This window comes from Microbacterium murale (assembly GCF_014635185.1).
In the GTDB taxonomy this organism is placed as follows: Bacteria; Actinomycetota; Actinomycetes; order Actinomycetales; family Microbacteriaceae; genus Microbacterium; species Microbacterium murale.
On the sequence record NZ_BMCM01000002.1, the window covers coordinates 1 to 54,689 of the forward strand.

Sequence of the window (54,689 nt, forward strand, 5' to 3'; positions counted from 1 at the left end):
CGGCGTGGCCGGGGCAGCCGGCGGAGGCGTCACGGGCGACGCGGGCGCTGCGGGAGGCGTGGCGGGGCCAGCCGGCGGCTGGTACCCGGGGGAAGCCGGCGGCTGGTATCCGGGCGCAGCGGGCTGCTGGTAACCCGGAGCAGGCTGCTGATAGCCCTGCGGCGGAGCGTATCCCTGCGGGGCGGCGCCGTAGCCGGGGGCCGCACCGGGTGCGACCTGCGCAGACGGCTGCACCGGGATGCCGTCCCATGCGGTGCGGTCGGCGAAGAACGCGTTGCCTCCCCACGGAGACGGCGCGATCTGCGGGTTCCAGCGCGACTTGTCGAACGCGTTGATGCCGAGCCAGATGAGAGACGTGATGCCGGCGGTGATGATACCCAGGGCATACAGCACCACCCAGGCCGGAGTCTTGCCGAGCTTGAGACCGATGCGGTAAGCGGCGAGGGTCATCAGGGCGAAGGATGCCAGGCCGAGAACCTGGCCGATCACCGGGATCCAACCGAGCACGATCGTGGCACCGATCGCGTACAGGAACAACCACGGACTGAGGTCACCCAGCTTGAGGAACACCATGCTGTTGTAGACCGGGATCCACGCGCGCCATTTGCCCTGGACGCCGGCCTTTTCGAAGACCTTCATCATGAAGATCGAACCGATGACGTAGATGGCGACGGCGATGAGGAACCCCACGAGGTACACCACCCCGAGTATCGCGAGGCCTTGGGAATCGTAGGAGGACATGAGACTCTCAATCCTTGAAGACAGGGAGCGAACCTCGCCCCCCGGTTACGAAGCCTGAGCTTCGCGCATTGGCCATGGTAGCGGGGTCATCCGCTCACTGGCAATGACACGCTCACCCGCGCCGTCATGTGTCGGCATGACGCTCAGGACTCGGTCACGAGTTCGATCACACCGGCCTGCTCTGCCAGCCGGAGAGTGATCGACCGCGCATGCGCCCATCCCCGCAGGGATGCGAGGGAACGCACTCGGGGTCGATCCTCGGCCAGCGCTCGCACGAACTCGCCCTTGGCCTTCTTGTTGAAGTGGTTGAGCGCACGCCCTTCAGCTGTCACGACGCGCACGTATGCATACGAGAAGGATGCCGGTACCGGCCCGAGCGCGACATAGGCCTCGCTGCGCAGGTCGAGGACGAACCCTGGCGCGTCTTGAGCCATGGCCTCTGACGTCGCGCGTGACCAGTGTCGACGCAACGGCGCTATCCCGGGAAGCGATGTGCCTGCGGCGAGCCGATACATCGGAATCGCATCGAGCGCGGCGATCGGGCCGAACGGCGCCGAATGGATCCACACGTGCCTGTCCAGCCACCGCCTCGCCGCGGCATCCAACGACGTCGCATCCAGGGCATCGTAGAGAACGCCGGTGTAGCGGTCGACCGCAGCCATGGTCGGCGCGGAACCCAGAGCGGCATTGTGATCGATGTCTCCGAGTTGACCGTCGCTGAGTTTGTGCACGCGTCTCGCGGAAGTCGGATCCGCCGCGAGTTCCACGAGCGCCGCCACGACGGCGGCACGTTCGGGGGCCAGAGCAGGCAGCGCGAGGGATTCGATCGCCAGCGGCGCACCTGAGCCGCCGGGGCGCTTGGTCTCGGAGGGAGGGAGAAGTATCTTCATGGGCTCAAAGTGGCGAATCCGGTGGGTGACGACAGACGAGAACGCGCCCGCCTGTCAACTCGAGGCTGACAGGCGGACGCGTCCGCGATGAAATGGTTCAGGCGATGAGAGCCGCGTTGCCGGCGACGATCGTCAGCTGGCTGCCTTCCATGGAGAGGAAGCCGTCCTGCGCGTTCGCAAGGACCTTGCTGCCATCGGCGCGCGTGATGCGCACCTGACCCTCGGCGAGGATCGCAAGGATCGGCTCGTGACCGCTCATGATGCCGATCTCGCCCTCGACGGTCTTGGCGACGACGAGAGTCGCTTCTCCCGTCCAGACCTCCGCGTCCGCGGAGACGAGGCTGACGTTCAGCGCCATGATCAGCCGTTCTCCTTCTGGAGCTGCGCCCAGCGCTCTTCGACGTCGGAGATGCCACCGACGTTGAAGAAGGCCTGCTCAGCGACGTGATCGAAGTCACCCTTGGCGATCGCATCGAACGACTCGATGGTCTCCTTGAGCGGGACCGTCGAGCCCTCGACACCGGTGAACTTCTTCGCCATGTAGGTGTTCTGCGAGAGGAACTGCTGGATGCGACGTGCACGCGACACGACGATCTTGTCCTCTTCGGAGAGCTCGTCGACACCGAGGATCGCGATGATCTCCTGCAGCTCCTTGTTCTTCTGGAGGATCTGCTTGACCGTCGTCGCGACGCGGTAGTGGTCCTCGCCCAGGTAGCGGGGGTCCATGATGCGCGACGTCGAGGTCAGCGGGTCGATGGCCGGGTAGAGGCCCTTCGATGCGATCTCGCGGCTGAGCTCGGTCGTCGCGTCGAGGTGCGCGAAGGTCGTCGCCGGAGCCGGGTCGGTGTAGTCATCGGCGGGGACGTAGATCGCCTGCAGAGAGGTGATCGAGTGACCGCGCGTCGAGGTGATGCGCTCCTGGAGGAGGCCCATCTCGTCGGCGAGGTTCGGCTGGTAGCCCACGGCGGAGGGCATACGGCCCAGCAGCGTGGAGACCTCGGAACCCGCCTGCGTGAAGCGGAAGATGTTGTCGATGAACAGCAGCACGTCCTGCTTCTGCACGTCACGGAAGTACTCCGCCATCGTCAGAGCCGACAGTGCGACGCGCAGACGCGTTCCCGGCGGCTCGTCCATCTGGCCGAAGACGAGCGCAGTCTTGTCGAAGACGCCCGCCTCTTCCATCTCGGCGATGAGGTCGTTGCCCTCACGGGTGCGCTCACCGACTCCGGCGAACACCGAGACACCACCGTGGTTCTGTGCGACGCGCTGGATCATCTCCTGGATGAGGACGGTCTTGCCGACACCTGCACCACCGAAGAGGCCGATCTTTCCACCGAGCACGTACGGGGTGAGGAGGTCGATCGACTTGATGCCGGTCTCGAACATCTGGGTCTTCGACTCGAGCTGGTCGAAGGGCGGAGCCGAACGGTGGATCGGCCAGCGCTCCGTGATCTCGATCTGCTCGCCAGGCTCGGCGTTGAGCACCTCGCCGATGACGTTGAAGACGCGGCCCTTGGTGACGTCGCCGACGGGAACCGAGATCGGCTCGCCGGTGTCGCGTACTTCCTGGCCGCGGACGATGCCGTCGGTGGGCTTGAGCGCGATCGCGCGGACCAGGTCGTCGCCGAGGTGCTGTGCGACCTCGAGCGTGATCTCAGTCGACTCCTCACCGATGACGATGGTGGTCTTCAGCGCGTTGTAGATGTCAGGAATCGAGTCGTGCGGGAACTCGATATCGACGACCGGGCCCGTGACGCGTGCGACGCGCCCGACGACCGCGGTCCCAGCCTCAGCTGTGGCGGTGGGGGTCATATCTTCGTCTCTTTCTTGATGGTCTATTTGCTCGAGAGGGCGTCGGCGCCGCCGACGATCTCAGCGATCTGCTGCGTGATCTCCGCCTGACGCGCGTTGTTGCGCAGGCGGGTGTAGTCGGTGATGAGCTTGTCGGCATTGTCGCTGGCGGACTTCATCGCCTTCTGCGTCGCGGCCTGCTTGGCGGCCGACGACTGCAGCAGAGCGTTGAAGATGCGGCTCTGCAGATACACCGGCAGGATCGCATCGAGAACGGTCTCGGCATCCGGCTCGAACTCGTAGAGCGGATACACCGCTCCGCTCGGCTCGGCGGCTTCGGTGTTCTCGACGATCTCCAGCGGAAGCAGGCGCACCGTCTCAGGCGACTGCGTCATCATGCTGACGAAGCGGTTGTAGACGAGGTGGAGCTCGTCCACGCCGCCGTCTTCACCGCCGCGGTTGAACGCCTCAAGCAGTGTGGCCGAGATCTCCTCAGCCGTCTTGAACTGCGGAGTGTCCGTGTCGCCTGTCCACTCTGCAGCGGCCTTGATGCCACGGAACTGGAAGTATCCGACGGCCTTGCGACCGACGAGGTAGTACACCGGCTCGCTGCCCTGAGAACGGATCAGCTCGCCCACTTCCATCGCCTCGCGGAGGATCTGCGAGTTGAAGGCACCCGCGAGGCCGCGGTCGGAGGAGAAGACCACGACGGCGGACCGGCGGATCGTCTCCGGCTCACGCGTGAGCGGGTGGTCGACATTGGAGTACGTCGCGACGGCGGAGACAGCCTGCGTGACGGCCCGAGCGAAGGGCGACGACGCGCGCACGCGCGCCATCGCCTTCTGAATGCGCGAAGCCGCGATGAGTTCCATCGCCTTCGTGATCTTCTTGGTCGTCTGAGCAGAAGAGATCTTCTGCTTGTAGACCCTGAGTTGAGCGCCCATGTTTCAGTACCTCACGCGATTAAGCGCGACGACCCTTGACGATCTTCTCCTGGTTGACGTCATCCACATCCTGGGCCGCGTGCTCCTCATGGCCCACGGCGCCGATGGACTGGCCCTTGCCGCCCTGGAACTCGAGCAGGAACGCATCGACCTGCTTCTCCAGTTCGGCCGCGGTGTCGTCATCGAGGACGTTCGTCTCTCGCAGGGTGTCGAGCACCTTGGTGTTGCGTCGCAGGTGGTCGAGAAGCTCGCGCTCGAAGCGCAGCACGTCGGAGACCTCGAGCTTGTCGAGCTTGCCCTTGGTGCCGGCCCAGATCGACACGACCTGGTCTTCGACGGGGTACGGCGAGTACTGCGGCTGCTTGAGCAGCTCGGTCAGACGCGCACCTCGATCGAGCTGACGACGTGAAGTCGCGTCGAGGTCGCTCGCGAACATCGCGAAGGCCTCGAGCGAGCGGTACTGCGCAAGCTCCAGCTTCAGCGTTCCGGACACCTTCTTGATCGACTTGACCTGAGCGTCACCACCCACGCGGGAGACCGAGATACCCACGTCGACCGCCGGACGCTGGTTGGCGTTGAAGAGGTCGGACTGCAGGAAGATCTGGCCGTCGGTGATCGAGATCACGTTGGTCGGGATGTACGCCGAGACATCGTTCGCCTTGGTCTCGATGATCGGGAGGCCCGTCATGGAACCGGCACCGAGCTCGTCGGACAGCTTCGCGCAACGCTCCAGCAGACGGGAGTGCAGGTAGAAGACGTCACCCGGGTATGCCTCGCGGCCCGGCGGACGGCGCAGGAGGAGGGAGACTGCACGGTAGGCCTCTGCCTGCTTCGACAGGTCATCGAAGATGATGAGGACGTGCTTGCCGCTGTACATCCAGTGCTGGCCGATCGCGGAACCCGTGTAGGGCGCGATGTACTTGAAGCCGGCGGGATCGGATGCCGGAGCGGCGACGATCGTGGTGTACTCCATCGCGCCGGCGTCCTCGAGCGCGCCCCTGACGGAGGCGATCGTAGAACCCTTCTGACCGATGGCGACGTAGATGCAGCGAACCTGCTTGTTCACGTCACCGGATGCCCAGTTGTCCTTCTGGTTGATGATCGTGTCGATCGCGATGGCCGTCTTGCCGGTCTGGCGGTCACCGATGATGAGCTGACGCTGGCCGCGACCGACGGGGATCATGGCGTCGATGGCCTTGATACCGGTCTGCATCGGCTCGTGCACGCTCTTGCGCTGCATGACACCCGGTGCCTGCAGCTCGAGCTCGCGACGTCCCTCCGAGGCGATCTCGCCGAGACCGTCGATCGGGTTGCCGAGCGGGTCGACCACGCGTCCGAGATAGCCGTCGCCGACAGCGACCGAGAGGACCTCACCGGTGCGGCGGACTTCCTGACCGGCCTGGATCCCGGCGAAGTCGCCGAGCACCACAGTGCCGATCTCGCTCTCGTCGAGGTTCAACGCGAGGCCCTGCGTGCCGTTGTCGAACGTCAGGAGCTCGTTCGCCATGACGCCCGGCAGCCCCTCGATGTGGGCGATGCCGTCTGCCGCGTCGATGACGGTGCCGACTTCGGTCGCTGCCGCGCCTGTGGGCTCGTACGCAGCGGCGAAGTCCTTCAGCGCGTCACGGATGACGTCGGGGCTGATCGATAGTTCTGCCATTGTCTTCCCTTTGTATTGAGAGAGTCTGCGCGGTTCCCCGCGCGAAGTCGTATTAGCCCGCGAGCTTCTGTCGAAGATCGGCGAGCCGCGCGGAGATGCTGCCGTCGATGATGTCATCGGCGATCTGCACACGCAGTCCGCCCACGACGGTGGGGTCGATCACTTCGTTGATCGAGACCTGGCCGTCATAGCGCGCTGCCAGCGCGTCGCCGAGGCGGGTGCGCTGAGCGGCGGACAGTGGCGTCGCGGTCTGCACCGTGGCCACGATGCGGTCGCCCTGCGCCGAGACGATCTTCATCGCACGGCTCAGCAGCTGACGAACGCGACGTCCGCGTGGCTGCCGGACGAGCGAGGACACGATCAGCGTCGTCGGTGTGCTCGCCGCGCCGCCGATCAGCTTCTCGACGAGCGCGCCCTTCGCATCGTCGTCGCCCAACCGGGTTCCGAGCGCGAGCTCGAGCTCCGGGTTCGCGGCGATGACGCGGAGGAACGAGAACAGCTCGCCTTCGATGTCGACGGTTGGCTCGGCGATGGCTGCGGCGCGGATCGCGAGTTCCTCGATCCCGGAGACGAGGCCGTCCACGTTGGACCACCTCTCCCCGACAGCAGCAGCGAGCACGCGGCGCGTGGTGTCCGACAGCGTGCCGAAGACCGTCGCGACGACCTGCTCACGCAGGCCCGCAGGAGCAGCCGGGTCAGCCAGCGCGCCGCTCAGCTGACCGGATTCGCCCACCAGACGCGCCACGGTGAAGAGCTCACCGGCCGTGTCGAGGGTGACGTCCTTCGCCTGAGCGAGGGCCGCCGTCGAAGCCGCGAGTGCCTGAGTGGTCGCGCTGCCCATTACTTGGCCGCCTTTTCTGACGCCTCGAGGTCTGCGAGGAAGCGATCCACGACAGCGGTCGCACGAGCATCATCCGAGAGAGTCTCGCCGACCACCCCGCCGGCGAGGTCGATCGCGAGCGTGCCGACCTCGGAGCGCAGCGCGACGAGCGTCGTCTGACGCTCCGCCTCGATCTGCGCGTGAGCGGCGGCGGTGACGCGTGCGGCCTCTGCGGTCGCGGCATCCTTCGCCTCGGCGACGATCTTCTTGCCGTCCTCACGGGCAGCCTCACGGATCTCACCGGCCTCGGTACGAGCCTCGGCGAGCTGACGCGTGTACTCCTCGAGAGCCGCCTCCGCCTGCTTCTGCGCTTCGTCGGCCTTGGCGATGTTGCCCTCGATGGCGGCGGAGCGCTCGTCGAGCATCCTCGCCACATTCGGGAGAGCGACCTTCCAGGCCACGATCAGGATGATGACGAAGCAGACCGCTGACCAGACGATGTCGTACATCGCCGGCAGAAGCGGGTTGTGCTCCGCCTCCTCGGCTGCGAGCGTGACAAGAGCGTTCAGCATCCTGTCTCCTTACGTGTGGGTGAGAGGATCAGTAGCCGAAGAGGAACGCGACGCCGATGCCGACGAACGCGAGCGCCTCGGTGAAGGCGATACCGATCCACATGGTGCCCTGAAGCTTGCCGGACAGCTCAGGCTGGCGAGCGATGCCCTCGATCGTCTTGCCGACGACGATGCCCACACCGATGGCCGGGCCGATTGCTGCCAGGCCGTAGCCGACGTTGGCGATCGAGCCGGTGATGTCGATGTTGATGGCTGCAAGAACCGAGTTGGGATCCACAGGTGTTTCCTTTCATTGAGGGGAGCTGGCGCGCCCCGATTAGTGTTCGTCCGCGACTGCGAGCTGGATGTAGACCGCGGTGAGGATGGTGAAGACGTAGGCCTGGAGGAATGCCACCAGGATCTCGAAGGCTGTGAAGGCGAAGCCGAAGGCGAGCGTTCCCGCTCCCAGCACCGACCAGAAGCCGCCCATCGAGAAGATGAAGAACTGGGTCGCTGCGAAGAACAGCACCAGCATGAGGTGGCCGACCATCATGTTCATCAGCAGTCGCAGCGTGAGCGTGACCGGCCGGACGATGAAGGTCGAGATGAACTCCAGCGGCGCGACGATGATGTACAGGAACGGCGGCACTCCGGGCGGGAAGAGCGAGTTGCGGATGAAGTGCCAGACGCCCTTGCGCACGCCGGCGTAGATGAACGCGACATACGAGATCACCGCGAGCATCAGCGGCACGGCGATGATGCTCGTTCCTGCGATGTTCAGGAACGGGATGACACCCGTGATGTTCATGAACAGCACCATGAAGAAGATCGTGGTGAGCAGCGGGAGGAAGCGGTCGCCGTCCTTCTTGCCGATCATGTCGTGCGCGATGTTGACGCGGACGAGGTCGAAGAGCATCTCGATGACGCCCTGGCCGCGGCCGGGGACCAGCTTGAGCTTGCGCGTGCCGAGCCAGAGGATGAGCACCACGACGATTGTCGCCAGGAACTGCACCAGGTGGATGCGGTGCACCGAGAGCGGGCCGATCGAGAAGAGGATCTCCGGGAAGAACTCTGCGATCGACGGTGGGTGGAATTCATCCGTTGCGAGACGGACGAGGAGGCTCGCGGCGTGAGTCAACGTTGCTCCAGCTTCGGGGCATCGACCTGGATCGACGCGACGATTTGGGTGGGGAGTTCTAGCTGAGTCGGAGCATCTCGCACGACGCGAAAGCTCGCCCAGCGAACCCGGAATCAGACTATCAAGATTTTCCCAGCGTCACGAATCCTCGCGATCCTCCGGATTGGTTTCCGGCAGCGAGACCTCCGAGGCATACGGCATGCGCATCCTCGTGAACACGACGGCGTCGATCACCAGGCTCACCACGATTCCCGCCACAAGGGCGAGGAAGATGATCAGCGGGACGACCCAGTCCTGTCCGCGCAGGATCACGATCGCGACGACGAAGACGACCAGCTTGAGCAGCCAGCTGCCCATCACGATTGCGAAGAAGACCGTCGCGAACATCTCCCGGCCGTACCAGCGGTTCGCGATCAGCACGCTCAGCGGAGTCAGCGCCAGGAAGACGATCGCGAGAGCGACGCCGGCCAACCCGCTCCACAGCCCGTCGGTGCCGGCGACGAGGAAGCCGATGCCCCCGCCGAGGATGACGAGCACGATGGCGGCGATGCCCGTCCAGATCAGCACCTGCCGCAGCATCGAGGTGATCGCGGGCGTCGGACGTTTCGGTGTGTCGCTCATCGGTTCTCCGGAGAAGGTGTCGGCACGGTGGCTGAAGGATCAGTGGCTGAAGGATCGGTGGGTGGCAGATCGGTCGGCACGCTCGGAGCGCGACGCGTGGGAAGCAGGGTGACGAGGAGGCAGGCTGCGACCCCCACCACGCCGAAGGCGACACCGGGAAGGTACTGACCGGGCCAGTCCTCACGCGATCCGATGTACATCAGCAGCACGGCGAGAGAGATCACGGCCGTCCATGCGTAGAAGATCAGCACGGCGTCGCGGTCGCGATGACCCAGATCGAGCATCCGATGGTGCAGGTGCTTGCGATCCGGCGAGAAGGGCGACCTGCCTGCCCTCATCCGCCGGAACACGGCGAGACCGAAATCGAGCAGCGGCAGCATGACGACCACGAGCGGCAGCAGGATCGGGATGAAGGCTCCGAGCAGCTGCGAGCGGCCGAACTCCTCCGGATCCATCGCACTCGAGGACATCTGGCCGGTGAGCGCGATCGCGGATGTCGCCATCAGCAGGCCGATCACCAGGGCTCCCGAGTCGCCCATGAACAGCTTCGCCGGGCTCCAGTTCAACGGCAGGAATCCGATGCAGGCGCCGATCACGACGGCGGCGAGGAACGATGCCAGGTTGAAGTAGCTGCTGGTGCCCGTGTCACGCGTCAGGATGTACGAATAGGCGAAGAACACGCCGTTGGCGATCAGGCAGACGCCCGCGACGAGTCCGTCGAGTCCGTCGATGAAGTTGACCGCGTTCATCACGACGACGATCGCGAACATCGTCACGGCGATGCTCAGCCAGCTCGAGACGATGACCATCTCCCCGAGTGGCAGCGAGAGGATCTGCAGACCTCCGAACACCGTGATGATCCCGGCGGCGAGGAACTGCACGCCGAGTTTGATGAACCAGTCGAGATCCCACAGGTCATCGATCACGCCGATGACGGCGATGAGCAGTGCGGCGCCGAGCACGGCCCACATCGTCTGCGGCGGCACCCACATGATGCTGAAGAACGGATTCGCCGCGGATACGCCGATGGCCGCGGCGATGCCGAGGAACATCGCCACTCCCCCGAGCCGCGGCGTCGGCGTCGTGTGCACGTCGCGTTCTCGGATGCCGGGATACAGCTTGAAGCGCAAGCTGAGCTGCCAGACCACCCATGACATCACGAGCGTGACGGTCGCTGTGAGGATGATCGTGAAGAGGTATTGCTTCACGCCGCGCCGTCCGGCGCATCGAGCAGCTCGCCGATGACGCCGCGAAGCTGCTTCATCGTCACGGCGCCCTCACGAAGGAGCCGGATTCTCGGGTCCCCCGCGTCGTCGCCACGACGAACGAGCGAAGTGGCGTCGATGATCGTTGAGGCCACGCCCGTCGCGCTCATGCCGCCGTCGAGATACACGGCGACGCTGTCGCCCAGCATCCGCTCCGCGTCTTCGGCGGAGATGGCAGCGGCCTCGCCGGTGAGGTTCGCGCTCGACACCGCGAGAGGACCGGTCTCCTCGAGCAGCTCGAGCGCCACTCGCTGGTCGGGCATGCGCACCGCGACGGTTCCCAGCGTGTCGCCGAGATCCCACGCGAGCGAAGGCTGCGCGGGCAGGACAATGGTCAGCCCGCCGGGCCAGAACTCGTCGACGAGGTTCTGCACCGGCTCCGGGATCTCCTCCACGAGGGCTGCAAGCGCTGCCTGACCCGCCACGAGCACGGGCGGCGGCTGATTGCGGCCACGACCCTTCGCAGCCAGCAGCCGCTGAACGGCAGAGGGCGTGAACGCGTCGGCGGCGACGCCGTAGACCGTGTCTGTGGGCATGACGATGAGCTCGCCACGGGCGATCGCCTGACGAGCGTGGCGCATTCCGGCGAGCAGCTGTGCCTCATCGCGGCAATCGAAGACAGAGGACATGACCCCACCATTCTAGGTGCACGAGCACGGCCGAGCCTGCGGAGTGCTCAAGGGCGCAGAGCCGTCGTCGCCCTGTCGCGGTGCGTCAGATCGGGATGGGTCCTCGACGCCCGCCACCCGTCGGCGGAGAGAATACTGCGGATGGCATGGCCTTGAAGCTCGCCATGCTCGATGACCAGCAGACCGCCCGGCCGGAGAAGCGCCAGCGCCCTCCGGCTCAGCACCCGCACGATGTCGAGGCCGTCCGGCCCGCCGTACAGGGCCATCGCGGGGTCGAACATCCGCACTTCCGGGTCCCGAGGGATCGCATCATCCGGCACGTACGGCGGATTCGAGATCACGACGGATGCCGTGCCGTCGAGCTCTTCGAGCGAGTCGGCCAGGTCTCCCTGCACGAGAGTGAGGTTCTCGGCGTCCGCGGTGTTGCGGGCGGCCCACGCATGCGCGTCGGGCGAGAGCTCGACGGCGAAGACACGGGAGTGCGGCACTTCGGTCGCCATGGCCATGGCGATCGCGCCGCTCCCCGTGCACAGATCCACACCGATCGGCGCCGGGTCCGCGGCGTTGGACAGCGCGTCGATCGCGAACTGGGCGACGATCTCCGTCTCGGGCCGCGGCACGAATACACCGGGACCGACCGCGAGCTCGAGGTGGCGGAACGGCGCAACGCCGGTCAGGTGCTGCAGGGGCTCGCGCGCCGCACGGCGCGTGACCAGGGCCTCGAAGGCGGCGACCTCCTGCTCGCCGACGGTGTCACCGCGAACGATCGCAGCCTGCACCGCGCCCCGGCGCAGCCCCCGGATGTGACCGGCCAGCAGCTCGGCATCGACGAGCGGGTCTGGCACGCCGGCCATGGCAAGACGCTCGGCGGCGGAGCGGACGACAGCTGCGAGGGTCATTTCGGCCATCCTCTCAGCGTACGGTGCGGTCTGTGCCGTCACCTGACACAAATGCGCCCGGGATGCACCTCCTCGAATAGGCTTGCGATGCACCGTTCCACGAACGAAAGGCCCGCACATGTCCGGCATCCATTCCGACATCACGACCGCTTTCGGCAACACGCCGCTGGTTCGGCTGAACCGCGTCACCGAGGGCGTCGGGGCCACTGTTCTGGCGAAGCTCGAGTACTACAACCCGGCGTCCAGCGTGAAGGACCGCATCGGCATCGCGATGATCAACGCCGCGGAGGCGTCGGGTGAGCTGAAGCCCGGCGGGACGATCGTCGAGTCGACCAGCGGCAACACCGGCATCGCCCTCGCGATGGTCGGCGCAGCACGCGGTTACAAGGTCATCCTGACGATGCCGGCGTCGATGTCGAAGGAGCGCCGAGTGCTGCTCAAGGCGTTCGGCGCCGAGATCGTGCTCTCCGACCCGACCAAGGGCATGAGCGGCGCGATCGAGGAGACGAAGAAGATCGTCGCCGACACACCCGGAGCCGTCTGGATCAAGCAGTTCGAGAACGCGGCGAACCCGCAGATCCACCGCGAGACCACAGCGCAGGAGATCCTCCGCGACACCGACGGCGACATCGACATCTTCATCGCCGGCGTCGGCACCGGCGGCACCGTCACCGGCACCGGTCAGGCGCTCAAGGCGGCCAAGCCCGATGTGAAGGTGATCGCCGTGGAGCCCAAGGACTCCCCCGTGCTCACCGAGGGCCACCCCGGGCCGCACAAGATCCAGGGCATCGGCCCGAACTTCGTTCCAGATGTGCTCGACCGCGATGTGCTCGACGAGGTCATCGCCGTGGACTTCGACGAGTCGCTGCGCCTCGCTCGCGATCTCGCCGCCAAGGAGGGCCTTCTCGTCGGGATGTCCTCAGGCGCCGCGCTCTCCGCCGCGTTGCAGGTCGCCGCACGGCCGGAGAACGCCGGCAAGACCATCGTCGTCGTCATGCCGGACACCGGGGAGCGCTACATCTCGACCGCGCTGTTCGAGGATCTGCGCGAGAGCTGACGCATACATGGGCATGATCGGGCGAATGCGCGAGGACGTCTCGGCCGCGCGCCTTCGCGACCCTGCCGCACGCAGCGGCCTTGAACTGGTACTGCTCTACCCGGGGCTGCATGCGATCTGGTGGCATCGGGTCTGGCATGGACTCTGGCGCCGAGACGCTCGTCTGCTCGCCCGTGCGGGTTCGCAGATCTCACGCTGGCTCACCGGGATCGAGATCCACCCCGGCGCGAAGATCGGTCGACGCTTCTTCATCGATCACGGCATGGGCGTCGTGATCGGCGAGACGGCCGAACTCGGAGACGACGTCATGCTCTACCACGGCGTCACGCTCGGCGGCCGCACGCGAGACGCGACGGGCAAGCGTCATCCGACGCTCGCGAACGGCGTCGTCGTCGGTGCAGGGGCGAAGATCCTGGGGCCCATCACGGTCGGAACCAACACCGTCGTCGGAGCCAACGCCGTCGTCACGAAGGATGCCCCGAGCGACAGCATCCTCGTCGGCGTCCCCGCCAAGGCCCGCCGTCGCAGCGATCACGACGACTTCTCAGACCTGCGCGTCGTATCCGACTACTCGATCTGAGAGTCCCCCCGCCCCGTCAGCGCTTGCGACGCTCCTTCACCTCGCGCTTGAGGAAGATCAGCGGCAGCAGCACGGTGCCGATCGCCGAGATCAGCCAGACGATCACCGCGCCGAGCAGCCAGCCTGTGACATCGACGATGCGCAGACCGCCGATCGGCAGCAGCACGACGACGATCAGCGCGACGAGGGTCGAGAAGATGCCGATACCGCCCATCAGCACGGGTGCATAGCGATCGGCGAGCTTGGCGATCCATGGGCTCAGGATGCTCTGCAGGATCGCGAAGATGACGATGCAGATGACGAAGCCCCACCACTTGTCCCATTGGATCTGGAACCCGGGCAGGACGAGGTCGGCGACGATGAGCCCGATTCCCGCCGAGACGAGATAGATGAGCGTGCGGAACAGGAGCGTGATCACGCCCCGATCCTAGCGCTCGGGTCCCGCGGTCAGGAGTCCTGGCCCACCGCGGCGAGGCGCGCCTCTTCGTCTGCGGTGATCGCGCTCTCGATGATCGGATCGAGCGCGCCGTCCATCACCTGATCGAGGTTGTACGCCTTGAATCCTGTGCGGTGGTCTGCGATCCGGTTCTCGGGGAAGTTGTAGGTGCGGATGCGCTCTGAGCGGTCCATGCCGCGGATCTGCGACTTTCGGGCGTCGGATGCCGCGGCATCCAGCTCTTCCTGTCGCCGTGCGAGGATGCGCGCACGCAGCACGCGCATGCCTGCCTCGCGGTTCTGCAGCTGCGACTTCTCGTTCTGCATGGCGACCACGATGCCGGTGGGAAGGTGCGTGATGCGCACGGCCGAGTCGGTGGTGTTGACCGACTGCCCGCCGGGACCGGACGAGCGATACACGTCGATCTTGAGATCATTCTGACTGATCTCGACCTCGTCCGGCTCGTCGACCTCGGGGAAGACCAGCACGCCAGTGGTGGAGGTGTGGATGCGGCCCTGCGACTCGGTCGCCGGCACCCGCTGCACGCGGTGCACGCCGCCCTCGTACTTCAGGTGCGCCCAGACGCCCTGTGCGGGGTCCGCCGAGGAGCCCTTGATCGCGATCTGGACGTCCTTGTAGCCGCCGAGGTCGGACTCGTTGCGCTCGAGCAGCTCGGTCTTCCACCCCTTGTGCGCGGCGTACTGGATGTACATCCGCAGAAGGTCGGCGGCGAACAGCGCCGATTCGGCGCCGCCCTCCCCCGCCTTGATCTCCATGATCACGTCACGGGCGTCGTCAGGGTCACGCGGGATGAGCAGTCGTCGCAGCTTCTCCTGAGCCAGTGCCAGCCCCTCTTCCAGACCCGGCACCTCCTCGGCGAACGCGTCGTCCTCCTTGGCCAGCTCGCGCGCCGCGTCAAGGTCTTCGGATGCCTCGACCCAGAGATCGTAGGCTGCGACGATACGGCTGAGTTCGGCGTAGCGACGGTTGACGCGTTTCGCCCGTCCGGCGTCGGCGTGCACCGCCGGGTCGGAGAGCTCCTCCTGCACCCGGCGGTGTTCGTCGATGAGGCTCTGGACGGATTCGAACACGCCTATGCTCCGATCAGCGTCGGATCAGCGGATGTTGTTCTCGTGGCTGTGGCTGGAGCCGCCGGCTGCGGGTGCAGGCATCGACTTCTGCATCTGCACGAGGAACTCCACGTTCGAGTTCGTCTCCTTCAGCTTGCCGAGGACGACCTCGAGGGCCTGCTGCTGATCGAGACCGGCGAGTGCGCGGCGCAGCTTCCACGTGATCTTGACCTCGTCGGCGGACAGGAGCATCTCCTCGCGACGGGTGCTCGACGCATTGATGTCGACGGCCGGGAAGATGCGCTTGTCGGCGAGCTGACGCGACAGGCGCAGCTCGCTGTTGCCGGTGCCCTTGAACTCCTCGAAGATGACCTCGTCCATCTTGGACCCGGTCTCGACGAGCGCGGTGGCGAGGATCGTGAGCGATCCGCCGTTCTCGATGTTGCGCGCAGCACCGAAGAAGCGCTTGGGCGGGTACAGCGCTGCGGCATCCACACCACCGGTGAGCACGCGACCCGAGGTGGGGGTGGCGATGTTGTAGGCACGGCCGAGGCGCGTGATCGAGTCGAGCAGCACGACGACGTCGCGCCCCAGCTCGACCAGGCGCTTGGCACGCTCGATGGCGAGCTCGGCGACCGTGGTGTGGTCTTCGGCCGGACGGTCGAAGGTCGAGGCGATGACCTCGCCCTTCACCGTGCGCTCCATGTCGGTGACCTCTTCGGGGCGCTCGTCGACCAGGACGACCATGAGGTGGACCTCGGGGTTGTTCTGGGCGATGGCGTTGGCGATCTGCTGAAGCACGATCGTCTTGCCGGCCTTGGGCGGCGCGACGATCAGGCCGCGCTGACCCTTGCCGATCGGGGCGACCAGATCGATGATGCGCTGCGTCAGCTTCTCAGGAGCCGTCTCCAGGCGCAGGCGCTCCTGCGGGTACAGAGGCGTGAGCTTGCCGAACTCGACGCGCGTGGCTGCGTCTTCGACGGACAGGCCGTTCACCGAGTCGACCTTCACCAGGGCGTTGTACTTCTGGCGTCCCTGCTGCTCGTTCTCGCGCGGCTGCTTGATCGCGCCGACGATCGCGTCGCCCTTGCGCAGGTTGTACTTCTTGACCTGGCCGAGCGAGACGTAGACGTCGCTGGCGCCGGCGAGGTAGCCGGTGGTGCGCACGAACGCGTAGTTGTCGAGCACGTCGAGGATGCCGGCGATCGGGATGAGCACGTCGTCCTCGCCGATCTCGGTCTCGAACTCGTCCGACGTCGTGCCGCTGCGGCGCTTGTTGCGCTGGCGGCCACGGCCGTTGCCGTTCTCATCGTCGGAGGAGGGGCCGTTCTGCTGCTGCTGCTGCGGGGCGTCCTGACCACCGTTGCGGCCACGGTTGCGGCTGCGGTTGCGGCTGCGACCACGGCCGGATCCCTCTTCACCGTCGCTGGAATCGGCGCCGTTGCTGTCGCCGGCGTCGGTCTTCGCTGCGGACTGGCGGTTCTGCGACTGGTTGCCCTCGGACTGCTTGTTGTCGGCCTGGGCGCCGCCGGCGCTGCGGCCTGTGGACTTCTCGTCCTGCGCGGCGTCGGCCGACTTGTCCTTCGAGGATTCGTCGGTGGATGGCTCGGCGGCGGTCGTCGCCTCGGCGGACGGCTCTGCCTTCTTGGTGCGACGGCCTCGACCGGTCGTCTTCGGTGCAGCCTCTGCAGGTGTGTCGCCGGATGCTGAGCCGTCAGCGGCGGAATCGGCCTGCGGTGCAGTCGAGGGTGCTGCGTCCGGTGCGTCCGACGTCGGAGCGTCGGCAACCGGTGCGTCGGTCGGCGCCTCGGCGGCATCCGCCTTCTTGGCGCGGCTGCGTCGCGGGGCCTTCGCCTTGGGTGCGGCAGCGTCTGCGGCCGGCGCAGCGTCAGCGGCCGGTGCGGCGTCAGCGGCCGGTGCGACATTGGCGGCTTCGGCCTGCTCGGCCTGCTCGGCCTTCGCTGCGGCCGTCGCGGTGTTCGCCCGGCGCGGCGCGCGCTTGCGTGCCGGCGCCTTCTCGGGTGCAGCGACCTCGGTCACTGCGGATGCGGCATCTGCACTTGCAGCGGCGGGCGCCTCAACAGCGGTCGATGCCTGGTCGTTCTGGGTCTCGGAGAAATTCTCCACGAGTACTCCCTCATATGTAGTGGGAAATGAGCATGTCTCGCGCACAACGGGTGCTGCGCGCGATCGCACGGGCAGATGCTCGGCACCTGCCGGCCAGGACCAGGAAAGAGGTTCTGGCGGTTGCGTGCGGATCTCGCAGAATTGCGATGGGGGCCAGATTCACGAAATTACGTGGAGCCCTCCGCTCGATCCCTTACTGTACCACCACGCACGTCGACGGCCAGCATGAGGGCCTCCCACGGGGTGTCGGTGACAGAGGTCGCGAGCTGGACGGCTTCGAGTCGGCTGCCCGGCCCATCGGCGAGAACGAGAACGCTCGGGCCTGCACCGGAGACGACGGCGGCGAAGCCGGCTCTGCGCAGTGCCTGGACCAGCGTGTGCGTCTCGGGCATGGCTTCGGCGCGGTAGTCCTGGTGCAGGCGATCCGCCGTGGCGTCCAGGAGCAGCTCCGGACTCTGCGTGAGTGCGGCGATCAGAAGCGCGGAGCGCGAGACGTTGAACACGGCATCCTCACGAGACACCTGCGGCGGCTGCAGTGAACGGGCGAGCACGGTCGACATGGTGTGCTCCGGCACGAGAACGAGAGGCGCGACACCGCGATGCACGAGCAGCTTCTTGTGCTGCGGACCGCGCTCCCCCGTCCAGGCGATCGTGAGCCCACCGAAGAGCGCAGGGGCGACGTTGTCCGGGTGGCCTTCGAGCTCGGTGGCGAGGCGGAGCAGGTCGATGTCGGTGAAGTCGGCCTCGCCCTCCAGCAGCCCCTTGGCTGCGAGCACGCCCGCGGTGACCGCGGCACCGGACGAGCCGAGGCCGCGGCCGTGCGGCACGCCGTTATGGGCGGTGATCCGGAGTCCTGGCATCGTGCGACCAGCGTCTTTGTAGACGTGTTCGATGGAGCGGACGACGAGGTTCGACTCATCGCGGGATATCTCCGAGGCTCCGGACCCCGTCACTTCGATCTCGAGACGGTCGTCAGTCAGCGCCGAGATGGTCAACTCGTCGTAGACGCTGAGGGCCAGGCCGAGGGTGTCGAAGCCAGGGCCGAGGTTTGCGCTGGTCGCCGGAACCCGGACCATGACGGTGCGCTCTTCAGCGACCATCACTCGCCTTCCACGCGCAGCACAGACACGACGCGCTCGACCACGGCACTTGCCGCGAGCTGTTCGACGGTGTCGCTGAGCGCCTTTTCGATGGCCCTGTGCGTGCCGATGATGAGACGGGCCGTTGCATCGTCGTCGCCTTCGCCCTCGACGGTCTGCACGACGGTCGCGACCGACACGCCGCCGTCGCTCAGAATGCCGGCCACCGCGGCGAGCACGCCGGGCTGATCGTCGACCTCGAGCGTGATCTGGTAGCGCGTGATGACGCTCCCGATCGGGACAGTCGGCAGGTTCGCACGTGTCGACTCCCCGACCCCGACGCCTCCCGCGATGTGCCGACGCGCGGCCGAGACGACGTCGCCGAGCACAGCAGACGCGGTCTGCACGCCGCCGGCGCCAGCACCGTAGAACATGAGCGAGCCCGCAGCCTCGGCCTCGACGAACACGGCGTTGTTCGCGCCATGCACGGAGGCGAGTGGGTGCGAGCGCGGCACGAGTGCCGGGTACACCCGCACCGAGATGGATTCGGCGCCATCGACGATGAGCCGCTCGCACACGGCGAGCAGTTTGATGACGAATCCGGCGGCACGGGCCTCCTTGATCATCGACGGCGTGATCCGAGTGATGCCCTCGCGGTGCACAGCCTCCAGCGGCACCGCCGTGTGGAAGGCGAGGGATGCCAGAATCGCCGCCTTCTGCGCGGCGTCGAAGCCCTCGACATCGGCGGTCGGGTCGGACTCGGCATATCCCAGACGCTGGGCATCGGCGAGCACCTCGCCGAAGTCGGCGCCCTCGCCGTCCATGCGGTCGAGGATGTAGTTCGTCGTGCCGTTGACGATGCCCATCAGCCGTACGACGCGGTCGCCCGCCAGGGAGTCGCGCAGCGGGCGGATGATCGGAATGGCTCCGGCTGCCGCGGCCTCGTAGTAGACCGATGCCCCGACCTGGTCAGCGGCTTCGAACAGCTCAGGGCCGTGGGTCGCGAGCAGCGCCTTGTTGGCGGTGACGACGTCGGCGCCCGAGTTCAGCGCGAGCAGCAGGTTTCCTCGTGCCGGCTCGATGCCGCCCATCAGCTCGATCACGATGTCACTGCCGACGATCAGGCTCTCGGCGTCGGTCGTGAACAGCTCCTTCGGCAGATCGACGTCGCGCTTCGCATCGACGTCGCGCACCGCGATGCCGGCGAGTTCGAGCGAGGCCCCCGCCCTGTCCGCCAGCTCTTCGCCGTGCTGCAGCAGAATGCGCGCCACCTGCGATCCGACGGCGCCGGCGCCGAGCAGCGCCACCCTCAGTCGTCGATACTGCGCTGGACTGCTCACCTGGGGGTGGGTCATCGTGCTCCTTCATTCGCGCTGATCCCGGCATCCCGGGCCAGCAGGTCGTCGATGCTCTCTCCGCGCACGATCACGCGGGAGCTGCCGCCCGAGATCGCGACGACCGGAGGGCGGGGTACGTGGTTGTAGTTGCTCGACAGCGAGGCGCAGTACGCCCCGGTTGCCGGAACGGCGAGGATGTCGCCGGGCGCGACGTCGGCCGGGAGGTATTCGTGGTCGACGACGATGTCCCCGGATTCGCAGTGCTTGCCGACCACGCGTGCAAGGACGGGGCGACCCGTTCCCGCACGTGATGCGATCCGCGCCGAGAACTGCGCACCGTACAGCGCCGTGCGCGCGTTGTCGCTCATCCCGCCGTCGACACTCACGTAGAGACGGCTCGCGCCGGAGTCCAGACGGACGTCCTTGGTCGTGCCGACCTCGTAGAGGGTGACTCCCGCCGTGCCGACGATCGCACGACCCGGCTCGAATGCGAGGTCCGGCAGAGCGATGCCGCGCGCCGCGCAGCCCTCGGCGACCGCAGCGACGATCTCCTCGGCGAGCTGTTCGATCGGTGTCGGGTCATCGACGCTCGTGTAGGCGATCCCGAACCCTCCACCCAGGTTGAGCAGCGGGACGTCGCCACCCGCCAGCAGCTTCTGGTGCAGGTCGAGCACACGTGATGCGGACTCGCGGAATCCGGCGACGCCGAAGATCTGCGATCCGATGTGGCAGTGCAGACCGATGAACTGCAGTGCCGGCGACTCGCGGATGCGGGCGACAGCGGTCTCGGCATCCGAGAATGTCATGCCGAACTTCTGGTCCTCATGCGCCGTCGCGAGGAAGTCGTGGGTCTCGGCGTGCACGCCGCTGTTGACGCGCACCAGCACACGCTGGACGGTGCCGGCGCGCGCCGCCGCCTCCGCGATGCGCTCGATCTCGATCGCGCTGTCGACGATGATCGTGCCGATGCCGACCTGCACCGCCCGTTCGATCTCGCTGGCGGACTTGTTGTTGCCATGGAACCCGATCCTCGAGGGGTCCACGTCCGCCGCCAGAGCGACCTCGAGTTCACCGCGGGTGCATACGTCGACGTTGAGGCCCTCTTCGGTGACCCAGCGCGCGATCGCCGTGGAGAGGAAGGCTTTGCCCGCGTAGTAGACCTTGGCCATGGTTCCATGCGCCTCTGCAGCGGTGCTGAAAGAGGTCCGGAACGCGCGGGCGCGGGCGCGCACTTCGGCCTCGTCGAGCACGAGCAGCGGAGTTCCGTGGGCGCGGACGAGTTCGGTCGCCGACACGCCGCCGATCGAGAGGACGTCGTCGCTGTCGCGATGCGCGGATGCCGGCCAGACAGCCGGGGCCAGCGCGTTCGGGTCTTCCGGGACGACGAGCCACTCAGGGGCGAGCGAGACAGCAGAGGAATGCATCACACACCAATCGTCGGGAGGGATCCTCGGGCAGGATCACGCCATACGAGGTTGCCCCGATTCTAAGGCACCTAGAAGGCGCGGCCCGCATACGCAAGCCCCTCCCTGGCGCAGATCACGATTCATTACGGTGGAGTCATGGAGAGCACACGCCGGACCGTTTCGGCCGACAAGAAGAATCCGGGCGGGTTCGCCGGACTGATCGGGACCGTGACCGCCTGGGCGCTGGAGCGGAAAGTCGTGCGTGCTGCGCTTCTCTACTCCGAACGGCGAGGTCCCATGCTCGCCGACAGCGTCACCTACCGTGCACTGTTCAGCGTCTTCGCCGGACTGCTGCTCGGATTCTCGATCGCTGCGATATGGCTGGCAGGCAACGACGAGGCGTGGGCTGCCATCATCGCGGCGATCGACTCCGCAGTCCCGGGTCTCGTCGGCGAAGGCGGCGTCGTCGAGGACCCGTCGTCGATCGAGGCCGTTGGCGGGCTCTCGATCGCGGGGATCATCTCGCTGGTCGCGCTGGTCGGTGCCGCCCTCGGTGCGATCGGATCGCTGCGCACCGCGGTGCGCACGATTGCAGGGACGGTTCTGGATGACGTGTTCTGGCTCTGGGTGATCTTGCGCAACCTCGCCCTCGCGATCGGGATCGGGGCGTCCTTCCTCGCCGCCGCGGCGGTCACCTTCGTCGCGCGCATCGGTATCGGTTTCGTGACCGATCTGCTCGGGCTGCCTTCGGATGCCGTCGCCGCGGTCTGGGGCATCAGGATCGTGTCGCTCCTCGTCGTGTTCGCGCTGGACGCGCTGCTGATCTTCGGCGTGTTCCGACTGCTGTCCGGGCAACGGGTCTCGGCGCGAGTGCTCTGGCCGGGTGCGCTCCTGGGCGGATTCGGACTGCTCGTGCTGCAGGAGCTGTCGAGTCTGTTCGTGGGAGGCGCCACCTCCAACCCGCTGCTCGCGTCGTTCGCTTCGCTGCTCGCGCTGCTGATCTGGCTGAACCTCAGCGCGCAGGTCATGCTCATCGCCTGCGCGTACATCGTCACAGGAGCCGAGGAGGAGCACGACCGCGTGTCGGCCAGGGAGGGCGCGCGCACGTTCGCACAGCGACGAGTGCAGCGCACCCAGCAGGATGTGCGGATCGCGACGAGTGCGCTGCGCGCCGCGGAGAAGGCCGCGTCCGCTGAGCGTGAGGCTTAGGGGCAGACGCCGTTCTCCTGCAGCGTCTCGTCGGTGACGATCGCCCCGTTGACCTGAACGTCGACGACGACCTCGTCGCCGTCGACCGCGAGATCGGTCATGGTGAGCCCTGCCGGAAGCTGGTCCGCGATGCAGATGCGCTGCGTCTCGGTCAGCTGCTCGGCGATCGAGCCGAAGCGGTCGGCGATCTGCTGGGCGTCGAGGGTGGCGCCCGCGACCTGCAAGGACACCGGTGTGAGCAGCAGCTCCCCGGCATCCGCTCCCGGCGTCACCGTCAACGCGACCGGCAGGGAGAAGCCGAGCACGGGAACGCTGCCCGAGACAGTGACGTCGGGTTCCGCGAAAGCCACCGAGTCGATCGGCAGGTCGGATGCCGCGACGAGCGCGGTGAACTGGTCGGCGTCGATCCGCACCGTGCCACGCGCATCGGTGAGGTCTCCCCCGCGCAGCGGGATTCCGGTCGCCGTGACATCGGCTGCACCCGTGACGCCACCGATCGTCACGGATTCAGTCGACAGGTGCAGCTCCTCAAGTCGGCCGCCGATCAACTGCGGCAGCAGGATGCCGGTTGCATCGACGTCGAGCTTCTGGTCGGCGGGGAGCTCGAGTTGCTCGATGACGATGCCGCGCACGATGCCGGGCAGCACGGCCCTCGCGATGAATTCAGCCGCGACGACAAGCGCCGCAAGGATGAGCACCACGGTGAGCAGCACCCACGGCCAGCGAGCGCGTCGGCGTTTCGGCGGCTCTACACCTGCATCTCTCGGGATCACGAGCGTCGGATGCTCCGTCGAGTGATCCGGATAGGGCAGCGTGGGATTCTCATCGCTCATGGCACCATCCTGCCCGCTTTGGCGATATGCATCACATGCGCTCTGGGGCGGACACGCCGAGCAGTCCGAGACCGTTGCGCAGGACCTGGCCCGTGGCGTCGTTGAGCCACAGGCGCGTGCGGTGCACGCTCTCGATCGGGTCGTCGCTCAGCGGAGTGACGCGGCAGTTGTCGTACCAGCGGTGGTAGAGCCCCGCGAGTTCTTCGAGGTAGCGGGCGACACGGTGCGGCTCGCGCACCTGCGCGGCGAAGGCGACGATGCGCGGGAACTCCTGCAGCGCGCCGAGGAGCGCGGATTCGGTCTCGTGCGTCAGCGTCTCCGGGGCGAACTCGGAGCGATCGACACCGGAGTCGGCTGCGTTGCGGCCGACGTTGTGCGTGCGGGCGTGCGCGTACTGCACATAGAAGACCGGGTTGTCGTTCGTCCGCTTCTGCAGTAACTCCGGATCGAGGTCGAGCGGCGAATCCGCCGGCGAACGCTCCAACGAGTACCGCAGCGCATCGGTGCCGAGCCAGTCGAGCAGATCGTCCATCTCGATGATGTTGCCGGCACGCTTGGAGAGCCGGGCGCCGTTGATGGAAACCATCTGTCCGATCAGCACCTCGACGTTCTTCTCCGGGTCCTGGCCTGCCGCGCCGGCGATCGCCTTGAGGCGGTGCACATAGCCGTGGTGGTCGGCGCCCAGCAGGTAGATCTTGTTCTCGAACCCGCGGTCGCCCTTGTTCAGGTAGTACGCGGCGTCGGCGGCGAAATAGGTGTACTCACCGTTGGAGCGGCGGATGACGCGGTCCTTGTCGTCGCCGAAGTCGGTGGTGCGCACCCAGACGGCGCCGTCCTCGTCGAACACATGGCCCTGCTCGCGCAGGCGATCCACCGCCTGGTCGATGAGGCTGATGCCCGCGGCATCCTTGGCATGCAGCGTGCGCTCGGAGAACCAGACGTCGAAGGGCACGTTGAAGCGATCGAGAGAGCTCTTGATCTCGGCCAACTGGAACTCGTATGCAAGGTCTTCGGCGACCGTGAGCTGCTCGGCGTCCGGTAGATCGAGCAGATCGGGGCGCGACTCGACGACGCGGTCGGCGAGCGCCTGGATGTACTGGCCCGGGTAACCGCCTTCGGGGGTCGGCTCGCCCTTGGCCGCCGCGATGATCGAGCTGGCGAAGCGCTGCATCTGCGCACCGGCGTCGTTGATGTAGTACTCGCGGATCGCGTTGGCGCCGCTGGCGAGCAGCAGGCGCACGATCGAGTCGCCGAGTGCGGCCCAGCGGGTGTGGGCGATGTGCAGCGGCCCAGTCGGGTTCGCGGACACGAATTCGACGTTGACGCTGACACCGGCCTGCGAGTCGTTGGTGCCGTATGCGTTGCCGGCATCGACGATCGTCTTGGCGAGCACCCCCGCGGCGGCGGCATCGAGGCGGAAATTGATGAACCCGGGGCCGGCGACCTCCGCGCTCTTCACGCCATCGACGGCGACGATCTCGTCGGCGATGCGCTGAGCGAGCTCGCGCGGGTTCGTGCCGAGCTTTTTCGCCAGTCGCATCGCGATGTTGGAGGCCCAATCCCCGTGGTCGCGGTTGCGTGGACGCTCCAGTGCGATGTCGGATGCATCGATGCCGAGCGCCTCGTCGGGTCGTAGGGACGCGGCGATCGGCGTGACGACGGCGAGGAGGGCTTCGGCAAGAGTGTCGGGGTTCATAGCCTGTCAAGTCTACGGCGCGTCGCACGCCGGAATTTTCGGTTCGGGCGGTCGTCGCTTACCCTCTTGCCATGGCTTCGGGGAGGATGGCGCGCAGCGCCCGCGCAACCGCGCTGTTCGTCGCGCTCGCGGCCGCCGTCACGGCCGTCGTCCTCGGCGTCTGGAGGCCGTGGGTTCCGGCACCGATCGAGTCGCCGATCCTCGCGTCGGAAGAGGTCGTCACCGTGGCCCCCGCACCGCTCGTGCTGCCAGAGCATCCGCGTGTCCTGGTCTTCGGAGACTCGTGGACGTACGGCTCCGCGGCGAGCGATCCGACACTCGGCTACGCCTATCTGCTGGCGGATCTGCTGGGGGGTGAGACGACCGTGGACGGCGTGCGCGGCAGCGGCTATCTGAAGCCGGGGATCGACGGACCGACGTTCGGTGAGCGGATCGCGGCGCTGGATCCGACGCTCGATCCCGACCTCGTGATCATCCAGGGGTCCATCAATGACCGCGCCGCGGGCGCCGTCGGGTATCGAGAAGCCGTCACGGCCGCATGGGATGCGCTGGCCGCGACATACCCGGATGCCACGATCGTGGTGCTGGGTCCGGCCCCGCACGAGCTCCCCGTCGGAGACGAGACGGCACGCATCGATCGGGATCTCGCGGCTGTCGCGGGCGGCAGAGGCTGGTGGTACGTCTCCCCCGTGCAGGAGGAATGGATCACTGATCAGAACTACCTCGCCGTGATCGATGTCGACCTCGGCAACAAGCATCCGTCCACCGACGGTCACCGATATCTCGCCGAGAAGATCGCCGCGGCGCTGACCGAACTCATGGCCGCGCCGGTGACCGAGGCCGGCGGTGCCGAGACCACGCCCGAGCAGTGAACGAAGTCGCGCCCAGGGTCAGTCGTCTTGGATACGTGCGTGCCAGCGCAGTGCCGCCGAAGAAGAGCAGACGGTCGCTTTCGATTCGCGAGAGAGCCGCGAGGGCGTGAGAGATCACGTGATCCCGTCGCACCTGGTGCGCGGACACGCCGCGCAGATGTCGAACAACGCGAGAAGGGCCGCCCTGATGGACGGCCCTTCTCGCTGTTCTGTGCCCCCGACAGGAGTCGAACCTGCGACCTACGGTACCGGAAACCGGCGCTCTATCCACTGAGCTACGGAGGCGTACCGAACGACGATATCACTGGTCGGGAGTCATCAATTCACTCGTCCGCGTCATCGGGTCATCATCAAGCTCTGCCCGCCGGCCGCGACCCGTTGTCCATGTGGTCACAGTGCGGCCAATGTCCGTTGACGAGGGACTCGCTTGACCTTCAGCCGGGGTGAGAGTCGATCATGGGACCATGAGGCAGTCGCACGAGTCCGACCCCGACGAGGTCGAGCAGCCGCCGTTGCAGACGATCAGTGCGTTCGCTCGCTCAGTCGGCCTGAGTGCGAGTGCGCTGCGTCAGTACGGGGAGACCGGTCTGCTCGCACCCGCCGATGTCGAGGAGCGAACCGGATACCGGTATTACTCGCTCGATCAACAGCAGCGGGCGATCTGGATCCGGCGACTGAGGGATGCCGGGCTTCGTCTGGAGCGGATCAGAGCGGTGTTCGACGATGACGCCGCTCACGCGGAGACGGTTCTGAACGAGTGGCGTGACGACGCGCGCGAGCATTCCGACGTGATCACCGCACTGGTGGATGATCTGATTCTCGTCCTGCGTGCGCGGGAGGTCTCGAATCCGGTGAGACGCACCTCGGCGCGGTTCGATGCGGCGATCCTGGCATCCGCCATCCGGCAGGTGGCCGCTGCCAGCGCGGATGCCGCCGGCAGCGACGAGCATGACGGGGTGCTGATCGAGGTGGGGCCTTCATCGTCGGCGATCGTCGCGACGGACCTTTTCGTGCTGCTGGCACGAACAGACCTGCCGTCGACCGTCGATGGTCCGCCCACGAGAGTGCGAATCGCGTCGGCCCCGGTGCTCGAGTGGCTTCGACTCCGTCGGTCGGTGGATCTCGTCGTCCACGCACCCGTCGGACGCGACCGCGATGCGGCGAGCGCCACCAGCCGATTCCGCGACGAGCACGGCGTTGACCTGACGCTGCCGAATCGTCCGGATCACTTCCCGAGTGTGCATCGGATGCTCGAGACGACTGCTACTGCGCCCACCGAGGCGCGCTTCCCCCTGGAGGCGGTGCGGCGCATCGCCTCGGACCAGAGGGACGGCGCTGTGAGCCTCTCCGTCCATGATGCCGTCGCGCAATTGGGCTCTGGCGGACAGATCGTCTCCGGGGCAGGGTTCGGAGCATCTGTGACCCTCATGCTCTCGCGACCCGCTCTGCGCCGTATCGCTGACGCCGCAGTGGGTCATGAACTCGTGTGCGACATACGCGGCTCGGACGAGGCGCTGGTGTGGCGCGCTCCCGACCAGCCCGACTTCGTCGCGATGGTGATGCCCTCGTCATGACCGCGCTGAGAACGTCGCGAGGATTCAACGCCTGGGTCGCCGCGACGGTCGGTTCAGAACTCGGCTCAGGGATCCTCGCCTTCGCGCTGACGTGGACCGCGTCCGGTATCGGCCCGCAGGTCGCGTCGGCGGTGCTCACCCTCACTGTCGCTCCGTCGGTGGCCCTGGGCCTTCTCGGCGGTGCTGTCGCCGACCGTTTCGGACCGCGTCAGGTCATGATCGCCGGCACGCTCGGGATGATCCTCATCAGCGCGGGTATCGGCGTCTCGGTCGTCCTCTGGACGCCGTCCGCGATTCTCCTGCTGGTCGCTGCCGCGCTCATCGGCACGGTCGCAGCCTTCCAACGGCCGGCAGTGGGCGTCTTCCCTCGTCTGTTCGTCTCGGACGCCGACCTCGGAACCGCGATGGCGCGTGTCGGGATGGCGAGTCAGTTCGCACGCACGATCGCCCCACCGGCAGGCGGGCTGCTGGTCGGGATGATCGCCCTGAGCGGCGTGGCGTTCGTGGACGTCGTCGGAGGTGTCGTGATGCTCGTCACGCTGCTGCTGATCCGGCCTCCGCGAGCGCACGCTCCAGCCCGCGAGGCGATGACTCTGCGTGGGATCGTCACCGGCGTCATGGCCGCACGCCATACGAGCGGCGTGCCTGGACTCCTGGCATGTGTGGCGATCGTCGCTGGAGCCGTCATCCCCGCCGTTCTACTGGGTATTCCCCTCGCCGCACGAGAGCGCGGGTGGTCAGCATCCGATGCCGGCCTCATCGAGGCCGGTTGGATCGCGGGCGGCCTGGCGTGCGGCGCGTGGTTCGCGTGGCGGGGGACGGCGGTAAGGGCGTGGCGTCCCATGGCGCTCGGTCCGCTGATCGTCGCCGTCGGTCTAGGCATGCTCGCCATCGCCACCGATTGGGTCGTCGCGCTGATCGGCACGACCCTCATCGGTGTCGGCGTGGTCGTGTTCACCGCCCACGTCTTCCCGACCTACCTTTTGCTCGCACCGTCGGCGATGGTCTCGAGATTTCAGGCTCTCCTGATCCTCGTGCAGCAGGCGCCGCAGCTCATCGTGAGCCCGCTGATCGGTCTCTTCGTCGCCATGATCGGGGCAGGGCCAGTGCTCGCCGTGTCAGGATTGGTGGCGACGCTCGCGACGCTCATCGTCGTCACCGACAGGACGTTGCGAACCTTCACGACGAACCGATGACGCGGGGACCATGACGATCACGACAGTGCTGTTCGACCTGGATGGGGTCATCCGACAGTTCGATCCGGATGCCGTGGCCGACATCGAACGCCGCCACGGGATCGAACCCGGAACCATCGAGGGATTCGCCTTCTCCGCTCCCCTGCTGCACGAGGTCACCACAGGAAGGCTTCGCCGGGCCGAGTGGGTCGATCGGATCGCCGAGCATCTCGGCAGCGCCGCACCTGCCGAGGAGTGGTCACGGCAGCCGTACCGGGTGGATGCCGAAGTGATCGAGCTCGCAGATCGACTGCGCGCCGCCGGCATGATCACCGCGGTCCTCACCAACGGCACCGACACGATCCCCGCCGAGGCCGAGCAGATGGGGCTCCGCGATCACTTCGACGCCGTCTTCAACTCCGCCGAGATCGGCTATGCGAAGCCCGACCCCCAGGTCTTCCTCGCGGTTCTCGACGCTCTTGAGGTCGACCCGCACGAGGTGTTCTTCACCGACGATTCCCCCGGCAAGCTCGCCGGAGCGGAGGGGTTGGGCATCAGCATCCATCATTACGAGGGAGTCGACGGGCTTCGGCGGGCGCTCCAGGCGCTCGGCATCCTGACGTGACAGCGGGTCGAGTCGGATCTGACTCACGCCGCCCGAAGACTCACTCCTCCCGAAGACTCACCCCCGAAGACGGTCGAGCGCGGCCTGCGTGGCAGCCGCCGCAGTGCGCGCCTCTTCGACTCGTGTACCCGCCTCAGCCAGACCGTCGTCCAGTGCATCCCGCTCGCGCCGGGAACGGTCCGCTTCCTTGCTGACCCGCGCGAGCTCTGATTCGAGCTCCTCCGCACGTTCCTCGAGTCGATCGATCTGATCGCTCACCCGCTTGCGGGTGCGGTCGATCTCGTCTCTCGTGCGTTCTGCCTGAGTGAGCGCGCTCTCGGCCGTGCGCAGTGCACGTTCGGCGGCCTTGCGTTCCCTGCGTTCCTTCACCTGATCCACGGGCGCGGCAGGTGCGGCCGAGACGTCACCGAGATGTCCCGCGACAGCATCCACGAGTTCTGCCGGGTCTCCGCCGACTTCTAGCGGCCGCACCAGCCGTCCGGATGCCACTGCGGTCGCCGCGTCGGCGTCGAACATCGCGGCGTTCAACGTCTGCTCCACGGCATCCGCCGTCGACTGCGTGATGTGCTCGCCGTGTTCTGCGGCAAGCTCTTCCGCCTGCTGTGCGAGCGCACGGATCAGCGCGCGACGCTGACGGTTCAAGCTCGTGAGCGCAGCTGCATCCAGGTCGGCCTGCGCCTCACGCAGATCACTGGCCAGATCGAGCGCCTCGCGCAGCTCAGTCACGCGCTCGCGTGCGAAGAGGTTCACGACCCATGCCGCCAGGAGCGGTTTGCGCAGCGCGCGCACCTCCGCGGCCAATCGCGCATCGTCCAGTTCTTTGGCGCGAGCATTACGCGCCGCTGTGAACTCCGGGAGCGGAAGTGCATAGAGCTCGGTGGCGATGCCCTCCAGAGTCACGTGCTCCGCTGCTGCCATCGACCCATTGTGCCCCCGCCGATGACAGGGCACTTCTAGAATCGCCGGATGGAGTACATCGACCTCGCCGAGCGCTTCGTCGCCGCCCACTTCCCGAACGCGTCCATCGCCGTGGTCGGCGGGAGCACAGCGCGCGGCGAGCGCACTCGCACGAGTGACGTCGACCTTCTCGTCATCGGAGACGCCATCCTGCCCGACGGCCAGATCGGGGCAGCCCTGACCGTCGATTTCGAAGGCGAGGTCTTCGAGGTGTTCGCCTACTCGCCGATGGGGTTCACCGAGTGGGCAGAGCGCAGCGTCGCACAGCACCGGCCGGTCATCGTCCACATGCTGGTCGAAGGCGTCCCTGTCCGCGGCGGTGACGATCTCGACGACATGCGCCGGAGATGGTCTAAGACGCTCGACGCCGGTCCTGAGGCCGACGAGCACGAACTCGGCTTTCGCCGCTATGTGATCACCGACGTGCTCGACGATTTGCGCGACGCAAGCGATCCGCTGGAGCGGAAGGTTCTCGCGGCGACGGTCTTCGAGCGCACCGCGGAGCTCATGCTGCTCACGGCCGGCAAGTGGATCGGCACGGGCAAGTACCTCCCCCGCCGACTGCGCGCGCTGCCGTCCGAACGAGTCGATGCGCTCGCCGAACCCTACCTGCGCGGCGACCACGATGCGCTGGCGGATGCCGTCGAACACGAGCTCCTCTCGGCGGGCGGCCGCGTACAGGTCGGCTTCGTCCGCTGAACCGCATCCGCGGGCGTAACCACGCCCAGCCCACGCTCTACGATGGAACCGACGATCCCGACACCCACCCACAGCACAATCGAGGTTCGAGACTTGCAGTACATCTCCACACGCGGCGGCACGCTCGGACAGTTCAGCGACGTCCTTCTCGAAGGACTCGCGCCCAACGGCGGTCTCGCCGTCCCGGAGACGCTGCCGCAGCTCAGCGCCGACGACCTCGAGCGCCTGCGCCCATTGACCTACCCCGAGCTCGCCACAGAGGTCATCGGCCTGTTCGCCACCGACATCCCCCGCGAAGACCTCGCCCGACTCACCGCGGCTGCCTACGGCGGCGGCAAGTTCGCGGCTGACGAGATCGTCCCGCTCAGCGAGATCGGCGAGGGCATGACGCTCGTCGGCCTGTCCGAGGGCCCGACGCTGGCGTTCAAGGACATGGCGATGCAGTTCCTCGGCGAGGCGCTGGAGTACGTCCTCGAGAAGAGCGACCGCGTGCTGAACGTGCTCGGCGCCACGTCGGGCGACACCGGATCCGCCGCCGAGCACGCCCTGCGCGGCCGCGACCGCGTCTCGATCTTCATGCTCTCCCCCCAGGGCAGGATGAGCGCGTTCCAGCGTGCGCAGATGTACTCGCTGCAGGACGAGAACGTGCACAACATCGCCGTAGAGGGCGTCTTCGACGACTGCCAGAACCTCGTCAAGCGCCTCGCGACAGACCTCGACTTCAAGCGCGCGCACAGCCTCGGCGCCGTCAACTCGATCAACTTCGGCCGCATCTCGGCGCAGATCGCCTATTACGTGTGGGCGTGGCTGCGTGTGACCGACGCAGTGGCCGACAGCGAACGCGCACAGTTCGAGGTCTCGTTCGCCGTGCCGTCAGGCAACTTCGGGAACATCCTCTCCGGTCACTACGCGAAGAGCATGGGCATGCCGATCCGCAAGCTCGTGCTCGCATCGAACGAGAACAACGTCCTCGACGAGTTCTTCCGCAGCGGCCACTACCGTCCGCGCAGCGCCGAGAACACCCTCGCGACCTCGAGCCCTTCGATGGACGTATCGCGCGCCTCGAACCTCGAGCGGTTCGTCTTCGACCTTCTGGGTCGCGACCCCGAGCGCACGGCCGCGGCGTGGCACGAACTCGAGGAGCGCGACGAGATCGACCTCTCCGGCGAGCTCGCTCGATTCGAGTCGGAGTTCGGCATCGTGAGCGGCACCAGCACTCACGACGACCGCATCTCGACGATCCGTGAGTTCTCCGAGACCAGCGGCGTGATCCTCGACCCGCACACCGCCGACGGCGCCAAGGTCGCCCGAGCACACATCGAACCCGGCATCCCGATGCTCGTGCTCGAGACCGCGAAGCCCGCCAAGTTCGCCGATCTCATCACCGAGGCGCTCGGCACGACGGTCGCACCGGATGCCGATACCCAGGCGATGCTCGACGCACCGCCTCGTGTGACGAGCATGCCCCACGACGAGCAGCAGCTGCGGGCGTACATCAGCGAACGCGCTCTGCGCTGAGGCGGTATTCTCGGCCCATGGCGGACAAGGTCGATTTCAAGAAGAAGATCGACGCGTACCGTGCTCGCAAGGGCCGCTTCGATGTCATAGAGGTCCCCGAACTGAGCTATCTCATGATCGACGGTCATGGCGACCCGAACACTTCGCCCGAGTTCACCACCGCCGTCGAGGCGCTATACCCGCTCGCCTACACGCTGAAGTTCACCAGCAAGCGCAAGCTCGACCGCGACTACACGGTCATGCCGCTCGAGGGACTGTGGTGGGCAGACGACCACGCCGCATTCACCGCCGCCCGAGACAAATCGCAGTGGGAGTGGACGCTGATGATCATGCAGCCCGAGTGGATCGATCACGAGCTGTTCGCGGATGCCGTCGCCACTGCCGCCGCGAAGAACCCGGAAGTCCGGGTGCATGAAGTGCGCTTCGGCTCATACGCCGAGGGCAGGTGCGTGCAGACGCTGCACATCGGGGCATTCCATGACGAGGCTCCCGTCCTCGCCGAGATGCATGACGTGTTCATCCCGCAGAACGGTCTGCAGATGACCGGGAAGCACCACGAGATCTACTTCAGCGATCCGCGCAAAGGCGCGCCGGAGCGACGTCGCACGATCCTCCGCCAGCCGGTGGCCACCGCCTGAGAACGATCAACTCACTGCGACTGCGACGGCGGTGATGATGATCGCGAGCAGCGGCAGTCCGCCCTGCAGCGCCGCAGACTTCGCCATCTTCGGGTTCGACAGCACCAGCACGAGGGCGGCCGCGAGCATCATCCCTGTGCCGGCGAACACCAGTGTGAGGCCGACCGTCGTCAGCCCCGACAGCAGCAGCGCGATGCCCAGCAGGGTCGCGAGCGCGAGGAACAGGTTGTAGAAGCCCTGATTGAACGCCAGAGGCTTGGTGGTCTCGGCATCCGCCTCGCTGGCCACGCCGAAGATCTTGCGCGTCTCCGGCTCCGTCCACCTCAGGGACTCGAGCGCGAAGATGAAGACATGGAAGGCGGCGGCAGCCGCAGCGAGGACCAGACCGAAGATGAGCATGGCTGATTCTCCCACCACGACGTCTTTCAGATGACCAGCGCTCTCAGATGAGGAAGATCGGCAGCAGTCCCGGGTTGTGCGCGTGCACGAGCACCGCGAACACCACGGCGTCGAACAGCAGGTGCACGGCGACCACGTACGCGAGTGAGTGCGTCTTCAAGAAGATGTATCCCTGCAGCAGTGCGAACGGGATCGTCAGCAGAGGGCCCCACTCGCGGTAGCCGAGCTCCCACAGGAATGACACGAACACGATCATCTGCAGCACGTTCGCAAGCGCATCGGGGAAGTGCCGCCGCAGCAGCGCGAACACCGTGCAGATGAAGAACAGCTCGTCCCAGATCCCCACCGCGCCCACGCCGACGAAGAGCCGCGCGATCAGCTCCGGTGTGTCCACCACCGGCCAGTTCAGATACACGCCGCTGGTGATGAAGTAGAACGGCAGGATCAGCCACCCGAGAACCAGCACCGCGACGAGCCAGCCCCATTGCAGGCGGCCCCACCGGCGACGCGTGCGCCACGGGAAGCTGATCGCCCGGTCGCGATACACGAACCGCGAGATCACGTATGGGACCACCACGGCGCCGCCGAGCGCGAGCGTGAATCGCAGCATCGCCATGTTGTCGAGCTCGGCGGCCAGCGGGATCACGCTGACGATCAGCAGTCCGAGTGCGATCAGGGAGAGGTCGCGTGTGAGTGAGGGGCCGGATGCCGTCACCGCTGCGCGTTCGATCAGCCAGGCCGCGCCGATGCCGGCCGCGAGCAGCAGCCACCCCAACCAGGCCCACTGGATCACGAAGAACGCCGGAGCGGCGAGGCACACGAGGACGGCAGGAGCGAGCCTCGGCATCCAGTCTGAACGCGTCATACCCGTGATCTGCGCCGGTACGCGAGGTCGCGGATGTCGCGGCCCTTGGCGATCCCCTTGCGCTCGAACGCCGTCATCACCCGCCCGTCGAAGCGCTCGGCCCATTCCCCCTCGAACGCGCGCTCGAACTGCGGTTCGGCATCCAGAACCTCACGCATCTGCAATGCGTAGTCCTCCCAGTCCGTCGCGAGCCGCAGCAGACCGCCGTCCGCAAGCGCGCGCGCGGCGGCATCGCCGAATCCAGGGCGCACCAGCCGCCGCTTGGTGTGGCGCGTCTTGTGCCACGGGTCGGGGAAGAAGATCCAGACCTCGGATGCCGCGCCCTCCGGCAGGTAGGAGTCCAGAACCTCGGGAGCATTCGCCTCGACGAGCCGCAGGTTGCGGACCCCAGCCTTGTCGGCGTCGAGCATCGTGCGGGCGAGCCCCGCCCTGAACACCTCGATGGCGAGGAAGTCGTCATCCGGCCGCGACGAGGCGGCCGAGATGATCGCGTGTCCCTGACCGGATCCGATCTCGACGAAGAGGCGCGCATCGCGGCCGTACTCGAGCGTCGGGTCCATCCGCGCATCCGCGTGCACGCTCGTCGAGGCGAGGCCGCGCGGGACGTCCAGCAGGTACTGCGACGCGAGCTCTTCGAACGCCCGGTCCTGCGCCTGAGACATCCGTCCGCTCCGTCTGACGAACGAGACCGGCTCTTCACGGAAGACGGGAGTTTCGGGCATGCATCGATCTTAACCGGCGGCCTGCGCGTCTCAGCGTCCGGCGGGTTCTGTCACGAAGTCGATGAGCTCCTCGACCCGGCCGAGCAGCGCCGGCTCGAGATCGCGGTAGGTGTGCACCTTGCTCAGGATGTGCTGCCAGGCCCGGCCGGTGTCCCCTTGCGTCTCATGCGGCCACCCGAATGCGCGGCAGATGCCGGTCTTCCAGTCCGTCCCGCGCGGGATCTCGGGCCACCGCGAGATGCCCAGAGTCTTCGGCGTGACGCACTGCCACACGTCGATGAACGGATGTCCGACGATCTTGAGGTGCCGCCCGTGCGGCCCGCGCAGAATGGCATCGGCGATGCGTGTTTCCTTCGATCCGGGTACGAGGTGGTCCACCAGCACGCCGTAGCGACGCTCCGCGCTCGGCGGCTCCTCGGCGAGCAGGTCTTCGAGCTTGTCGACGCCCTCGAGGAACTCGACCGCGACACCCTCGATCCGCAGGTCGGCGCCCCACACCTTCTCGACGAGCTCGGCGTCGTGTTTGCCCTCCACGAGGATGCGACTGGGCAGAGCGACGCGCGCGCGCTGGTCGGCGACGGCGAAGGAGCCGGATGCCGTGCGCTTGAGCGCCTGCTTCGAAGGAGCCGGCGGCGTGAGCCGCACAGGCTGTCCATCGATCAGGAACCCGCCGCCGAGGGGGAACAGCCGCTTGCGGCCATGGAAGTCCTCAAGCTCGACGTTGCCGCCCTGAACTCGCGTGACGGCTCCGCAGAATCCGTCCTGGGCGACCTCGACCACGAGGTCGTGCTCGGCGGCGACGTCCGGAACCTGCGTGGCTCCGCGGTTTCGCCATCCGTCTGCGAGCACATCCGAGCCATACCTGTCGTCCATGCCATCCAGCGTATGTGCCGCCTGGTTGCTTCCCGGCGGCGACACAGACTCTTTCCATAGAGTCGCTATCGTCGGTCGCCGGTAGTGAATAGACTCGATGCGCACGGGGGCTCTGAGCCGCCTCGGAGGGAGCACAATGCGGACTCGTATGACGGTCGTGCTGGGGTTGATCGTGGCGATGTTCGCTTCGGGTTGGGCCGGATCGGCGGCGGTTGCGACGCCGCCGGTGACGCTGAGCTCCGACTTCGTGACCGATGAGGCGGGTGTTCTCAGTTCCGGCGAGTTGGATGCCGCGAACGCACGGCTCGACGACTTGGCTGCGGCGGACGGTGGCGACCTGTACGTCGTGTTCGTCGACGAGTTCACCGACCCGGCCGACAGTGTGGACTGGACCGACCAGGTGGCCGCAGACAACGGACTCGGCGCCGATCAGTATCTGATCGCCGTTGCGATCGACGCCGGGCAATATGCGATCTCCGCGGATGCCAGTGGCCCGTTGAGCGACAGCCAGATCGACGCCGTCGTACAGGCGATGGAGAACGGTCTGCGCGCGAGCGACTGGGACGGCGCCGTCATCGCGGCCGCAGACGCCTTCCCCGGCCAGGGCGGCCAGGCCGGCGATGCCGGCGGGTTCCTCGGAATCCTCATCGCGCTCGTCATCGTGGCGATCGTGGTCGTCGTGATCGTGCTGATCGTCCGCTCGCGCAAGAAGAAGAAGGATGCTGCGCGCCCGACGGTCCCCGATCCGAACGATCCATACGCGTCCGTGAGCGATGACGATCTGGAGAAACAGGCGGGCAGCGCGCTCGTGCAGGCCGATGACGCCATCACGTCGAGCCGTCAGGAGGTCGGCTTCGCTGTCGCCCAGTACGGCGAGGACTCGACCGCGGCTTTCACGCAGGTCGTCGAAGCCGCGCAGGCGAAGATCGCCGAGGCCTTCGCTCTCAAGCAGCAGATCGACGACGAGGTGCCCGATACGGCCGAGCAGCGCCGCGCCTGGCACATCCAGATCATCCAGCTGTGCGATGCGGCGGACGATCTGCTCGATGAGAACGTCGAAGCCTTCGAGGAGCTGCGAAAGCTCGAAGCCGAAGCGCCGCAGGCACTCGAACGGCTCACGGCGCGTCGCGCGGCCGCTCAGCAGGCGCTCGCCACTGCGCCGGCCGCTCTCGCCGCACTGTCGCAGAACTACGACGCGGCAGCCCTCTCGACCGTCGCGGAGAACCCCGCGCAGGCGCAGCAACGGCTGTCGCTCGCCGATTCCGAGATGGCGGAGGCCTCTCAGCTGATCGCGGCCGGTAAGAACGGGGAGGCCGCCTTCGCGATCCGCACCGCAGAGGCCGCCGTCCAGCAGAGCGAAGAGCTGACGGCCGCGGTCACGAGCCTCGGCGCGAACCTGTCGGCGGTGGAGGAGCAGGCACGCGCACTCATCGCCGATCTCGAGGCCGATCTCGCCGCAGCCGCGGCGATGCCCGATTCCGAGGCGCAGCTCGCACCGCTCATCGCTCGTACCCGGACGAACATCGACAGCGCGCAGGCGAGTCTGCAGGCCGCCCAGCGCAACCCGCAGCAGACGCTCGAGACGCTCGACTCGGCGAACACGCAGATCGATGCAGCGCTCGGACAGGCCCGTGAAGCATCCGCGGTCGCGCAGCGCGCGCAACGGATGCTGCAGCAGAGGCTGGCTCAGGCGCAGGCGCAGATCTCCGCCGCGAATGACTTCATCACGACCCGCCGCGGTGCGATCGGCGCGACGGCCCGCACCCGGCTCGCGGAGGCGAACGCCGCATACTCCGAGGCCGTGGCGAATCAGCAGGCCGATCCTGCTCTGGCCACCGAACGCGCCACCCGTGCTGCGAGCCTCGCCGGCGAAGCCATCTCGTACGCGCAGAGCGAGGTCTCCTCGTTCAACAGCGGCGGATGGGGCGGCGGCGGTTGGAGTGGCGGAAGCAGCAGCGGCTGGGGCGGCGGAAGCGGCGGTGGCAGCGGCCTCGGCGGCGACATCCTCGGCGGCATTCTCGGCGGTCTGCTCAGCGGCGGCGGCTCGAGCCGCAGCAGCGGGGGCGGATGGAGCGGCGGGAGCAGCTGGCGATCCAGCGGCAGCAGCCGCAGCAGCCGTCCGTCGAGCTTCGGCGGTTCGCGCAGCAGCGGCCGCAGCGGCGGGCGCTCCAGAGGGGGGCGCTTCTAGCATTCCTTCCTTCTTCTCACGACGTAACCGATCTCAGACCACTCCGTCTCAACCGAAAGGAAACACCATGACCAAGCAGTCCATCTTCGGTCGCATCTCCACCCTGGTGAAGGCCAACATCAATTCGATGATCGACTCTGCGGAGGACCCGCAGAAGATGATCGACCAGCTCGTCCGTGACTACACGAACAACGTCGCCGATGCCGAGGCGGCGATTGCTGAGACCATCGGCAACCTGCGTCTTCTCGAACGCGATCACGAGGAAGACGTCCAGTCCGCGACGAACTGGGGCAACAAGGCCATCGCTGCCAGCCGCAAGGCCGACGAGCTCCGCAAGACAGGCGAAGTCTCCGACGCGGACAAATTCGACAGCCTCGCGAAGATCGCGCTGCAGCGTCAGATCAGCGCAGAACGCGAAGCGACCGGCGCAGAGCCGACCATCGCATCGCAGACGGAGATCGTCGACAAGCTCAAGAGCGGCCTGAACGGCATGAAGGACAAGCTCGGCGAGCTCAAGAACAAGCGCAGCGAGCTGCTCGCCCGCGCCAAGGTCGCCGAAGCGCAGACCAAGGTGCAGGACGCCGTCGGGTCGATCAACGTGCTCGACCCGACCAGCGAACTCGGACGGTTCGAGGACAAGGTCCGTCGCCAGGAAGCCCTCGCCCAGGGCAAGGTCGAACTCGCGGCGTCCAGCCTGGACGCACAGTTCGAGAGCCTGGATGACCTCGGTGAGCTCACCGAGGTCGAGGCACGGCTCGCCGAACTGAAGTCCGGCTCACCGCAGTCGCAGATCGAGTCCTGAGACTCCCGATGCCCCGGGCCAACGCGCCCGGGGCATCCCCATTCACTTCTGGAGGTCCTTGTGGCCCGATTCCTCGTCGCCCCGCAGTGGCAGGGCTCCCCCGCCGCACGTGCGATGCTGCTCGTCGACGGTGCTACCGCCATCGCGGGTGATCTTCCGCGGAGCGCCACGACCGTGCTCGATGTTCCCCTCGAGGCTGGGGACTCGCTCGGCACCGACGTGCATCGACTGAGCTCGCTGCACCGCATCCGCGAGGTGATCGCGCAGGCGATCGCGACGGACACCGTACTCATCGGCGGCGACTGCAGTGTGACCGTCGCTGCCCTCGACGCGATCGACCGCGAAGACCTGGCTGTGGTCTGGTGCGATGCGCACCCCGATCTGCACACGCCGGAAACCTCGCCCTCGGGTGCCTTCTCCGGCATGGCGCTGCGCGCGGTGCTCGGCGAAGGAGAGCCTCAACTCGCGCTCTCCCCCGGCGTTGCGCGCGATCGGGTCATCACCGTGGGTGCTCGCGTCGTGGACGATGAAGAAGAGGAACCGCTAGCCGGCCTCACTCAGCTGTCCGTCGACGACCTCGATGACGTGGATGCCCTGGCCGAAGCCGTCGCCGCGACAGGGGCGAGCCGCGTCTGGGTGCACATCGACGTGGACGTGCTCGACCCGTCCGAACTCGCAGGGGTATCGTCGGCCGCGCCCTTCGGCGCCAGCACGAGCGCGCTCAGCGCGGCTATCCGCGCACTCCGCGCGCGGGTGCCTCTCGCGGGCGCGACGATCGCCGGCTTCGCACCGCGGTCGGCCGACGACGCCGTGGAAGACCTCGGCGCGATCCTCCGTCTCGTGGGTGCCGTCGCATGAGTGCTGCCCTGTGATCGAGGACTGGCGCACGACCGCGGATGCGGCTCTCACGCGGGGGCGGCGCTTCGACCGCCGCATCCCGGCGTTCCTGTTGCGCTCGCCCATCAGCCGCCTCGGTTATGCCTGGGGAACGGCGGTCGGCTGGACCTGGGGGTCGATCTGGAGCACCGGGCCGGTCGAGAGACGGAACGGACTCTGGGTCTTCCAGGGAATGCCGAAATGGGCGTTCAACCGCGGTGGAGTCTGCGTCGGAGGCTGCTTCCTGACAGGAGACGCCAGGCCGAGCGACGCCGTCCTGCGCCATGAGGCCGTGCACAAGGCGCAGTGGCTGCGTTACGGATTCCTGATGCCTGTGCTCTATCTGTTCGCAGGCCGCGATCCGATGCGCAACCGCTTCGAGATCGAAGCGGGGCTGGAAGACGGTAACTACGTGCGGCGCTCACGAAAGCGCTCAGAGCCGAGTTGAGGGCTCAGCGGTCGAGCGGAAGCAGACCGAAGCGCTCGGGGGCGTGGATCGTGGACACCGGGATGCTGAGCGCACCCGTGAGGTGCTCGATGATGTCGGCCGTGCCGAGGTATCCGCCGAGCAGTGTCACGTGCGTCGGGTTCTCGCCATCGCACAGCATCTCATCGGCCCAGGCGCACGTCGCGCGCGCGATCGCCGCACCAGGTGCGCAGGACCGTCCGGATCCAGGTGCACCCGAGCGTGATGAGCGTGCGAGCCAGGTCACGGTCATGCGAGCGGGTGCGTCGATAACGCCGATGTCGTCGGCATCCGGCACCTCGATGAAGATGCGTCCCGATGCGCACAGCGGAAGAGTCACGAGGAACGCCTCGAGCTCCGCCAGCGAATTCTCGTCGGCCGTCACCAGGTAGTGCGCACGCATGCGTTCTGCGCGGCGCTGAGCTCGTCCGGTGCGGACATCGATGGAGGTCGTCATGATCTCTCCATCCTAACACCGATGAAGGGTTGCCTTACCTACACGCGATTCAGGCTTCGACCAGCGCACGCCGGAGATCGTCGAGCTCGGCATCCGTCACTCCGTTCGCCGCGAGGTAGCCGGCCGCCGACCCCCAGCGCGCGTCGACCTGCTCGAGGACTCGCCGCATAACGTCGGCGGGAGACAGAGTGGCCAAGGCGACCGCATGCTTCGCCTCCGGATGCTGCACCTCCAGGAACGCGACGATCCTGCGGTTGCGCTCCTGCGGCAGCATGGATGCCGTGAGCGCGTAGTCGCTGATGATCGCCTCGCGATCCGCGCCCACGGCCGCGAGGGCGAGCGCGACGGTCACGCCCGTGCGATCCTTGCCCACCGTGCAGTGCACGAGCGTCGGTTCTCCGCGAGCGATGATGCGAATGGCATCCGCCAACCGCTCACCGCTCTCCTCGAGCAGTTGCCGGTACATGTCGTCAAGGCTCATGTCGTCTTCGAAGAACGAGGCGACGGAGCCGAGGAAGAGGGGAAGGTGAGTCGTCGCGATGGCGGTCGTCGCAGACGGAGCGCTCGCGACCTCCTGGTCGTCACGCAGATCGACGATGTGCGAGATGCGCTGCTCGAGCACCGCGAGGCCGGCAGGTGTGGCCGCCACGAGGTTGCCAGACCTCAGCAGTCGACCCTCGCGTATCCGCCCGCCCTCGGCCGGTATGCCTCCCACGTCGCGGACGTTGAAGACACCTTCGACTTGGATGACCGTCACGCCGTCGCCACGCGGGGCGGAACCGGGTAACGGCCGGCGACGACGATGCGGTTGAAGGCGTTGATCGAGACGCACGCCCAGCTCAGTGCGGCGTACTCCTTCTCTGTGAACACGCTGCCGACCCGGTCGTACACATCGTCGGGGATGCCGTCATCGTGGATGAAGGTGAACGCCTCGGCGAGTTCGAGGGCCGCGCGCTCGCGATCCGAGAACACACCGCTCTCACGCCAGGTCGGGATCTGCAGGAGCGTATCGGCGTCGATGCCTGCAGTCGCCGCCCGATCGAAATGGATCCGGGTGCAGTACGCGCAACCGTTCAGCTGCGAGCAATGGATCATGACGATCTCTTTGAGACGGTCGTCGATGCCGTTCGCGGAACAGATCTCGCCCACTGTGCGAGAGAATGCATCGAGAGCCTGATAGGCGGTCGGTTCCGTCTTCGACAAGTGCACTCGTGTCTCGCTCATACCTCAATGATACGGGCGCCCGCCTACCCTCTCCGAGAGGCAGGAAATGCATCCTGCAGACTAAACGTGCATGAGGTTTGGCATACTGCTCGCTCAGGGGCGGCACTGAGTTGGCATATCGCTTCTGCGTTTTCCCACGAGCATGGACTGGGGGCAGAATATGTTCGTGGCCACAGAGACAAGTGAGTTCAGCTATCTTCCCCAGCAGGCGCGGGTGCTGAACGTGCCCGTACCCCCTGTCGAACGTGTGACCGTTCGTCTCGCCGACGGACGAGAGCTCAGCGCCCTTCGCTTCGGCGATGAACCGCCCGTGGTCACACTTCTGCACGGAGCAGGACTCAACGCGCACACCTGGGACACGACGGCACTGCTGCTGCAGCAGCCGGCACTGGTCATCGATCTCGCCGGACACGGCGATTCCAGTTGGCGCGATGACCTCGACTACTCCGCTCGCACCCTCGCGGCGGACGTCATCGTCGCGCTCGAGAAGTGGACGGTCGAACCGCAGATCCTCGTTGGCCAGTCCCTCGGCGGACTGACGGCAGCGGCCGTGGCATCCGCTCGCCCCGATCTGGTGCGCGAGCTGATCACCGTCGACATCACGCCGGGGATCGACTCCTCAGGCGGCCCGGCCGCCCTGCGTGAGTTCTACGCGGGGCCGACGGACTTCGCCTCCCGCGACGATCTGGTCGACCGTGCCATGTCGTTCGGCCTCGGCGGCTCGCGCGCCGATACCGAACGCGGCGTCTTCTTCAACTCACGCATCCGTGCCGACGGGCGCGTCGAGTGGAAGCATCACTTCGCCCATCTCGCGGCCCAGGTGTTCGCTCCGGCCGACTCTCCCGCGGGTGTCGGTGCGACAGCGCCGATCCTGCGCACCACCGGCTGGGACGATCTCGCCGGCACGCAGGCGCCGATCACGCTCGTACGAGCGACCTCGGGTTTCGTCAGCGAGGCCGACGGCGATGAACTGCTCCGACGTGTCCCGACCGCCCGCGTGGTCGCCATGGACGCTTCGCACAATGTGCAGGAGACCGCTCCTCGTGAGCTCGCCGATCTGATCCGCGCTGCCGCGCACTCCCCCGCCTGAGGAATGTGTCGCCGCATTCCGCTGTTCCCACTCCACTGACTGTCCCGCTCTACGCTCTACTGCACCGGCACACAGCACCTGCCGCACCGAGAGGATCCACAACTTCATGTTCCGACGAAACAGACGCCTCGCCGTCCTGTCCACGCTCGCCGCCACCGCCGTCATCCTGAGCGCCTGCGCAGGTTCACCGGAACCGGTGAAGACCTCGACAGGTGAGCCCGATCTGGACGCCACCCTCACGGTCGGGCTCGTCCTCGAGCCGACCAACCTCGACATCCGTCACACCAGCGGTGCCGCGATCGAGCAGATCCTCATCGACAACATCTACGAGGGACTCGTCACCCGTAGCCAGGACAACGAGATCGAGCCGCGTCTCGCCTCGGAGTACGAGGTCTCGGATGACGGCCTGACATACACGTTCACGCTGAACCCGGAGGTGACCTTCCACAGCGGCACCGCGCTCACGTCGGCCGATGTCGTCGCATCCTACGAGGCTGTGCGCACCGACGCGACGCTGCAGGGCAACGCCGAGTTCGCGAACGTGGCATCCATCACGGCACCTGACGCGACGACGGTCGTGATCACCCTCACCGAGCCGAATCAGAACTTCCTGTTCACCCTCACCGGTCCCGCCGGGCTCGTCTTCCAGTCCGGAGACGCGACCGACTTGCAGACCGCGGAGAACGGCACCGGCCCGTTCACTCTGGAGAACTGGAGCAAGGGCAGCACCATCACCTTCGCCCGCTCCGACGCGTACTGGGGCGAGCCCGCCAAGGTCGCCGAGGTCGTCTTCGAGTACATCCCCGACTTCACCGCCGGGGTGAACGCAGCGCTCGATGGAAGCCTCGACGTGCTGACCGCGGTCGACCCGAACCTCGCACCGCAGCTTGAGGACTCCGGCGACTTCACCCTGACCACCGGACGCACCACCGACAAGGCGACGCTCGCGTTCAACAACGCCAAGGCCCCTCTCGACGACGCGCGCGTGCGTGAGGCGCTTCGGCTCGCGATCGACCACGAGGGACTCGTCGAGGCGGTCGGCGCCGGAGAGACGCTCTACGGCCCCATCCCCGAACTCGACCCCGGCTACGAGGACCTGTCTGATGTCGCCCCGTACGACCCCGACCGCGCGAAGGAGCTGCTCGCGGAGGCAGGACAGGAAGATCTCGACCTCACCCTGACGATCCCGTCGTTCTACGGCACCACCGTGCCGCAGGTGCTCGTGTCCGACTTCGCCAAGGTCGGAGTCACGCTCGAGGTCGACGCGGTGGAGTTCCCGACCTGGCTCGAGGACGTATACACGAACAAGGACTACGAACTCAGCTTCGTGCTGCACGTCGAACCGCGCGACTTCGGCAACTTCGCCGACCCTGACTACTACTTCAACTACGACAACCCCGAGGTGCAGTCGCTGTACGCCGAGGCACTCGCCGAGGTCGACGAGGACGCGTCTGCCAAACTGCTCGCCGAGGCGGCACGTCTGGTCTCCGAGGATCACGCCGCCGACTGGCTCTACAACGGCGCCACCATCACCGCCGTGACCCCGGTCGTCACCGGCTTCCCGCAGGACTCGATCAACTCGCGCATCAACCTTGCGGGTGTCGCCAAGGCCGCCGAGTAGCCAGGGCGTGATCCGCTACACGCTCACACGAGGAGTCCTGCTCATCGCAGGACTCCTCGTGTCGAGCGTGCTCATCTTCCTCACGCTGCGGGTCTTCCCCGGCGACGTCGCCCAGCTCATCGCCGGCACCCAGGCATCGCCCGCCACGGTCGAGGCATTGCGGGAATCACTCGGGTTCAACCGTCCGCTGCTCGTGCAGTACGGCGAGTGGATCGGCGGAGTGCTCACCGGGGATCTCGGCACGTCCCAGCTCAGCGGCGCGTCCGTGGGTGCGGAGCTCGCCGAGAAGGCGCAGGTGACCGTGCCCCTGGGCCTGATGGCGCTGGTGATCGCACTGCTGATCGCCGTGCCGTTCGGGATCCTCTCCGCGCTGTGGCGCGGCCGCGCATCAGGCACGGCGCTCAGCGTCACAGCGCAGGCGCTGGCCGCTGTGCCGGTGATCTGGGCCGGCATGATGCTGATCGTCGTGTTCGCGGTGTGGCTGGGCTGGCTCCCCGCCCAGGGATTCCCCCGTGGCGGCTGGGAACACCCCTGGCAGGCCTTCCGCGCCCTGATCCTGCCCGCGCTCACGATCGGCATCGTCGAGGGCGCTATGCTGCTGCGTTTCGTCCGCAGCGCCACTCTGCAGGCCCGTGGGCAGGACTTCGTCCGCACGGCTGCCGCCAAGGGGCTGACCAGGAACAGGGCGCTCGTGCAGCACGGCATCCCTGCGGTGGGCCTGTCGATCGTGACAGTGCTCGGTCTGCAGGTGGCGGGCATCATCGTCGGCTCGGTCGTCATCGAGCAGTTGTTCACGCTGCCGGGGATCGGGCGGATGCTGGTCGCCGACGTCGGCACACGCGACCTGATCAAGGTGCAGAGCGAACTGCTCGTGCTCACCGGTCTCGTACTGGTGATCGGCTTCATCGTCGACCTCATCCACCATTTCGTCGATCCGCGCCAGCGAGAGGCCGCCTGATGCCCCGCTGGCTGCGAGACCTGTGGAGGAGCACCACCGGACGCTTCGGCCTGATCACCGTGATCGTCATCGCGCTCGTCGCCCTGATCTCGGTCTTCTGGACGCCCTTCAACCCGTTCGACGCCAACGTGCGCGACCGCTGGGCGGCTCCGAGCTGGCCGCATCTGCTCGGCACGGACAACACCGGGCGCGACATCCTCAGCCTCATCATGGCGGGGACCCGCACGACCGTCTTCGTGAGCGTCGGCGCGGGGATCGTCGCGACCGTCGTCGGAATCGCCCTCGCCGCACTGGGAGCGCTCACCGCCAGGTGGGTACGCGAGACCGTCGCCGTGCTGGTCGACATCCTGATCGCGTTCCCGGTGCTGATCATCGCCATGATGATCTCCTCGGTGTGGGGCGGGTCGCTGTGGGTCGTGATCTGGGCGGTCGGCATCGGCTTCGGCGTCAACATCGCCCGTGTCACCCGACCAGAGCTGCGGCGCGTGCAGCAGAGCGACTTCGTGCTCGCCGGCAGGGCCGCGGGGCTCACCGCGTCGCAGAACCTGTTGCGCCATCTGCTGCCGAACGTCGCGCCGGTCTTCATCGTGCAGCTTTCATGGTCGATGGCAGTGGCGGTCCTGGCCGAGGCCGGTCTGTCCTACCTCGGCTTCGGTGCGTCGGTCGTCGAACCGTCGTGGGGCATCCTGCTGTCGGACCTGCAGCGGTACATCAGCATCCATCCGCTGTCGGTGATCTGGCCGGGCCTCGCCATCACGATCACGGTGCTCGCGCTCAACCTGCTCGGCGACGCGCTGCGTGAGGCGACCGATCCGACGTTGCGGCACCGCAGTGCCGAGCTGCACACGCCGGCGGTGGTCGCATGAGTCTCTCGGTGAAGGACCTCGTCGTCGAGATCGACGGTCGCCGCGTCATCGACGGCATCTCGTTCGACGTGCCGGACGGCGCACGCCTGGGGTTGATCGGCGAATCCGGCTCCGGCAAGTCGCTCACGGCACTTGCGATCCTCGGGCTGCTGCCAGACGGCGCGACAGCGACCGGCAGCATCCGCTGGGATGACACCGAACTGATTGGGATGCCGGATCGCGAACTCGCCCGCTTCCGCGGCGACGACATCGGGATCGTCTTCCAGGAGCCGCGGACCGCTCTCAACCCCATCCGCACCGTCGGGCGTCAGATCGCGGAATCCGTGCGCATCCACACTGGAGCCGGGAAGCGCGAAGCCCGCGCTCGCGCCATCGAGGAGGCGGCACGAGTGCGGCTGCCCGATCCGGAGTCGATCGTGCAGAAGTATCCGCACCAACTATCCGGCGGGCAGCGTCAACGCGTCGCGATCGCGATGGCCCTCGCGTGCCGGCCGCGGCTGCTCATCGCCGATGAGCCCACCACCGCCCTGGATGTGACCATCCAGGCGGAGATACTGAAGCTGCTGCTCTCGCTCGTGGAGGAACAGGGCAAGTCGCTGATGTTCATCACGCACGACCTCGCCGTCCTCGCTCAGGTCGCGACGCACGGTGTGGTGCTCGAGGAAGGACGCGTCATCGAATCCGCACCGGTCTCGACGCTGCTCACTGCTCCCTCCTCGCCGATCACCCAGGGACTTCTGCGCGATGCCACCGCGACGCTGTGGCGACCGGAAGGCGGTGACCGATGAGCCTGATCTCCACGCGCGGCCTCTCCCGGGACTTCCCCGTTCCGAAGCGGACGATGTTCGAGCGCGCCGGCACCCAGACCGCCCTGCATCCGACCGACCTCGACATCGAGGCGGGTGAGGCGATCGGCATCATCGGCGAATCCGGCTCTGGCAAGTCCACGCTGGTGCGCCTGCTGCTCGGGCTGGATCGGCCGACGTCCGGGACCGTGTCGATCGATGGAAAGACGGTGGATGCCGCGGCGTCCGCCCGCTCGCTGCACTGGCTACGCCGCCAGACGGGGCTGGTGTTCCAGGACCCGTATGCGTCGCTCGACCCTCGGATGAGCGCCGGGCAGATCATCGCCGAGCCGCTGTGGGCCCTCGGAATCGAAGGAGATCATCGAGCACGTGTACGTGAAGTGCTCACGCAGGTGGGCCTGAAACCGGAGATGGCCGAACGCTATCCGCACGAGTTCTCCGGCGGCCAGCGCCAACGCGTCGCGCTGGCGCGCGCCATCGCGCACCGGCCGCGCATCCTCGTCGGCGACGAACCGCTGTCCGCCCTCGACGTCACCGTGCGTGCGCAGATCCTCGAACTGCTCGATGAACTGCTGCAGACGGAAGATCTCACGCTCATCATGGTCTCGCACGACATCGGCGTGGTTCAGAATCTGTGCGACACCGTCGCCGTGATGAAGGACGGCCGCATCGTCGAACGCGGCGCGACCCATGACGTACTGCTGCATCCGCAGCAGGATTACACCAAGCGTCTGCTGGCTGCGATCCCCGTCATCCCCGCTGGAACAGCCGGCGACGGGACTTCGACGTGAGCGACTTCTGCAGATAGACCGTGCCGAGCGAGCGGCCGAACTTGAAGCCCACCCGCCCCATGCGCCCGACTTCGACGAAGCCGAACCTGGTGTGCAGCCTGATCGACGGCTCGGCGCCGCTGTCGCTGATCACCGCCACGATCTCTCGCAGTCCGATCTCCTCGCACGCCGTGATGAGCGCCTGCAGCAACGCGGAGCCGAGCCCCTTGCCGCCGGCGCCGGGCCCGAGGTAGATCGAATCCTCCACCGTGTAGCGATACGCCGATTTGCTCGCCCATGGCTGCACGAGGGCATAGCCGATCACCTGGTTCGACGGTGTCACCGCTACGAGGAACGGGAGCTTGAGCTTCGTCAGCATCGCAAACTTCTCGCGCCAGTAGCGGTGCGTGCTGCGCTTCTCGTCGAAGGTCACGACGGAGTTGGCCACGTAGTGGTTGTATATCTCGCGGACGTCGGGAAGATCGCGCAGCACGGCGGGACGGATGCTGAACGAGAACGTGCCGGGATCGGGCTCCGGTTCACGCAGATGACGCGGCAGCCGTCGACGTCGGTCGCCGGGTTCGAACTGCATGCGCTCAGCTTATAGTTCGCCGCCGACGCGCCAGTCCACGACCCTGGCACCCTGCTGCTCGAGCAGCGCGTTCGCACGTGAGAACGGCCGGGAGCCGAAGAACCCGCGATGCGCCGACAGCGGCGATGGGTGAGCGGAGGCGATCACGGGCGTGTCACCGAGCAGCGGCTGAAGGTTCGCGGCGTCCCTCCCCCACAGGATCGCGACGAGCGGTTGCTCGCGAGCGACAAGCGTGCGGATGGCGAGTTCGGTGACCTGCTCCCAGCCCCAGCCCCTGTGCGACGCCGGGGCGCCTGGCGCGACGGTCAGCACCCTGTTCAGCAGCAGCACGCCCTGATCGCTCCACGCCGTCAGATCGCCGTGCGGTGCGGGCGGGATGCCGAGATCGCTCTGCAGCTCGGTGTAGATGTTGTTCAGGCTCCGCGGGAGCGGGCGCACGTGGCGCTCCACAGCGAACGACAGACCGATCGGATGCCCCGGCGTCGGGTACGGGTCCTGTCCTGTGATCAGCACCCGCACGTCCGCGAGTGGTCGCTGGAACGCCCGGAGCACGTGGTCCCCGGCCGGGAGGTGGCCCCGCCCCTCAGCCTGCTCGAGCCGCAGTCGCTCGCCGAGTGCGCTGATGACATCCGCGACAGGTGCGAGAGCATCCGCCCAGTCCTGATCGATCAGCCCTTCATCCGCGAGCTGCGCGAGAGAGCGGCCCGGCATGCGGGCTCAGCCTTCGCCGCCGCGGACGCGCAATGGTCCTCGCGCCAGCAGATGCTGTGCCGATTGGGCGACAGGACGCATCGTGACGAGGTCGAGGTTGACGTGGCCCGGCGCATCGAGCGCGTACCCGATCACGTCGGCGACGTCATGGGCGGTGAGCGGCTCCTCCACCCCGGAATAGACGGCCTCGGCTGCGAGGCTGTCGCCACCCAGGCGGTTCAGCGTGAACTCCTCGGTGTGCACCATGCCGGGCGCCACCTCGACGACGCGGATCGGTTCGCCGTTGAGCTCCTGCCGCAGCACTTTCACCAGCATCGACTCGGCGGCCTTGGCCGCGTTGTAGCCGCTTCCGCCGGGGTACGCGATCTGGGCGGCGGTCGATGTCACGAAGACCGCGTCGGCGTGCCCGTCGGACCCGGCGGCACGACGCAGCTGCGGAAGGATTCCGGCGACCAGACGCTGGGTGGCCAGCACGTTGACGTCGTACATCCACTGCCAGTCGGCGATGCTCGCATCTTCCACGCGCTCGGTGCCGCGCGCTCCGCCGGCGACCTGCACCAGTGCGTGCACCGGCCCGGATTCCTCGAGCTCGGCGAGGAGCGATGCCACGGCATCCGCATCGGTCAGATCGCAGGCGATGGCCGATGCGCCGACCTCGTCCACGAGGGTCTGCAGGCGCTCAGCGCGTCTGGCCACGCCGACGACCTCCCACCCCCGCGCACGGAGGTTGCGAACGGTCGCCTCTCCGATCCCCGAACTCGCACCTGTCACCACTGCACGCCGTGTCACCATGCCTCCACCGTACGACGTTTCGCCTCGTCTCATCGCGTTCTCACTGCGGTTTCGGCGCGCCGCCGTGTTACGTAACATTTCCCCTTCGTTGTTGACACCGAGGTCCTTACGTACGCTCTCATCAACGGCATCCGCCGTACCGACCTCAATCCGTTCCAGGGGGAACACATGTCCGCACCTGAGACCTGGCGTTTCGAGACCAAGCAGATCCACTCGGGCGCCGCGCCCGACCCTGTCACGAAGGCCCGTGCCACGCCGATCTACCAGACGACGTCGTACGTCTTCGACAGCGCCGACCATGCGGCGAACCTCTTCGCGCTGGCCGAGTTCGGCAACATCTACACCCGCATCCAGAACCCGACGCAGGACGTTCTCGAGCAGCGGCTCGCGGCGCTCGAGGGGGGCACCGGCGCCCTCGTCCTCGCCAGCGGCCAGGCGGCATCGACGTTCGCGGTGCTGAACATCGCGCAGGCCGGCGACCACTTCGTCGCATCCAGCTCGATCTACGGCGGCACCTACAACCTCTTCAAGTACACCCTGGCCAAGCTGGGCATCGACGTCACGTTCGTCGAGAACCAGGATGACGCCGAGGAATGGCGCCGCGCTGTCCGCCCGAACACGAAGCTGCTGTTCGCCGAGACGATCGGCAACCCGCGGATCAACGTGCTCGACATCCGCACCGTCGCCGACATCGCTCACGAGAACGGCGTGCCGCTCATCGTCGACAACACGATCGCGACCCCCTTCCTGCTGCGTCCGTTCGAGCACGGCGCCGACATCGTCGTCCACTCGGTCACCAAGTTCCTCGGCGGCCACGGCACCACCATCGGTGGCGCGATCATCGACGGCGGAACCTTCGAGTGGTCCAAGAACGTCGACAAGTTCCCCGGCCTCACCGAGCCGGACCCCTCATACCACGGCGCCAGCTACACCACTGCGGTGGGCGACCCGCTCGCGTACATCATCAAGGCCAGAGTGCAGCTGCTGCGCGACCTCGGCTCGGCGATCTCCCCGCAGAGCGCCTGGAACCTCATTCAGGGCATCGAGACGCTCTCGCTGCGTATCGAGCGCCACGTGCAGAACGCGCAGGAAGTCGCCGAGTGGCTCGACGGCCGCGATGACATCGCGTCGGTCAACTACTCCGGCCTGCCCACGTCCCCCTGGTACGCCAAGGCGAACGAGTACCTGCCCAAGGGCGTCGGCGCCGTGCTGTCGTTCGAGCTGAAGGGCGGGGTGGAAGCCGGTCGCGAGTTCGTGAACAGCCTCTCGCTGTTCAGCCACCTCGCGAACATCGGTGATGTGCGCTCGCTCGTCATCCACCCGGCATCCACCACGCACTCGCAGCTCACCCCCGAGCAGCAGCTCACCTCCGGCGTCACGCCGGGCCTGGTGCGCCTGTCGGTCGGACTGGAAAACATCGACGACCTCAAGGCCGACCTCGAGCAGGCGCTCGACGCGGCTCGTCGTGTCTCGGAGGCCGCTCGCGCGTAGCGCTGCTTCCGGGCGTTCAAAGGAGGAAAGTGTCGGTCATCTCGCAAATTGACCGGCACTTTCCTCCTTTCACGCGTTCGAACGCGTAGCGATGGCGCGGCGAAGGTGCGTGAGCAGCGATGCACCGGCGTTCCTCAGATCGTCCTCGGTCAGACGGATCACGATCCATCCGAGCGCCTCCAGTTCACGCTGACGCTGGATGTCGCGCCGCCACTGTCCCTTGTCCGTCCGATGACCGTCTCCCTCGTACTCGATCGCGATCTTCAGTCTCGGATAGGCCAGATCCACCCGGGCGATGAAGCGGCCGCGGTCGAAAACACCGCACTGGACCTCCGGCTCCGGGAGCCCCGCCGCGACGATCAGAAGTCTCGTCTCGGTCTCCTTCGGCGACTCCACTCGCTCTCGTGCGAGAGGCAGAGCCTCCCGAACAGTCGCACACCCTGGGAATCGCCCCCAATGCGCGAGTCGATCGAAGATCAGCTGGCGCGTGGTCATCGGACGCCGCGGTCCGAGGTCCGGGTAGTTGGATGCCGTCGTGATGAGCGCGTCGATGACCGTAACGGCTTGTGCGGTCGTCAGTTCGTGAGCGCAAGTGAAGAACGCGGCGACCGGATCCACAACCGGAACGCCCTTCAGGATCGTCGTCTCCGCGCGGTCCTCGGCGAGGCGGCGTCCCTTCACCCCGCCGGTTCTCGGAGGTGCCGTGTCCGGCGGAACCATCACCTCCAATGGTTCCTTCATCGTCCAGATCTCTGGATGCGGTAAGCCCCAGAGCCGCATCCCGGTACGTCCGCCGTAGCGGTGCCCATGCTTCATACGGCGGTGACAGCAGGCGACGAACTCCGTAAACGTCTTCGGAGCCTCCACCGCCCGCACGCCGTGGAACGGGCGATGGAGATCAGGAGAATTCCTCCGGGAGCGCCCCACTCCAGAAGCCTCGGCCTCGCGGATAGTGAAGGTCTCCCCCAGCGTTCGTGGCATTCGGGCTCGTGGTCGCATCGACACATCCTGAGGCAGCCGTGCCGGCCGCGGCGCCTGCGATCACGGGAACCGTGGACAAGCCACGGCTCCATCCCACTGTGCAGGGCGAGTCCCGTCTCATACGAAGGAGGAAAGTGTCGGTCATCCCGTGATTTGACGAGCACTTTCCTCCTTTCATCTCCTGCAGTAGCCGGCGCGCGTAACCTGCGCCGACGGCGCACGGATCCACGCGAGAATGGGTGCATGGACTGGCAGAGCACCTCCGAGGACACCGTGCCATCGGCGCGCGTGACGGAGGCAGATACCCGGCTGCTGCGCGCACGTCCACCCGTCACCGGCGCGTGGCGCGACGGCGACCCGGCCGGACACCGCAAGTTCGCGGCATCCGGACCCTTCCAGACCGAAAGCGGCGTGGAGCTTCCCAGCATCCGCATCGCCTACGAGACCTGGGGCGAGCTCAACGCGGCGCGTGACAACGCGATCCTCGTGCTGCACGCCCTCACCGGTGACAGCCACCTGCGTGGCGAAGCCGGCGCCGGCCATCCGACCGCCGGGTGGTGGCAGGAGATCGTCGGTCCAGGTGCCGCTATCGACACCGATCGTTGGTTCGTGATCGCACCGAACATGCTCGGCGGCTGCCAGGGCACCACGGGTCCCGCCAGCGTCGCCCCGGACGGATACGAGTGGGCCTCCCGCTTCCCGTACCTCACCGTGCGCGACCAGGTCGCGGCGCACGTGCGCCTCGCGGATGCCATCGGCATCGATCGCTGGGCGGGCGTCATCGGCGGATCGATGGGCGGGATGCACGCACTGGAGTGGGCCGTCACGCACCCCGAACGCGTCGAGCGCCTCGCGGTGCTCTCCTCTCCCCCGGTCAACACCGCAGATCAGATCGCGCTGAACTCGGTGCAGCTCGAGGCGATCCGGATCGACCCTCGATTCCAGGGCGGCGAGTACTACGACCTCAGCGACGGAGAAGGCCCGCACCGTGGCCTCGCGCTTGCGCGTCGCATGGCTCTGCTCAATTACCGCAGCCCGATCGAGCTCAACCAGCGGTTCCAGCGCTCCTGGCAGTCCGACGTCTCACCGCTCGGCCATGGCGGACGCTTCGCCGTCGAGTCATACCTCGACTTCCACGGCAACAAGTTCACCCGTCGCTTCGATGCGAACAGCTACCTGACGCTCGTGGAGGCCATGAATTCGCACGACGTCGGCCGCGACCGCGGCGGGGTCGAAGAGGCGCTGCGCGCCGTCACCGCGAAGACGCTCGTGCTCGGAATCGACACCGACCGGCTGTTCCCCGTCGACGGCCAGCATCGCATCGCGCGCAGCATCCCGAACACTCTCGACGGTCACGAGGCGGTCGTGCTGACCAGCGACTTCGGGCACGATGGCTTCCTCATCGAGACCGAAGCCGTCGGTGCGCACCTGCGGAGACTGCTCGACGCCTGAGAGATGGGCATGAGTCAGTCGCGCAGGTAGTTCCAGGGCAGCGCAGCCGTCTCCAGTCGGTGGCGTCCTTCGCCGCCCTCCGGATGCTCGGCGTCACCGCCCCACACGAACACCCCACCCGCGATGATGTACGTCGCGTACAACTCAGGAACGGATGCCGCGGCAAGAGCGCTCGCGACGCTCGATGCCTGCGTGAGCGCCTGCAACGTCACCCACGTCGGCGGGAACAGCCTCAGTTGCCCTGCCGCATGAAGTTCGAGCGCCTCCGCCGGCGTCGACCACCGCGCGTCGATCACCTCATCAGCGGCTAAGACCAGCTCACCGGGCGGGGCGGATGCGAGGAAGAACCACGTTCGCACGCGCTTGGGTGCCTCGACAGGCGGAACCCAGCAGGAGAGCGTGACGAGGTCCGCCGGCCGGACGCCTACCTCCTCCTCGCATTCACGCACGGCCGCGAGTGCGGCGATCCCCCGCTCGTCCGAGTCATCGACGCGATCGGCTTCCTCCACGACACCGCCCGGGAAGACCCACCCTCCGGCGAACGACCCGCGATCGGGGCGACGGATCAGCAGCGTCTCGACCCCGCCGGATCGCCGGTCGCGCAGCAGCACGACGGTTCCACCGACGGGCATGATCGCATCCATGCCCTCACCCTACGCGGGCGGCGGTGAAGGGCTCAGGCTACGACCGCGACGCGCTCGACCCGGAGGGCGACGGTCGTGATCGCCAGCCCGATCAGGGCGAGCACAGCACCGACCCACGCGGGTGCCGTGAAGCCCCAGCCGACGGCGATCACGACACCGCCGAGGAACGCACCGAGGCTGTTGCCGATGTTGAGCGCAGAGTGGTT

The 54,689-nt window shown here is 67.0% G+C and carries 58 protein-coding genes and 1 tRNA gene (1 of these 59 running past the window's edge); 22 read left to right on the forward strand and 37 right to left on the reverse strand.

What is annotated here, in order from left to right; genetic code table 11:
* From IEV67_RS18945 to prmC, 14 genes are all read right to left on the reverse strand, one after another.
* Positions 1–741 (reverse strand): hypothetical protein (locus tag IEV67_RS18945; protein ID WP_229702849.1); only part of this gene is annotated, 741 nt, incomplete at its 3' end.
* A gap of 143 nt (positions 742–884) precedes the next feature.
* Positions 885–1,631: a YaaA family protein gene (locus IEV67_RS06470; RefSeq protein WP_188435788.1), complete on the reverse strand. Its 747-nt coding sequence runs from the start codon at positions 1,629–1,631 to the stop codon at positions 885–887.
* 97 nt (positions 1,632–1,728) lie between these two features.
* Positions 1,729–1,989: a F0F1 ATP synthase subunit epsilon gene (locus tag IEV67_RS06475; RefSeq protein WP_188435789.1), complete on the reverse strand. Its 261-nt coding sequence runs from the start codon at positions 1,987–1,989 to the stop codon at positions 1,729–1,731.
* Positions 1,990–1,991: 2 nt separating this feature from the next.
* On the reverse strand, positions 1,992–3,443 hold the full coding sequence (atpD, locus tag IEV67_RS06480) for a F0F1 ATP synthase subunit beta (protein ID WP_188435790.1): 1,452 nt from the start codon (positions 3,441–3,443) through the stop codon (positions 1,992–1,994).
* 23 nt (positions 3,444–3,466) lie between these two features.
* The gene (locus IEV67_RS06485) at positions 3,467–4,366 is read right to left on the reverse strand and encodes a F0F1 ATP synthase subunit gamma (protein WP_033104654.1); all 900 of its coding nucleotides are present in this window, start codon (positions 4,364–4,366) and stop codon (positions 3,467–3,469) included.
* Positions 4,367–4,385: 19 nt separating this feature from the next.
* A complete protein-coding gene (gene atpA, locus IEV67_RS06490) occupies positions 4,386–6,026 on the reverse strand; it encodes a F0F1 ATP synthase subunit alpha (protein ID WP_188435791.1) in 1,641 nt (546 codons plus the stop codon).
* Positions 6,027–6,078: 52 nt separating this feature from the next.
* The gene (locus tag IEV67_RS06495) at positions 6,079–6,867 is read right to left on the reverse strand and encodes a F0F1 ATP synthase subunit delta (RefSeq protein ID WP_188435792.1); all 789 of its coding nucleotides are present in this window, start codon (positions 6,865–6,867) and stop codon (positions 6,079–6,081) included.
* On the reverse strand, positions 6,867–7,418 hold the full coding sequence (locus IEV67_RS06500) for a F0F1 ATP synthase subunit B (RefSeq protein WP_188435793.1): 552 nt from the start codon (positions 7,416–7,418) through the stop codon (positions 6,867–6,869). Before IEV67_RS06500 ends, IEV67_RS06495 begins: the two co-directional genes overlap by 1 nt.
* A 28-nt stretch (positions 7,419–7,446) precedes the next feature.
* Complete coding sequence (atpE, locus tag IEV67_RS06505) at positions 7,447–7,695, reverse strand: F0F1 ATP synthase subunit C (RefSeq protein WP_033104658.1); 249 nt, start codon at positions 7,693–7,695, stop codon at positions 7,447–7,449.
* Between the two features lie 39 nt (positions 7,696–7,734).
* Positions 7,735–8,535 (reverse strand): F0F1 ATP synthase subunit A, encoded by an 801-nt coding sequence (gene atpB / locus IEV67_RS06510; protein WP_188435794.1) that lies wholly within the window; start codon positions 8,533–8,535, stop codon positions 7,735–7,737.
* 138 nt (positions 8,536–8,673) lie between these two features.
* Positions 8,674–9,156: a Cg1360 family ATP-synthase-associated protein gene (locus IEV67_RS06515; protein WP_188435795.1), complete on the reverse strand. Its 483-nt coding sequence runs from the start codon at positions 9,154–9,156 to the stop codon at positions 8,674–8,676.
* On the reverse strand, positions 9,153–10,364 hold the full coding sequence (locus IEV67_RS06520; RefSeq protein ID WP_188435796.1) for an MraY family glycosyltransferase: 1,212 nt from the start codon (positions 10,362–10,364) through the stop codon (positions 9,153–9,155). The genes IEV67_RS06515 and IEV67_RS06520 overlap by 4 nt, the downstream gene beginning before the upstream one ends.
* Positions 10,361–11,050, reverse strand: coding sequence for an L-threonylcarbamoyladenylate synthase (locus tag IEV67_RS06525; RefSeq protein WP_188435797.1), 690 nt, complete (start codon positions 11,048–11,050; stop codon positions 10,361–10,363). The genes IEV67_RS06520 and IEV67_RS06525 overlap by 4 nt, the downstream gene beginning before the upstream one ends.
* A gap of 47 nt (positions 11,051–11,097) precedes the next feature.
* Positions 11,098–11,958, reverse strand: coding sequence for a peptide chain release factor N(5)-glutamine methyltransferase (prmC, locus tag IEV67_RS06530; protein ID WP_188435798.1), 861 nt, complete (start codon positions 11,956–11,958; stop codon positions 11,098–11,100).
* Positions 11,959–12,067: 109 nt separating this feature from the next.
* On the opposite strand from prmC, the gene cysK reads away from it, so the two are divergent.
* Both cysK and epsC read left to right on the forward strand, forming a co-directional pair.
* Entirely contained in the window at positions 12,068–13,006 is a 939-nt protein-coding gene (gene cysK, locus IEV67_RS06535) for a cysteine synthase A (RefSeq protein WP_188435799.1), read from the forward strand.
* A 7-nt stretch (positions 13,007–13,013) separates the two neighbouring features.
* Positions 13,014–13,586 (forward strand): serine O-acetyltransferase EpsC, encoded by a 573-nt coding sequence (gene epsC, locus IEV67_RS06540; RefSeq protein WP_188435800.1) that lies wholly within the window; start codon positions 13,014–13,016, stop codon positions 13,584–13,586.
* Positions 13,587–13,602: 16 nt separating this feature from the next.
* Here the strand turns inward: epsC and IEV67_RS06545 are convergent, their stop codons facing one another.
* The 6 genes from IEV67_RS06545 to lysA all read right to left on the reverse strand — a co-directional run bounded on the left by IEV67_RS06545 (position 13,603) and on the right by lysA (position 21,059).
* A complete protein-coding gene (locus IEV67_RS06545) occupies positions 13,603–14,004 on the reverse strand; it encodes a phage holin family protein (protein ID WP_188435801.1) in 402 nt (133 codons plus the stop codon).
* A 29-nt stretch (positions 14,005–14,033) separates the two neighbouring features.
* Positions 14,034–15,113, reverse strand: coding sequence for a peptide chain release factor 1 (gene prfA / locus IEV67_RS06550; RefSeq protein WP_188435802.1), 1,080 nt, complete (start codon positions 15,111–15,113; stop codon positions 14,034–14,036).
* Positions 15,114–15,137: 24 nt separating this feature from the next.
* Positions 15,138–17,219, reverse strand: a complete 2,082-nt coding sequence (rho, locus tag IEV67_RS06555) for a transcription termination factor Rho (protein WP_188435803.1) — start codon at positions 17,217–17,219, stop codon at positions 15,138–15,140.
* Positions 17,220–17,386: 167 nt separating this feature from the next.
* Positions 17,387–18,319, reverse strand: coding sequence for a homoserine kinase (thrB, locus tag IEV67_RS06560; protein ID WP_188435804.1), 933 nt, complete (start codon positions 18,317–18,319; stop codon positions 17,387–17,389).
* The gene (locus tag IEV67_RS06565; RefSeq protein ID WP_188435805.1) at positions 18,319–19,653 is read right to left on the reverse strand and encodes a homoserine dehydrogenase; all 1,335 of its coding nucleotides are present in this window, start codon (positions 19,651–19,653) and stop codon (positions 18,319–18,321) included. The genes thrB and IEV67_RS06565 overlap by 1 nt, the downstream gene beginning before the upstream one ends.
* The gene (gene lysA / locus IEV67_RS06570) at positions 19,650–21,059 is read right to left on the reverse strand and encodes a diaminopimelate decarboxylase (RefSeq protein ID WP_188435806.1); all 1,410 of its coding nucleotides are present in this window, start codon (positions 21,057–21,059) and stop codon (positions 19,650–19,652) included. Before lysA ends, IEV67_RS06565 begins: the two co-directional genes overlap by 4 nt.
* A gap of 138 nt (positions 21,060–21,197) precedes the next feature.
* Here lysA and IEV67_RS06575 point away from each other — a divergent pair, with 138 nt between their 5' ends.
* Entirely contained in the window at positions 21,198–22,250 is a 1,053-nt protein-coding gene (locus tag IEV67_RS06575; protein ID WP_188435807.1) for a YhjD/YihY/BrkB family envelope integrity protein, read from the forward strand.
* On the opposite strand, the gene IEV67_RS06580 is transcribed toward IEV67_RS06575, so the two are convergent.
* Positions 22,247–23,083 carry an LmeA family phospholipid-binding protein gene (locus tag IEV67_RS06580; protein WP_188435808.1) on the reverse strand — a complete coding sequence of 279 codons (837 nt, stop codon included), beginning with the start codon at positions 23,081–23,083 and terminating at the stop codon, positions 22,247–22,249. The two genes, IEV67_RS06575 and IEV67_RS06580, sit on opposite strands and share 4 nt — an antisense overlap.
* Before the next feature lie 31 nt (positions 23,084–23,114).
* The gene (gene argS / locus IEV67_RS06585; protein ID WP_188435809.1) at positions 23,115–24,779 is read right to left on the reverse strand and encodes an arginine--tRNA ligase; all 1,665 of its coding nucleotides are present in this window, start codon (positions 24,777–24,779) and stop codon (positions 23,115–23,117) included.
* 71 nt (positions 24,780–24,850) lie between these two features.
* Between argS and IEV67_RS06590 the strand changes: the two genes are divergently transcribed.
* Positions 24,851–25,651: an SGNH/GDSL hydrolase family protein gene (locus IEV67_RS06590; protein WP_229702851.1), complete on the forward strand. Its 801-nt coding sequence runs from the start codon at positions 24,851–24,853 to the stop codon at positions 25,649–25,651.
* 212 nt (positions 25,652–25,863) lie between these two features.
* On the opposite strand, the gene IEV67_RS06595 is transcribed toward IEV67_RS06590, so the two are convergent.
* Positions 25,864–25,936: transfer RNA gene (locus IEV67_RS06595), tRNA-Arg, on the reverse strand.
* Between the two features lie 179 nt (positions 25,937–26,115).
* Here IEV67_RS06595 and IEV67_RS06600 point away from each other — a divergent pair.
* From IEV67_RS06600 to IEV67_RS06610, 3 genes are read left to right on the forward strand one after another with little or no spacing between them, the layout of a single operon-like run.
* Positions 26,116–27,225: a MerR family transcriptional regulator gene (locus IEV67_RS06600; protein ID WP_188435810.1), complete on the forward strand. Its 1,110-nt coding sequence runs from the start codon at positions 26,116–26,118 to the stop codon at positions 27,223–27,225.
* Positions 27,222–28,421, forward strand: a complete 1,200-nt coding sequence (locus tag IEV67_RS06605; RefSeq protein ID WP_188435811.1) for an MFS transporter — start codon at positions 27,222–27,224, stop codon at positions 28,419–28,421. The genes IEV67_RS06600 and IEV67_RS06605 overlap by 4 nt, the downstream gene beginning before the upstream one ends.
* 10 nt (positions 28,422–28,431) lie before the next feature.
* Positions 28,432–29,025 carry an HAD family hydrolase gene (locus IEV67_RS06610; RefSeq protein WP_188435812.1) on the forward strand — a complete coding sequence of 198 codons (594 nt, stop codon included), beginning with the start codon at positions 28,432–28,434 and terminating at the stop codon, positions 29,023–29,025.
* A 57-nt stretch (positions 29,026–29,082) separates the two neighbouring features.
* On the opposite strand, the gene IEV67_RS06615 is transcribed toward IEV67_RS06610, so the two are convergent.
* Positions 29,083–29,943: a transposase gene (locus IEV67_RS06615; protein ID WP_188435813.1), complete on the reverse strand. Its 861-nt coding sequence runs from the start codon at positions 29,941–29,943 to the stop codon at positions 29,083–29,085.
* A 48-nt stretch (positions 29,944–29,991) separates the two neighbouring features.
* Between IEV67_RS06615 and IEV67_RS06620 the strand changes: the two genes are divergently transcribed.
* The 3 genes from IEV67_RS06620 to IEV67_RS06630 all read left to right on the forward strand — a co-directional run bounded on the left by IEV67_RS06620 (position 29,992) and on the right by IEV67_RS06630 (position 32,837).
* Positions 29,992–30,681 carry a nucleotidyltransferase domain-containing protein gene (locus IEV67_RS06620; RefSeq protein WP_188435814.1) on the forward strand — a complete coding sequence of 230 codons (690 nt, stop codon included), beginning with the start codon at positions 29,992–29,994 and terminating at the stop codon, positions 30,679–30,681.
* A gap of 93 nt (positions 30,682–30,774) precedes the next feature.
* Positions 30,775–32,199 (forward strand): threonine synthase, encoded by a 1,425-nt coding sequence (gene thrC / locus IEV67_RS06625; RefSeq protein WP_188435815.1) that lies wholly within the window; start codon positions 30,775–30,777, stop codon positions 32,197–32,199.
* Positions 32,200–32,216: 17 nt separating this feature from the next.
* Positions 32,217–32,837: a GyrI-like domain-containing protein gene (locus tag IEV67_RS06630; RefSeq protein WP_188435816.1), complete on the forward strand. Its 621-nt coding sequence runs from the start codon at positions 32,217–32,219 to the stop codon at positions 32,835–32,837.
* A gap of 6 nt (positions 32,838–32,843) precedes the next feature.
* Here IEV67_RS06630 and IEV67_RS06635 read toward each other — a convergent pair whose 3' ends face one another.
* From IEV67_RS06635 to IEV67_RS06650, 4 genes are read right to left on the reverse strand one after another with little or no spacing between them, the layout of a single operon-like run.
* A complete protein-coding gene (locus IEV67_RS06635; RefSeq protein WP_188435817.1) occupies positions 32,844–33,236 on the reverse strand; it encodes a DUF1304 domain-containing protein in 393 nt (130 codons plus the stop codon).
* Positions 33,237–33,279: 43 nt separating this feature from the next.
* A complete protein-coding gene (locus IEV67_RS06640; protein ID WP_188435818.1) occupies positions 33,280–34,101 on the reverse strand; it encodes a CPBP family glutamic-type intramembrane protease in 822 nt (273 codons plus the stop codon).
* On the reverse strand, positions 34,098–34,823 hold the full coding sequence (gene trmB / locus IEV67_RS06645) for a tRNA (guanosine(46)-N7)-methyltransferase TrmB (RefSeq protein WP_188435819.1): 726 nt from the start codon (positions 34,821–34,823) through the stop codon (positions 34,098–34,100). Before trmB ends, IEV67_RS06640 begins: the two co-directional genes overlap by 4 nt.
* 30 nt (positions 34,824–34,853) lie before the next feature.
* Positions 34,854–35,696 carry a DUF3097 domain-containing protein gene (locus IEV67_RS06650; protein ID WP_188435820.1) on the reverse strand — a complete coding sequence of 281 codons (843 nt, stop codon included), beginning with the start codon at positions 35,694–35,696 and terminating at the stop codon, positions 34,854–34,856.
* Positions 35,697–35,832: 136 nt separating this feature from the next.
* Between IEV67_RS06650 and IEV67_RS06655 the strand changes: the two genes are divergently transcribed.
* From IEV67_RS06655 to IEV67_RS06670, 4 genes are all read left to right on the forward strand, one after another.
* Positions 35,833–37,884, forward strand: a complete 2,052-nt coding sequence (locus IEV67_RS06655; RefSeq protein WP_188435821.1) for a TPM domain-containing protein — start codon at positions 35,833–35,835, stop codon at positions 37,882–37,884.
* A gap of 67 nt (positions 37,885–37,951) precedes the next feature.
* Positions 37,952–38,686 carry a PspA/IM30 family protein gene (locus IEV67_RS06660; RefSeq protein ID WP_188435822.1) on the forward strand — a complete coding sequence of 245 codons (735 nt, stop codon included), beginning with the start codon at positions 37,952–37,954 and terminating at the stop codon, positions 38,684–38,686.
* Positions 38,687–38,746: 60 nt separating this feature from the next.
* Positions 38,747–39,544 carry an arginase family protein gene (locus tag IEV67_RS06665; RefSeq protein WP_188435823.1) on the forward strand — a complete coding sequence of 266 codons (798 nt, stop codon included), beginning with the start codon at positions 38,747–38,749 and terminating at the stop codon, positions 39,542–39,544.
* 10 nt (positions 39,545–39,554) lie between these two features.
* Positions 39,555–40,010 (forward strand): Fe-S oxidoreductase, encoded by a 456-nt coding sequence (locus IEV67_RS06670; protein WP_188435824.1) that lies wholly within the window; start codon positions 39,555–39,557, stop codon positions 40,008–40,010.
* A 4-nt stretch (positions 40,011–40,014) separates the two neighbouring features.
* Here the strand turns inward: IEV67_RS06670 and IEV67_RS06675 are convergent, their stop codons facing one another.
* From IEV67_RS06675 to IEV67_RS06685, 3 genes are read right to left on the reverse strand one after another with little or no spacing between them, the layout of a single operon-like run.
* Complete coding sequence (locus tag IEV67_RS06675; protein ID WP_188435825.1) at positions 40,015–40,485, reverse strand: SIP domain-containing protein; 471 nt, start codon at positions 40,483–40,485, stop codon at positions 40,015–40,017.
* 49 nt (positions 40,486–40,534) lie between these two features.
* Positions 40,535–41,242 carry a tyrosine-protein phosphatase gene (locus tag IEV67_RS06680; RefSeq protein ID WP_188435826.1) on the reverse strand — a complete coding sequence of 236 codons (708 nt, stop codon included), beginning with the start codon at positions 41,240–41,242 and terminating at the stop codon, positions 40,535–40,537.
* Positions 41,239–41,709 carry a carboxymuconolactone decarboxylase family protein gene (locus IEV67_RS06685; RefSeq protein WP_188435827.1) on the reverse strand — a complete coding sequence of 157 codons (471 nt, stop codon included), beginning with the start codon at positions 41,707–41,709 and terminating at the stop codon, positions 41,239–41,241. The genes IEV67_RS06680 and IEV67_RS06685 overlap by 4 nt, the downstream gene beginning before the upstream one ends.
* Before the next feature lie 160 nt (positions 41,710–41,869).
* Here IEV67_RS06685 and IEV67_RS06690 point away from each other — a divergent pair, with 160 nt between their 5' ends.
* The 6 genes from IEV67_RS06690 (at position 41,870) to IEV67_RS06715 (ending at position 47,841) form a co-directional block, all read left to right on the forward strand.
* Complete coding sequence (locus IEV67_RS06690; RefSeq protein WP_188435828.1) at positions 41,870–42,799, forward strand: alpha/beta fold hydrolase; 930 nt, start codon at positions 41,870–41,872, stop codon at positions 42,797–42,799.
* A gap of 106 nt (positions 42,800–42,905) precedes the next feature.
* Positions 42,906–44,420 (forward strand): ABC transporter substrate-binding protein, encoded by a 1,515-nt coding sequence (locus IEV67_RS06695; RefSeq protein WP_188435829.1) that lies wholly within the window; start codon positions 42,906–42,908, stop codon positions 44,418–44,420.
* 7 nt (positions 44,421–44,427) lie between these two features.
* Entirely contained in the window at positions 44,428–45,378 is a 951-nt protein-coding gene (locus IEV67_RS06700) for an ABC transporter permease (RefSeq protein WP_188435830.1), read from the forward strand.
* Complete coding sequence (locus IEV67_RS06705; RefSeq protein ID WP_188435831.1) at positions 45,378–46,244, forward strand: ABC transporter permease; 867 nt, start codon at positions 45,378–45,380, stop codon at positions 46,242–46,244. The genes IEV67_RS06700 and IEV67_RS06705 overlap by 1 nt, the downstream gene beginning before the upstream one ends.
* Positions 46,241–47,032: an ABC transporter ATP-binding protein gene (locus IEV67_RS06710; RefSeq protein WP_188435832.1), complete on the forward strand. Its 792-nt coding sequence runs from the start codon at positions 46,241–46,243 to the stop codon at positions 47,030–47,032. Before IEV67_RS06705 ends, IEV67_RS06710 begins: the two co-directional genes overlap by 4 nt.
* Positions 47,029–47,841: an ABC transporter ATP-binding protein gene (locus IEV67_RS06715; RefSeq protein ID WP_188435833.1), complete on the forward strand. Its 813-nt coding sequence runs from the start codon at positions 47,029–47,031 to the stop codon at positions 47,839–47,841. Before IEV67_RS06710 ends, IEV67_RS06715 begins: the two co-directional genes overlap by 4 nt.
* On the opposite strand, the gene IEV67_RS06720 is transcribed toward IEV67_RS06715, so the two are convergent.
* From IEV67_RS06720 to IEV67_RS06730, 3 genes are read right to left on the reverse strand one after another with little or no spacing between them, the layout of a single operon-like run.
* Positions 47,801–48,412, reverse strand: a complete 612-nt coding sequence (locus IEV67_RS06720) for a GNAT family N-acetyltransferase (protein WP_188435834.1) — start codon at positions 48,410–48,412, stop codon at positions 47,801–47,803. The two genes, IEV67_RS06715 and IEV67_RS06720, sit on opposite strands and share 41 nt — an antisense overlap.
* Before the next feature lie 9 nt (positions 48,413–48,421).
* On the reverse strand, positions 48,422–49,123 hold the full coding sequence (locus IEV67_RS06725) for a uracil-DNA glycosylase (protein ID WP_188435835.1): 702 nt from the start codon (positions 49,121–49,123) through the stop codon (positions 48,422–48,424).
* Between the two features lie 6 nt (positions 49,124–49,129).
* The gene (locus tag IEV67_RS06730) at positions 49,130–49,915 is read right to left on the reverse strand and encodes an SDR family oxidoreductase (protein WP_188435836.1); all 786 of its coding nucleotides are present in this window, start codon (positions 49,913–49,915) and stop codon (positions 49,130–49,132) included.
* A gap of 168 nt (positions 49,916–50,083) precedes the next feature.
* Between IEV67_RS06730 and IEV67_RS06735 the strand changes: the two genes are divergently transcribed.
* Positions 50,084–51,406: a bifunctional o-acetylhomoserine/o-acetylserine sulfhydrylase gene (locus IEV67_RS06735; RefSeq protein ID WP_033104694.1), complete on the forward strand. Its 1,323-nt coding sequence runs from the start codon at positions 50,084–50,086 to the stop codon at positions 51,404–51,406.
* A gap of 69 nt (positions 51,407–51,475) precedes the next feature.
* Here IEV67_RS06735 and IEV67_RS06740 read toward each other — a convergent pair whose 3' ends face one another.
* Complete coding sequence (locus IEV67_RS06740; RefSeq protein ID WP_188435837.1) at positions 51,476–52,147, reverse strand: endonuclease domain-containing protein; 672 nt, start codon at positions 52,145–52,147, stop codon at positions 51,476–51,478.
* A 483-nt stretch (positions 52,148–52,630) separates the two neighbouring features.
* Between IEV67_RS06740 and metX the strand changes: the two genes are divergently transcribed.
* Positions 52,631–53,839 carry a homoserine O-acetyltransferase MetX gene (gene metX / locus IEV67_RS06745; RefSeq protein ID WP_033104695.1) on the forward strand — a complete coding sequence of 403 codons (1,209 nt, stop codon included), beginning with the start codon at positions 52,631–52,633 and terminating at the stop codon, positions 53,837–53,839.
* A gap of 14 nt (positions 53,840–53,853) precedes the next feature.
* Here metX and IEV67_RS06750 read toward each other — a convergent pair whose 3' ends face one another.
* Entirely contained in the window at positions 53,854–54,483 is a 630-nt protein-coding gene (locus tag IEV67_RS06750) for an NUDIX hydrolase (RefSeq protein WP_188435838.1), read from the reverse strand.
* A gap of 32 nt (positions 54,484–54,515) precedes the next feature.
* Positions 54,516–54,689: the final stretch of an MFS transporter gene (locus IEV67_RS06755; RefSeq protein ID WP_188435839.1), read on the reverse strand. 1,038 nt of this gene lie beyond the right edge of the window; 174 of the gene's 1,212 nt are visible here — the last part of the coding sequence; the start codon falls outside the window, past its right edge; its stop codon occupies positions 54,516–54,518.

What these genes read in the sequence shown, in the direction of transcription:
- IEV67_RS06470 (WP_188435788.1), bottom strand. Translation starts at nt 1,631, where the DNA reads ATGAAGATACTTCTCCCTCCCTCCGAGACCAAGCGCCCCGGCGGCTCA.
- IEV67_RS06475 (WP_188435789.1), bottom strand. Translation starts at nt 1,989, where the DNA reads ATGGCGCTGAACGTCAGCCTCGTCTCCGCGGACGCGGAGGTCTGGACG.
- atpD (WP_188435790.1), bottom strand. Translation starts at nt 3,443, where the DNA reads ATGACCCCCACCGCCACAGCTGAGGCTGGGACCGCGGTCGTCGGGCGC.
- IEV67_RS06485 (WP_033104654.1), bottom strand. Translation starts at nt 4,366, where the DNA reads ATGGGCGCTCAACTCAGGGTCTACAAGCAGAAGATCTCTTCTGCTCAG.
- atpA (WP_188435791.1), bottom strand. Translation starts at nt 6,026, where the DNA reads ATGGCAGAACTATCGATCAGCCCCGACGTCATCCGTGACGCGCTGAAG.
- IEV67_RS06495 (WP_188435792.1), bottom strand. Translation starts at nt 6,867, where the DNA reads ATGGGCAGCGCGACCACTCAGGCACTCGCGGCTTCGACGGCGGCCCTC.
- IEV67_RS06500 (WP_188435793.1), bottom strand. Translation starts at nt 7,418, where the DNA reads ATGCTGAACGCTCTTGTCACGCTCGCAGCCGAGGAGGCGGAGCACAAC.
- IEV67_RS06515 (WP_188435795.1), bottom strand. Translation starts at nt 9,156, where the DNA reads ATGAGCGACACACCGAAACGTCCGACGCCCGCGATCACCTCGATGCTG.
- IEV67_RS06525 (WP_188435797.1), bottom strand. Translation starts at nt 11,050, where the DNA reads ATGTCCTCTGTCTTCGATTGCCGCGATGAGGCACAGCTGCTCGCCGGA.
- prmC (WP_188435798.1), bottom strand. Translation starts at nt 11,958, where the DNA reads ATGGCCGAAATGACCCTCGCAGCTGTCGTCCGCTCCGCCGCCGAGCGT.
- cysK (WP_188435799.1), top strand. Translation starts at nt 12,068, where the DNA reads ATGTCCGGCATCCATTCCGACATCACGACCGCTTTCGGCAACACGCCG.
- epsC (WP_188435800.1), top strand. Translation starts at nt 13,014, where the DNA reads ATGGGCATGATCGGGCGAATGCGCGAGGACGTCTCGGCCGCGCGCCTT.
- thrB (WP_188435804.1), bottom strand. Translation starts at nt 18,319, where the DNA reads ATGGTCGCTGAAGAGCGCACCGTCATGGTCCGGGTTCCGGCGACCAGC.
- IEV67_RS06565 (WP_188435805.1), bottom strand. Translation starts at nt 19,653, where the DNA reads ATGACCCACCCCCAGGTGAGCAGTCCAGCGCAGTATCGACGACTGAGG.
- lysA (WP_188435806.1), bottom strand. Translation starts at nt 21,059, where the DNA reads ATGCATTCCTCTGCTGTCTCGCTCGCCCCTGAGTGGCTCGTCGTCCCG.
- IEV67_RS06575 (WP_188435807.1), top strand. Translation starts at nt 21,198, where the DNA reads ATGGAGAGCACACGCCGGACCGTTTCGGCCGACAAGAAGAATCCGGGC.
- IEV67_RS06580 (WP_188435808.1), bottom strand. Translation starts at nt 23,083, where the DNA reads ATGAGCGATGAGAATCCCACGCTGCCCTATCCGGATCACTCGACGGAG.
- argS (WP_188435809.1), bottom strand. Translation starts at nt 24,779, where the DNA reads ATGAACCCCGACACTCTTGCCGAAGCCCTCCTCGCCGTCGTCACGCCG.
- IEV67_RS06590 (WP_229702851.1), top strand. Translation starts at nt 24,851, where the DNA reads ATGGCTTCGGGGAGGATGGCGCGCAGCGCCCGCGCAACCGCGCTGTTC.
- IEV67_RS06600 (WP_188435810.1), top strand. Translation starts at nt 26,116, where the DNA reads ATGAGGCAGTCGCACGAGTCCGACCCCGACGAGGTCGAGCAGCCGCCG.
- IEV67_RS06605 (WP_188435811.1), top strand. Translation starts at nt 27,222, where the DNA reads ATGACCGCGCTGAGAACGTCGCGAGGATTCAACGCCTGGGTCGCCGCG.
- IEV67_RS06610 (WP_188435812.1), top strand. Translation starts at nt 28,432, where the DNA reads ATGACGATCACGACAGTGCTGTTCGACCTGGATGGGGTCATCCGACAG.
- IEV67_RS06615 (WP_188435813.1), bottom strand. Translation starts at nt 29,943, where the DNA reads ATGGCAGCAGCGGAGCACGTGACTCTGGAGGGCATCGCCACCGAGCTC.
- IEV67_RS06620 (WP_188435814.1), top strand. Translation starts at nt 29,992, where the DNA reads ATGGAGTACATCGACCTCGCCGAGCGCTTCGTCGCCGCCCACTTCCCG.
- IEV67_RS06630 (WP_188435816.1), top strand. Translation starts at nt 32,217, where the DNA reads ATGGCGGACAAGGTCGATTTCAAGAAGAAGATCGACGCGTACCGTGCT.
- IEV67_RS06635 (WP_188435817.1), bottom strand. Translation starts at nt 33,236, where the DNA reads ATGCTCATCTTCGGTCTGGTCCTCGCTGCGGCTGCCGCCGCCTTCCAT.
- IEV67_RS06640 (WP_188435818.1), bottom strand. Translation starts at nt 34,101, where the DNA reads ATGACGCGTTCAGACTGGATGCCGAGGCTCGCTCCTGCCGTCCTCGTG.
- trmB (WP_188435819.1), bottom strand. Translation starts at nt 34,823, where the DNA reads ATGCCCGAAACTCCCGTCTTCCGTGAAGAGCCGGTCTCGTTCGTCAGA.
- IEV67_RS06650 (WP_188435820.1), bottom strand. Translation starts at nt 35,696, where the DNA reads ATGGACGACAGGTATGGCTCGGATGTGCTCGCAGACGGATGGCGAAAC.
- IEV67_RS06655 (WP_188435821.1), top strand. Translation starts at nt 35,833, where the DNA reads ATGCGGACTCGTATGACGGTCGTGCTGGGGTTGATCGTGGCGATGTTC.
- IEV67_RS06660 (WP_188435822.1), top strand. Translation starts at nt 37,952, where the DNA reads ATGACCAAGCAGTCCATCTTCGGTCGCATCTCCACCCTGGTGAAGGCC.
- IEV67_RS06675 (WP_188435825.1), bottom strand. Translation starts at nt 40,485, where the DNA reads ATGACGACCTCCATCGATGTCCGCACCGGACGAGCTCAGCGCCGCGCA.
- IEV67_RS06685 (WP_188435827.1), bottom strand. Translation starts at nt 41,709, where the DNA reads ATGAGCGAGACACGAGTGCACTTGTCGAAGACGGAACCGACCGCCTAT.
- IEV67_RS06690 (WP_188435828.1), top strand. Translation starts at nt 41,870, where the DNA reads ATGTTCGTGGCCACAGAGACAAGTGAGTTCAGCTATCTTCCCCAGCAG.
- IEV67_RS06695 (WP_188435829.1), top strand. Translation starts at nt 42,906, where the DNA reads ATGTTCCGACGAAACAGACGCCTCGCCGTCCTGTCCACGCTCGCCGCC.
- IEV67_RS06705 (WP_188435831.1), top strand. Translation starts at nt 45,378, where the DNA reads ATGCCCCGCTGGCTGCGAGACCTGTGGAGGAGCACCACCGGACGCTTC.
- IEV67_RS06710 (WP_188435832.1), top strand. Translation starts at nt 46,241, where the DNA reads ATGAGTCTCTCGGTGAAGGACCTCGTCGTCGAGATCGACGGTCGCCGC.
- IEV67_RS06715 (WP_188435833.1), top strand. Translation starts at nt 47,029, where the DNA reads ATGAGCCTGATCTCCACGCGCGGCCTCTCCCGGGACTTCCCCGTTCCG.
- IEV67_RS06720 (WP_188435834.1), bottom strand. Translation starts at nt 48,412, where the DNA reads ATGCAGTTCGAACCCGGCGACCGACGTCGACGGCTGCCGCGTCATCTG.
- IEV67_RS06725 (WP_188435835.1), bottom strand. Translation starts at nt 49,123, where the DNA reads ATGCCGGGCCGCTCTCTCGCGCAGCTCGCGGATGAAGGGCTGATCGAT.
- IEV67_RS06730 (WP_188435836.1), bottom strand. Translation starts at nt 49,915, where the DNA reads ATGGTGACACGGCGTGCAGTGGTGACAGGTGCGAGTTCGGGGATCGGA.
- IEV67_RS06735 (WP_033104694.1), top strand. Translation starts at nt 50,084, where the DNA reads ATGTCCGCACCTGAGACCTGGCGTTTCGAGACCAAGCAGATCCACTCG.
- IEV67_RS06740 (WP_188435837.1), bottom strand. Translation starts at nt 52,147, where the DNA reads ATGAAGGAACCATTGGAGGTGATGGTTCCGCCGGACACGGCACCTCCG.
- metX (WP_033104695.1), top strand. Translation starts at nt 52,631, where the DNA reads ATGGACTGGCAGAGCACCTCCGAGGACACCGTGCCATCGGCGCGCGTG.
- IEV67_RS06750 (WP_188435838.1), bottom strand. Translation starts at nt 54,483, where the DNA reads ATGGATGCGATCATGCCCGTCGGTGGAACCGTCGTGCTGCTGCGCGAC.